Source organism: Streptomyces sp. NPDC031210, assembly GCF_055570395.1.
In genome coordinates, this window is sequence record NZ_JBVIHH010000020.1 from 52,017 (window position 1) to 108,644 (window position 56,628).

The 56,628-nt window shown below is 72.6% G+C and carries 47 protein-coding genes (1 of these 47 cut by a window edge); 31 read left to right on the top strand and 16 right to left on the bottom strand.

Annotated elements, in window-relative coordinates; genetic code table 11:
• The first annotated feature begins 128 nt into the window (after positions 1-128).
• From ACZ45Z_RS29435 to ACZ45Z_RS29455, 5 genes are all read left to right on the top strand, one after another.
• Positions 129-860: a transglycosylase family protein gene (locus ACZ45Z_RS29435; protein ID WP_468368677.1), complete on the top strand. Its 732-nt coding sequence runs from the start codon at positions 129-131 to the stop codon at positions 858-860.
• A 198-nt stretch (positions 861-1,058) separates the two neighbouring features.
• Entirely contained in the window at positions 1,059-2,318 is a 1,260-nt protein-coding gene (locus ACZ45Z_RS29440; RefSeq protein WP_468368679.1) for a glycosyltransferase family 4 protein, read from the top strand.
• Positions 2,315-3,322, top strand: coding sequence for a hypothetical protein (locus ACZ45Z_RS29445; protein WP_468368681.1), 1,008 nt, complete (start codon positions 2,315-2,317; stop codon positions 3,320-3,322). The genes ACZ45Z_RS29440 and ACZ45Z_RS29445 overlap by 4 nt, the downstream gene beginning before the upstream one ends.
• Positions 3,323-3,441: 119 nt before the next feature.
• Positions 3,442-4,401, top strand: coding sequence for a helix-turn-helix transcriptional regulator (locus tag ACZ45Z_RS29450; protein ID WP_468368684.1), 960 nt, complete (start codon positions 3,442-3,444; stop codon positions 4,399-4,401).
• Positions 4,402-4,855: 454 nt separating this feature from the next.
• The gene (locus ACZ45Z_RS29455; RefSeq protein ID WP_468368686.1) at positions 4,856-5,071 is read left to right on the top strand and encodes an I78 family peptidase inhibitor; all 216 of its coding nucleotides are present in this window, start codon (positions 4,856-4,858) and stop codon (positions 5,069-5,071) included.
• Positions 5,072-5,187: 116 nt separating this feature from the next.
• Here the strand turns inward: ACZ45Z_RS29455 and ACZ45Z_RS29460 are convergent, their stop codons facing one another.
• Complete coding sequence (locus ACZ45Z_RS29460; RefSeq protein ID WP_468368689.1) at positions 5,188-6,219, bottom strand: phosphatase PAP2 family protein; 1,032 nt, start codon at positions 6,217-6,219, stop codon at positions 5,188-5,190.
• A gap of 267 nt (positions 6,220-6,486) precedes the next feature.
• Positions 6,487-7,680 carry a hypothetical protein gene (locus ACZ45Z_RS29465; RefSeq protein ID WP_468368692.1) on the bottom strand — a complete coding sequence of 398 codons (1,194 nt, stop codon included), beginning with the start codon at positions 7,678-7,680 and terminating at the stop codon, positions 6,487-6,489.
• A 212-nt stretch (positions 7,681-7,892) separates the two neighbouring features.
• Between ACZ45Z_RS29465 and ACZ45Z_RS29470 the strand changes: the two genes are divergently transcribed.
• Entirely contained in the window at positions 7,893-9,560 is a 1,668-nt protein-coding gene (locus tag ACZ45Z_RS29470; protein ID WP_468368695.1) for an MFS transporter, read from the top strand.
• A gap of 169 nt (positions 9,561-9,729) precedes the next feature.
• Entirely contained in the window at positions 9,730-10,923 is a 1,194-nt protein-coding gene (locus ACZ45Z_RS29475; RefSeq protein WP_468368697.1) for an acyl-CoA dehydrogenase family protein, read from the top strand.
• 13 nt (positions 10,924-10,936) lie between these two features.
• Here the strand turns inward: ACZ45Z_RS29475 and ACZ45Z_RS29480 are convergent, their stop codons facing one another.
• On the bottom strand, positions 10,937-11,386 hold the full coding sequence (locus ACZ45Z_RS29480; protein ID WP_468368700.1) for a cell division protein SepF: 450 nt from the start codon (positions 11,384-11,386) through the stop codon (positions 10,937-10,939).
• A 548-nt stretch (positions 11,387-11,934) separates the two neighbouring features.
• On the opposite strand from ACZ45Z_RS29480, the gene ACZ45Z_RS29485 reads away from it, so the two are divergent.
• The 3 genes from ACZ45Z_RS29485 (at position 11,935) to ACZ45Z_RS29495 (ending at position 15,557) form a co-directional block, all read left to right on the top strand.
• Positions 11,935-12,843, top strand: coding sequence for a S1 family peptidase (locus ACZ45Z_RS29485; protein ID WP_468368702.1), 909 nt, complete (start codon positions 11,935-11,937; stop codon positions 12,841-12,843).
• A 226-nt stretch (positions 12,844-13,069) separates the two neighbouring features.
• Positions 13,070-14,095, top strand: coding sequence for a slipin family protein (locus ACZ45Z_RS29490; RefSeq protein WP_468368705.1), 1,026 nt, complete (start codon positions 13,070-13,072; stop codon positions 14,093-14,095).
• Between the two features lie 397 nt (positions 14,096-14,492).
• On the top strand, positions 14,493-15,557 hold the full coding sequence (locus ACZ45Z_RS29495; protein WP_468368708.1) for a S1 family peptidase: 1,065 nt from the start codon (positions 14,493-14,495) through the stop codon (positions 15,555-15,557).
• A gap of 163 nt (positions 15,558-15,720) precedes the next feature.
• Here the strand turns inward: ACZ45Z_RS29495 and ACZ45Z_RS29500 are convergent, their stop codons facing one another.
• Together ACZ45Z_RS29500 and ACZ45Z_RS29505 are read right to left on the bottom strand one after the other, a co-directional pair.
• Positions 15,721-16,158 carry a subtilase-type protease inhibitor gene (locus tag ACZ45Z_RS29500; RefSeq protein ID WP_468368710.1) on the bottom strand — a complete coding sequence of 146 codons (438 nt, stop codon included), beginning with the start codon at positions 16,156-16,158 and terminating at the stop codon, positions 15,721-15,723.
• Between the two features lie 370 nt (positions 16,159-16,528).
• Positions 16,529-17,575, bottom strand: a complete 1,047-nt coding sequence (locus tag ACZ45Z_RS29505) for a DUF3533 domain-containing protein (RefSeq protein ID WP_468368712.1) — start codon at positions 17,573-17,575, stop codon at positions 16,529-16,531.
• Positions 17,576-17,790: 215 nt separating this feature from the next.
• Here ACZ45Z_RS29505 and ACZ45Z_RS29510 point away from each other — a divergent pair, with 215 nt between their 5' ends.
• On the top strand, positions 17,791-21,513 hold the full coding sequence (locus ACZ45Z_RS29510) for a DNA polymerase III subunit alpha (RefSeq protein ID WP_468368715.1): 3,723 nt from the start codon (positions 17,791-17,793) through the stop codon (positions 21,511-21,513).
• Positions 21,510-22,535: a DNA polymerase Y family protein gene (locus tag ACZ45Z_RS29515; RefSeq protein WP_468368718.1), complete on the top strand. Its 1,026-nt coding sequence runs from the start codon at positions 21,510-21,512 to the stop codon at positions 22,533-22,535. The genes ACZ45Z_RS29510 and ACZ45Z_RS29515 overlap by 4 nt, the downstream gene beginning before the upstream one ends.
• A gap of 90 nt (positions 22,536-22,625) precedes the next feature.
• Here ACZ45Z_RS29515 and ACZ45Z_RS29520 read toward each other — a convergent pair whose 3' ends face one another.
• On the bottom strand, positions 22,626-23,264 hold the full coding sequence (locus ACZ45Z_RS29520; RefSeq protein ID WP_468368720.1) for a pyridoxamine 5'-phosphate oxidase family protein: 639 nt from the start codon (positions 23,262-23,264) through the stop codon (positions 22,626-22,628).
• A 297-nt stretch (positions 23,265-23,561) separates the two neighbouring features.
• On the opposite strand from ACZ45Z_RS29520, the gene ACZ45Z_RS29525 reads away from it, so the two are divergent.
• Positions 23,562-24,419 (top strand): esterase/lipase family protein, encoded by an 858-nt coding sequence (locus tag ACZ45Z_RS29525; RefSeq protein WP_468368723.1) that lies wholly within the window; start codon positions 23,562-23,564, stop codon positions 24,417-24,419.
• A 73-nt stretch (positions 24,420-24,492) separates the two neighbouring features.
• Here ACZ45Z_RS29525 and ACZ45Z_RS29530 read toward each other — a convergent pair whose 3' ends face one another.
• Entirely contained in the window at positions 24,493-25,077 is a 585-nt protein-coding gene (locus ACZ45Z_RS29530; RefSeq protein ID WP_468368726.1) for a TetR/AcrR family transcriptional regulator, read from the bottom strand.
• Between the two features lie 100 nt (positions 25,078-25,177).
• Between ACZ45Z_RS29530 and ACZ45Z_RS29535 the strand changes: the two genes are divergently transcribed.
• Complete coding sequence (locus ACZ45Z_RS29535; protein WP_468368729.1) at positions 25,178-25,684, top strand: SRPBCC family protein; 507 nt, start codon at positions 25,178-25,180, stop codon at positions 25,682-25,684.
• Here the strand turns inward: ACZ45Z_RS29535 and ACZ45Z_RS29540 are convergent.
• Positions 25,650-26,933, bottom strand: a complete 1,284-nt coding sequence (locus ACZ45Z_RS29540; protein ID WP_468368730.1) for an APC family permease — start codon at positions 26,931-26,933, stop codon at positions 25,650-25,652. The genes ACZ45Z_RS29535 and ACZ45Z_RS29540 overlap by 35 nt on opposite strands.
• Positions 26,934-27,013: 80 nt before the next feature.
• On the opposite strand from ACZ45Z_RS29540, the gene ACZ45Z_RS29545 reads away from it, so the two are divergent.
• Positions 27,014-27,472 (top strand): Lrp/AsnC family transcriptional regulator, encoded by a 459-nt coding sequence (locus ACZ45Z_RS29545; protein ID WP_468368732.1) that lies wholly within the window; start codon positions 27,014-27,016, stop codon positions 27,470-27,472.
• Positions 27,473-27,532: 60 nt separating this feature from the next.
• On the opposite strand, the gene ACZ45Z_RS29550 is transcribed toward ACZ45Z_RS29545, so the two are convergent.
• Positions 27,533-28,543 carry a lytic polysaccharide monooxygenase gene (locus ACZ45Z_RS29550; protein WP_468368734.1) on the bottom strand — a complete coding sequence of 337 codons (1,011 nt, stop codon included), beginning with the start codon at positions 28,541-28,543 and terminating at the stop codon, positions 27,533-27,535.
• Positions 28,544-28,866: 323 nt separating this feature from the next.
• On the opposite strand from ACZ45Z_RS29550, the gene ACZ45Z_RS29555 reads away from it, so the two are divergent.
• The 7 genes from ACZ45Z_RS29555 to trpC all read left to right on the top strand — a co-directional run bounded on the left by ACZ45Z_RS29555 (position 28,867) and on the right by trpC (position 36,425).
• Positions 28,867-30,081 carry a methyltransferase domain-containing protein gene (locus ACZ45Z_RS29555; RefSeq protein WP_468368737.1) on the top strand — a complete coding sequence of 405 codons (1,215 nt, stop codon included), beginning with the start codon at positions 28,867-28,869 and terminating at the stop codon, positions 30,079-30,081.
• A gap of 164 nt (positions 30,082-30,245) precedes the next feature.
• Positions 30,246-32,096 (top strand): asparagine synthase (glutamine-hydrolyzing), encoded by a 1,851-nt coding sequence (asnB, locus tag ACZ45Z_RS29560; protein ID WP_468368739.1) that lies wholly within the window; start codon positions 30,246-30,248, stop codon positions 32,094-32,096.
• A gap of 130 nt (positions 32,097-32,226) precedes the next feature.
• Positions 32,227-32,616 (top strand): GntR family transcriptional regulator, encoded by a 390-nt coding sequence (locus ACZ45Z_RS29565; RefSeq protein WP_468368742.1) that lies wholly within the window; start codon positions 32,227-32,229, stop codon positions 32,614-32,616.
• 70 nt (positions 32,617-32,686) lie between these two features.
• Complete coding sequence (ddaH, locus tag ACZ45Z_RS29570; protein ID WP_468368745.1) at positions 32,687-33,463, top strand: dimethylargininase; 777 nt, start codon at positions 32,687-32,689, stop codon at positions 33,461-33,463.
• Between the two features lie 19 nt (positions 33,464-33,482).
• On the top strand, positions 33,483-34,445 hold the full coding sequence (locus tag ACZ45Z_RS29575) for a pirin family protein (RefSeq protein WP_468368747.1): 963 nt from the start codon (positions 33,483-33,485) through the stop codon (positions 34,443-34,445).
• A 475-nt stretch (positions 34,446-34,920) separates the two neighbouring features.
• Positions 34,921-35,505: a YbaK/EbsC family protein gene (locus tag ACZ45Z_RS29580; RefSeq protein ID WP_468368750.1), complete on the top strand. Its 585-nt coding sequence runs from the start codon at positions 34,921-34,923 to the stop codon at positions 35,503-35,505.
• Between the two features lie 128 nt (positions 35,506-35,633).
• Positions 35,634-36,425, top strand: coding sequence for an indole-3-glycerol phosphate synthase TrpC (gene trpC, locus ACZ45Z_RS29585; protein WP_468368753.1), 792 nt, complete (start codon positions 35,634-35,636; stop codon positions 36,423-36,425).
• 22 nt (positions 36,426-36,447) lie between these two features.
• On the opposite strand, the gene trpD is transcribed toward trpC, so the two are convergent.
• Positions 36,448-37,506 (bottom strand): anthranilate phosphoribosyltransferase, encoded by a 1,059-nt coding sequence (trpD, locus tag ACZ45Z_RS29590; protein WP_468368757.1) that lies wholly within the window; start codon positions 37,504-37,506, stop codon positions 36,448-36,450.
• 137 nt (positions 37,507-37,643) lie between these two features.
• Between trpD and pdxR the strand changes: the two genes are divergently transcribed.
• On the top strand, positions 37,644-39,089 hold the full coding sequence (pdxR, locus tag ACZ45Z_RS29595; RefSeq protein WP_468368759.1) for a MocR-like pyridoxine biosynthesis transcription factor PdxR: 1,446 nt from the start codon (positions 37,644-37,646) through the stop codon (positions 39,087-39,089).
• On the opposite strand, the gene ACZ45Z_RS29600 is transcribed toward pdxR, so the two are convergent.
• Both ACZ45Z_RS29600 and ACZ45Z_RS29605 read right to left on the bottom strand, forming a co-directional pair.
• Positions 39,082-39,672, bottom strand: coding sequence for an anthranilate synthase component II (locus ACZ45Z_RS29600; protein ID WP_468368762.1), 591 nt, complete (start codon positions 39,670-39,672; stop codon positions 39,082-39,084). The genes pdxR and ACZ45Z_RS29600 overlap by 8 nt on opposite strands.
• Positions 39,669-41,198, bottom strand: coding sequence for an anthranilate synthase component I family protein (locus ACZ45Z_RS29605; protein ID WP_468368765.1), 1,530 nt, complete (start codon positions 41,196-41,198; stop codon positions 39,669-39,671). The genes ACZ45Z_RS29600 and ACZ45Z_RS29605 overlap by 4 nt, the downstream gene beginning before the upstream one ends.
• A 265-nt stretch (positions 41,199-41,463) precedes the next feature.
• Between ACZ45Z_RS29605 and ACZ45Z_RS29610 the strand changes: the two genes are divergently transcribed.
• The 8 genes from ACZ45Z_RS29610 (at position 41,464) to ACZ45Z_RS29645 (ending at position 52,600) form a co-directional block, all read left to right on the top strand.
• The gene (locus ACZ45Z_RS29610) at positions 41,464-42,879 is read left to right on the top strand and encodes a class II 3-deoxy-7-phosphoheptulonate synthase (RefSeq protein WP_468368768.1); all 1,416 of its coding nucleotides are present in this window, start codon (positions 41,464-41,466) and stop codon (positions 42,877-42,879) included.
• A 136-nt stretch (positions 42,880-43,015) separates the two neighbouring features.
• Positions 43,016-45,214 (top strand): non-ribosomal peptide synthetase, encoded by a 2,199-nt coding sequence (locus tag ACZ45Z_RS29615; RefSeq protein ID WP_468368770.1) that lies wholly within the window; start codon positions 43,016-43,018, stop codon positions 45,212-45,214.
• Positions 45,215-45,268: 54 nt separating this feature from the next.
• On the top strand, positions 45,269-46,288 hold the full coding sequence (locus tag ACZ45Z_RS29620) for a TauD/TfdA family dioxygenase (RefSeq protein ID WP_468368774.1): 1,020 nt from the start codon (positions 45,269-45,271) through the stop codon (positions 46,286-46,288).
• Positions 46,289-46,310: 22 nt separating this feature from the next.
• Complete coding sequence (gene sbnB, locus ACZ45Z_RS29625) at positions 46,311-47,348, top strand: 2,3-diaminopropionate biosynthesis protein SbnB (protein WP_468368777.1); 1,038 nt, start codon at positions 46,311-46,313, stop codon at positions 47,346-47,348.
• Between the two features lie 41 nt (positions 47,349-47,389).
• Entirely contained in the window at positions 47,390-48,379 is a 990-nt protein-coding gene (sbnA, locus tag ACZ45Z_RS29630; RefSeq protein WP_468368780.1) for a 2,3-diaminopropionate biosynthesis protein SbnA, read from the top strand.
• 65 nt (positions 48,380-48,444) lie between these two features.
• Positions 48,445-48,651 carry an MbtH family protein gene (locus ACZ45Z_RS29635; protein WP_468368783.1) on the top strand — a complete coding sequence of 69 codons (207 nt, stop codon included), beginning with the start codon at positions 48,445-48,447 and terminating at the stop codon, positions 48,649-48,651.
• Between the two features lie 5 nt (positions 48,652-48,656).
• Positions 48,657-49,640 carry a TauD/TfdA family dioxygenase gene (locus ACZ45Z_RS29640; RefSeq protein ID WP_468368786.1) on the top strand — a complete coding sequence of 328 codons (984 nt, stop codon included), beginning with the start codon at positions 48,657-48,659 and terminating at the stop codon, positions 49,638-49,640.
• An 860-nt stretch (positions 49,641-50,500) separates the two neighbouring features.
• Positions 50,501-52,600 carry an AfsR/SARP family transcriptional regulator gene (locus ACZ45Z_RS29645; protein WP_468368789.1) on the top strand — a complete coding sequence of 700 codons (2,100 nt, stop codon included), beginning with the start codon at positions 50,501-50,503 and terminating at the stop codon, positions 52,598-52,600.
• 116 nt (positions 52,601-52,716) lie between these two features.
• Here ACZ45Z_RS29645 and ACZ45Z_RS29650 read toward each other — a convergent pair whose 3' ends face one another.
• From ACZ45Z_RS29650 to ACZ45Z_RS29665, 4 genes are all read right to left on the bottom strand, one after another.
• Positions 52,717-53,547, bottom strand: coding sequence for an ABC transporter permease (locus ACZ45Z_RS29650; RefSeq protein ID WP_468368792.1), 831 nt, complete (start codon positions 53,545-53,547; stop codon positions 52,717-52,719).
• Positions 53,544-54,503 (bottom strand): ATP-binding cassette domain-containing protein, encoded by a 960-nt coding sequence (locus ACZ45Z_RS29655; RefSeq protein WP_468368795.1) that lies wholly within the window; start codon positions 54,501-54,503, stop codon positions 53,544-53,546. Before ACZ45Z_RS29655 ends, ACZ45Z_RS29650 begins: the two co-directional genes overlap by 4 nt.
• Before the next feature lie 180 nt (positions 54,504-54,683).
• Positions 54,684-55,340: a response regulator gene (locus ACZ45Z_RS29660; protein ID WP_468368797.1), complete on the bottom strand. Its 657-nt coding sequence runs from the start codon at positions 55,338-55,340 to the stop codon at positions 54,684-54,686.
• On the bottom strand, positions 55,337-56,628 hold the 3' portion of the coding sequence (locus ACZ45Z_RS29665) for a sensor histidine kinase (protein WP_468368800.1). 34 nt of this gene lie beyond the right edge of the window; only the last 1,292 of its 1,326 coding nucleotides appear in the window; the start codon falls outside the window, past its right edge; it ends in the stop codon at positions 55,337-55,339. Before ACZ45Z_RS29665 ends, ACZ45Z_RS29660 begins: the two co-directional genes overlap by 4 nt.

Below are 56,628 nucleotides of genomic sequence, written 5' to 3' on the forward strand. Positions count from 1 at the left end.
GCCCCACCGCTTGGGAAAAAGAGAGCGAGGGGGGGGGGGGGGGTAGGAACATAGGGGGGGGGGGGGGTGTTTGCGCGCGGCCCCCCCCCCCCCGGCCCGCGCCGCGCGGCGCTCTAGCCTCCCGGCCTGTGTCAGACAACTCTCCGATGGTGCGGCGCCTGGCGGCCCCGGCCGGGCTGCTCACCGCCGCGGCCACCGCTCTGGTCCTGTGCCTGGCCGGTGCCGCGCCGGCCCCCCGGCCCCAGGGGGGCGACATCGGGGACGGCCGCCCGGGCGACGGCGCCCCCGCCGGTGGCGGCCCGGCCGGTGGTGGCCCGGCCGCGTACGCCTGCGCCGCCGACCAGTGGCCCTGGGGCTGCGTCGCCGAGTGCGAGAGCGGCGGCGACTGGCACATCAACACCGGCAACGGCTACTACGGCGGCCTCCAGTTCTGGCAGCCCACCTGGAAGCGCTTCGGCGGCCTCACCCACGCGCCGCGGGCGGACCTCGCCACCCGCGAGGCGCAGATCGAGGTCGCGGAACGGGTGCTCGCCCGGCAGGGCTGGGCGGCCTGGCCCACCTGCTCCAAGCGCTACGGACTGAGCGGCCACACCTACGGCCCGCCGCCCGAGAGCCCGCCCGGAAGCTCCCCCGACGACCCGGCCGGCGGCACCCACGTCGTCCGGCGCGGCGACACACTCGTCAAGATCGCGCGCAAGTACCGCGTCCCGGGCGGCTGGCGGGCCCTGTACAAGGCCAACCGGAAAATCGTCGGGTCGCGGCCCGAACGCCTGATCGTCGGCATGAGGCTGGTGCTGCCCGCGGCCGAGCGGCAGGGAGCGGCGGTGGACCCGATTCCGGTGACGCCGCCGCAGGGGTGAGGGATTTCGCGTCCGTCAGGTTCCCTCCCACGCCTACCGATTGCCTAACTTTTTCGGAACAACTTGGCGAAAGCCGTCAACCCGGAACCTCGTTTCGCGCTCTTAGCGTTCAGCAGTCGGAGCATGACGCCGCGTCAGCGCGCGCCACGGTCCGTCGGGGAGCGGAACCAGTAGGAAGACCAGGGGACACGGGGACGGATGCACATCTCATTCCTGATACACAATGCCTACGGCATCGGGGGGACGATCCGGACCACGTTCAACCTGGCCCGCACGCTCGCCGAGCGCCACGACGTCGAGATCGTGTCCGTGCTGCGCCACCGTGACGCCCCGGCCTTCGACCTCGGCCCACGCGTCGCGCTGCGCCCCCTCGTGGACCTCAGGGAGTCCGCCTCCACGTACGAGGGCGCCGACCCCGCGCACACCCGCCCCGCCAAGGTATTCCCGGCCGCCGAGGGCCGCTTCGCGCAGTACAGCGAGCTCACCGACCGCCGGATCGCCCAGCACCTGCGCCGGACCGAGGCGGACGTCGTGGTCGGCACCCGGCCCGGGCTGAACGTCCACATAGCCCGGCAGGCGCGCCGTGGCCCGGTCCGCATAGGGCAGGAGCACCTCACCCTCGACACCCACAGCCGCGCGCTGAAGCTGGCGCTGCGCGGCGCCTACCCGCGGCTCGACGCGGTCACCACCGTCACCGAGGCCGACGCCCGCGCCTACCGCACCACGCTGCGGCTGCCCGGCGTACGCGTCGAAGCGGTGCCCAACAGCGTGCCCGCGCCCGGCCTCCAGCCCGCCGACGGCACCGGCAAGTGGGTTGTCGCGGCCGGCCGGCTCGCCAAGGCCAAGCGCTACGACGTCCTCATCCGCGCCTTCGCCCAGGTCGCCGCCGAGCGCCCCGACTGGCGGCTGCGGATATACGGCGGCGGCGCCGAGAAGCCGGCCCTGCGCGCCCTGATCGACGAACTCGGCCTCTACAACCACGTCTTCCTCATGGGCCCGGCCACCCCGCTGGAGCCGGAGTGGGCCAAGGGCTCCGTCGCCGCCGTCTCCTCCAGCCTCGAATCGTTCGGCATGACGATCGTGGAGGCGATGCGCAGCGGCCTGCCGGTCGTCGCCACCGACTGCCCGCACGGCCCCCGCGAGATCATCAACGACGGGGTGGACGGCAAGCTGGTGCCGGTCGGCGACCCGTCCGCGCTGGCCGCCTCGCTGCTGGAAGTGATCAACGACGACGCCGCCCGCAAGCGGATGGGCGCCGCCGCGCTCGCCGCGTCGGCCCGCTTCGACCCCGCCACCGTCGCCGGCCGCTACGAGGCGCTGTTCGGCGAACTGCTCGCCCAAAGACGCGGCAGCCGCCTGCGCGGCACCCTGCACCGCACCCGAGGAGCCCTGTTGAGCGGCGCATACGCCACCAAGGACGCGGCCCGCGCCGCGCTGAGAGGGGTGCGGACGGCATGAACGCCTCGACGCAGTTGCCCCCGACCGGACACCAGGCGAAGGAGCCCTCGGCCATCGACCAGCAACCCGCCCTCCCGGCGCCCGCAGGACCCCACGGCACGGCGCCCGAAAGTCGCCGCGGGCCGGCCGCCGGCGCCGCGGCGGGCGAGGAGACGGGCCCGCCGGCGGAACCGGTGGAGCTCAAGGCCGACTGCATCGCGGACTCCGCGGGCGGACTCACCTTCGACCTGACCGCCCCGGACGACCACACCGCCGCCTGGAACGCCGCGCTGGTGCTGCGGCTGCGGGGCGGCGACGGCGTCGACGACGAGGTGCGGCTGCCGCTCGGACCCAACGGCACGGGCCGACTGCGCGCCGTCCTGCCGAGCACCGTCGCCCTCGCCGAGGGCCGCTGGAACGCCTACGCCGATCTCGGTGACGGCCGGGCCCCGCGGCGGCTGCTGCCGGGCGTCAACGACCTGCGGTCGCTGGTGGACCGCCGGCCACTGGCGGGCATCGGCCAGCTCGGCGTGCGCATCCCGTACGCCACCAAGCGGGGCAATCTCGCGCTGCGTAGCTGGCTGCGCGGCCCGCACGCGGAGGCCGGCGACATCCTGGTGGCGCCGGAGGGGATGACGGTCTCCGGGCGGCTCTACGGCGCGGCCCCGGCCGCCGGGGCGCGGGCCGAGGCACGCCCACGGCGCGGCCGGGCGGGCGGCGCGGCCCCTGTCGGCGTGCCCCTGGACGTCGACGGCCCGGACTTTTCCTTCACGCTGCCCTACGAGGAGCTGGCCCGCCGCTGGGAGGGCGGCACCGAGCCGTGGGATGTGTGGCTGCGTCCCGCCGAGGGCGCCCGGCCGGTCCGCATCGCCCGCCTCCTGGACGACGTCCCGGACAAGAAGCAGGTCTTCAGCTACCCCGCGCTGCCGGTCGCGGCGCCGGGGGCGCAGGTGCTGGTCGGCCCGTACTACACGCTCGACAACGACCTGGCGATACGCGTCGCGGGGCCGGCCGGGGAGGAGTGACGGGCCCGCGGGAGGCGTGAGCCGGCGACCGGCGGTCCGGAGAGGGCGGGAGCCGGGCCCGGCCTTGGGCCCGGACCCGAGGACCGTATCCGTCCTCGAAGGCTGCGAGACTCGACAGCATGCTGGACACCTCCGCACGGCTGCTTCGCCTGCTCTCCCTCCTCCAGGCGCACCGGAGTTGGTCGGGCGCCGAGATCGCCGACCGGCTCGGCGTCACCCCGCGCACCGTACGCCGCGACATCGACCGGCTGCGGGAGCTGGGCTACCCCGTGCACTCCACCCCCGGGACCGCCGGAGGCTACCAACTCGGGGCCGGCGCCGAGCTCCCGCCGCTGCTGCTGGACGACGAGGAGGCGGTGGCGGTCGCGGTCGGGCTGCGCAGTGCCGCGGTGGGCGGCGTGGCGGGCATCGAGGAGACCTCGGTACGGGCCCTGGCCAAGCTGGAGCAGGTACTGCCGCACCGGCTGCGCCGCCGGGTGGGCGCGCTGAACGCCTTCACCGTCCCGATGCTCGCCCCGCCCGGCGGCCCCCGGGTCGACCCCGGGGTCCTCACCGAACTCGCGCACGCCTGCCGGGACTGCCGGCAACTGCGGTTCGCCTACGCCGCCCACGACGGCACGGTCACCCGCCGTACGGTCGAACCGCACCGCCTGGTGTCCGCCCAGCGCCGCTGGTATCTCGTCGCCTGGGACCTGGACCGCGCCGACTGGCGCACCTACCGCGCCGACCGCATCACCCCCACCCCGCCGCACGGCCCGTCGTTCACGCCCCGTACGCCGCCCGCCGAGGATCTCGCCGCGTACGTCTCCGAGGGCGTCTCCACGCGCGCCTACGCGGAGCGGGCGACGGTGCTGCTGCGGGTGCCGGCGGCCGAGGCCGCCGCCCGGGTCAGCCCGTCCGCCGGGGTGATCGAGGCGGTCGACGACCACAGTTGCCTGCTGCGCACCGGGGCGCAGGGGCTGGACGAGATGGTCGTCCACATCGTCTTGCTGGGCTTCGACTTCGAGGTCCGCGAACCGCCGGAGCTGGTGGAGCGGATACGCGAGGTGCGGGACCGGCTTTCGCGGGCGCTCGGCTAGGGGGCCGACGCGGCTCCGCGGTCGCAGTCGCAGTCGCAGTTGCAGTCCCGGTCCCGGAGCGCGGTCGCGGGTGCGGCGTCGCGAGTGGTCCGGCGGGAAGGGGCGATGTGCGGGAAATGTGTGCGGAGTGTGTCTCGTCCGGCTATTTCCGGGCGGGTGAAGAAGGGGCCGGGGCAGCGGGAATTCCCGGCGGCCGGGGAACTGCCGGGGCGGGCGGGCCCGCCGTCGGCCGAGCCGGTCGCATTCCGTTCCCCACGCGCTCAGGGGCGAATTCCGGCTGATTTATTTTCCACCCGGTTGCGGCAACGCACGGCACGTATGGGTGACGGAAGTTACCGCAAACGCACGAGCGTTCGCTGTGACACAAGTGTGACCAATGCGGGACCGCCAAGGCACCGCGGCGTGCGAAGGAAGGGCCTTCCGTGCCCCGGCGCGGGCGCATACGGTGGCTGTCATGGCACCCGTACCGAACACTCCGCACACCCCCCAGGACGACACCGAGGCGTATATCGGCCTCGCCCAGCAGGACGCCGAGGAGCGGGCCCGCGCGCACGGCTGGAGTACCGTCCGCTCCCTTCCGCCGGGCGCCATCATCACCATGGAGTACGTGAGCGGCCGGCTCAATTTCGAGGTGAAGGACGGCGTGGTGCACCGCACCTGGCAGGGCTGAGACCCTGGAATCAGGCGACGACGAAGGCCCCGGCGGTGCTCCCGAGGGAGCGGCCGGGGCCTTCGGTGCGGGGAGGCGGGTGTGCGTACCGGGCCCCGCGGTTCGTGGGGGAGCGGTCAGCCGGTTCCGTTGCGGCCGCGGCCCGAGGTGGGGCTCAGCGGCGTGGTGCGCGGGACGCGGTCCGCGTGCGGCGGCCGGCGGCTGCCCGCCGGGGTGACCGGCGAGCGCTCCGAGCGGGAGGTGTGCGGGCGCGGCGGGTGGTGCGGCCAGCCGTCCGGGGCGCGGGCGGCGGAGCCGCGGCCCGTCCCGGCGCCGACCGTCTCGCGGACCAGCACCTCGCCGTCCGGGGCGACCCGCTGCCGGGCCATTCCCGGAGCCATCGCGCCGACCGGCAGGGGGCCGCGCAGGGAGTCCGGGCGCAGCCGCAGCCACAGCCGCAGCAGCATGCCCATGATGCGGTCCTCCGCCCAGGTCAGCCCGGGCTCCAGCCACGGCAGTGCCAGCAGGACCACCAGGCCGGCGGCCCAGCCGAGGAGCACGTCGCTGACCCAGTGCGTACCGAGGTAGACCGTGGTCATGCCGACGCCGAGCGCGCCCAGTGCGGCGATCACCGACAGGGTGCGGCGGCGCAGCGGGGTGGTCGCCAGATAGGCCAGCACACCCCAGGTGACCACGGCGTTCGCGGTGTGGCCGGAGGGGAATATATCGCCGCCGAGGGCCATCTCGTTGGCGCCGACCGTCGTGGCGTAGTGCGGGCCGAGGCGGCCCATGCCGATCTTGGCGGCACCCACGGTGAGGTTCAGCAGCAGCAGCGAGGCGCCGAGGACCAGCAGCGGGTGGAGGTTGCGCTGCCGCCAGCAGCGCCAACCCAGCCAGGCCGCCACCGCCACCGCGGTCGGTCCGCGCTGTCCCAGCACGACGAAGTAGTCGAGGAACGCATGAATCTGCGGCCATTGCTTGTACGGCCGGAAGAACATGACTTGCCAGTCGAAGGTGACCAGCCATGAAGTCGCCAGCACTCCGACCACGATCGCGAGGTACACCGCCAGCGTGCCTCCGAACAGCCACAGGCGGGTCCGGGTCATGCGGGGTCGGGCGCGATCGGTCGGGCGCTCCTCCATCTGGTCGAGCTTGTCATCGGTACGCACTCAATCGACGTTACCGCGTGTGATGTAGCAGCTTGGTCAAACTGTGAGCTTTGTAATGACGATGTGATGTGGAATACGTCTCAGGCGGGGTGTGCGGACGAGGATTCGGAAGGGAATTCCCCGCCTTTAGGAATGGCTCCCGGGACGGCTGCCCGGCGTCGTCGCGAACGCCTTATCTGCTTTTCTCCGGCGCCGGTTTATCCGCGATTTCCCGGCGCGCCGTGACCTGTTTCCGGCGCAGGGCGTCGACGGAGCGGGTTCTTCCGGTCACGGAGGGCCGGAACCGTTCAGCCAGAAGGCGCCGTAGACGGCGGATCCGGCCGCGATCAGCCCCACCACCAGCCAGGACCGTGCCGGACGCCACCGGGCCAGGCCCACCGCGAGCGGCAGCAGCAGCGGGTAGGCGGGCAGCATCAGCCGGGGCTTGGAGCCGAAGTAGCCCTTCGCGGTGAGCGCCAGCGTCAGCACCACGCCGCCGTAGACCAGCAGCGGAAGCGGCTGGCCCTGCCGCGCACCGCGCAGATACAGCCAGATCACCAGCCCGACGCCGACGAGCAGGCCGAGGCCGCCCGCGAAAGCCGGCCCCGACAACTGCCGCCACACGAACCCGGCGAAGGCGATACCGCCGTCGAAGCCGTTGCCCCAGCCGCCCTGGACGTCCAGATAGCCCGTGAGACCGCCCCGGCGGGCCCCGACCCACAGGAAGTAGCCGCACCAGCCGAGCGGGGCGAGCAGCACGCCCAGCAGCATCGCCCGGTGCCGGCCGCGGAAGAACGCGCGCCACGGCACGCCGCCGGCCCGCTCGTCGCGCACCGTCACCGCCGCCGTGATCCACACCGCCGCGACGACCGCGGCGCCCACCGGCCGGGTCAGCCCCGCCAGGCAGGCCAGCAGGCCCGCCGCCACCCAGCGCCCGGTCAGCACGCAGTACACGCCCCACGCGGCGAGCGCGGTGAACAGCGACTCCGAATACGCCATCGACTGCACGATCCCGACCGGCAGCGCGGCCCACAGCGCCGCCAGGGCCACCCCCGCCCGGGGCCCGTGCAGTCGCTCGCCGGTGGCGTACAGCGCCCACGCCGCGCCCAGCGACGCCGACCAGGCCACCACCATGCCCGCGTCGGCGGCGGACAGCGGGACGAGTGCCGACAGTCCGCGCTCCAGCCAGGGCAGCAGCGGGAAGAACGCCAGGTCGGAGTGCACGTCGCCGTTGGGCAGCGGCAGGCTGTAGCCGTAGCCCCGCTCGGCGACGCGGGCATACCAGAGCGAGTCCCAGCGGGCGGTCAGCAGCGTGTGCCAGTTCTTGCCGTCGGCGGCCGACCAGACCGTGAGCACGGTCAGGCCGAGCAGCCGGATCGCCGCGTACGCCGCGAGCGCCGGGGCGGCACGGTGCAGCGCGGCCCGGGCGGCCGTGCCGCGCCGCGTCCGGTCGGCGGCGGCGGTGGAGGCGAGATCGTTCATCCGGCCGATTATCCAGGTGGCCGAAGAGCGCTCATCGACGGCGGGTGCGGGAACGCCTTGCCTTGCGATGCGCGTCTCATCGTGAGGTGAGCCACGCGGCCCCCCGGGTGATTCGCGTAGTCTGACGTCTCATACTCGCCCGTGCCGCCGTTTCACCGGGGCCGTTTTCGCGCCCTGATCCGCGGCCGCGAGAGCATGACAGGAGGTACCGCATGTCCGGGACGACCACGTCCGGCAAGGGGCGGACGGCTGGTGTTCCCCGGCTTTCGGGCGGCGGCGTGAACCGCTGGACCGTGCTGATCGTGTTGTGCGTCAGCCTGCTCTTCGTCGCGCTGGACACCACGATCCTGTACGTGGCCGTGCCCTCCGTCACCGAGGACCTGCGGCCCGGCCCGGTGGAGCTCTTGTGGATCGTCGACGTCTATCCGCTGATAGCGGCGTCGCTGCTGATCCTCTTCGGCACGCTCGGGGACCGCGTCGGCAGGCGCCGCGTCCTCCTCCTCGGCTACGGCCTGTTCGGTCTGGCCTCGGCGGCCGCGGCCCTGGCGCCCAACCCGCAGATCCTGATGGTGGCCCGCGCCCTGCTCGGCATCGGCGGCGCCATGATCATGCCGGCGACCCTGTCGATCCTGCGCCAGGTCTTCCCCGACCGGCGCGAGCGGGCGGTGGCGATCGGCGTGTGGAGCGCGGTGGCCGCGGTCGGCGCCGCGGTCGGCCCCGTCCTCGGCGGCTTCCTCGTCGAGAACTTCTGGTGGGGTTCGGTCTTCCTCATCAACATCCCGATGATGGCCGTGATGCTGCTGATAGGCCGCTGGCTGCTGCCGGAGTCGCGCGGCGAGCGCAACGGCCCCTGGGACGTGATCGGCGCGATCATCGCGGCCCTCGGCGTGCTGGGCGTCGTCCTCGGCGTCAAGCGGATCGGGAGCGGCACCGCCGTCCTCGATCCCACCACCCTCGGCCCGATCGTCGCCGGCACCCTGCTGCTCGTCCTCTTCGTCCGCCGCCAGCGCCGCCGCGCCCATCCGCTGATCGACATGCGGCTCTTCGCCCGCCCCGCCTTCGGCACCTCCGTCGGCTGCATCGTGCTGGCGATGCTCGCCCTGGTGGGCCTCCAGCTCATCGCCGTCCAGTACCTCCAGCTCGTCCTCGGACTGAGCCCCCTGGAGACCGGTGTGCGGATGCTGCCGCTGGTCTTCGCGGCCATGACCGCGGGCCTGACCGGCTCGCGGATGCTGCAAGCGGTCGGCCCGCGCGCGATGGTCGCCCTCGGCTTCGTCCTCACCGCCGTCGCCGTCCTGTGCCTGACCGCGATGAGCGACCAGGACCGCCCCTGGCTGCTCTCCCTCGGCTTCGTGCTGCTGGGCTTCGGCTTCCAGTCCACGCTGTTCGGGGCGTACGAGTCGATGCTCAGCGAGGCGCCCGCCGAACAGTCCGGCGGCGCCGCCGCCATCGGGGAGACGTCCTACCAACTGGGCGCGGGCATCGGCGTCGCGCTGCTGGGCAGCGTCATGAACGCCGCCTACGCGCCGGGCCTGAACCATGTCGGCGGGGTGCCCCGGGCGGTCGCCGCCTCGGCGTCGCACTCGCTCGGCGAGGCGTACAAGGTCGCGGCGGGGCTCGCCGAACCGGCCCGGGCCGCGCTGCGCCAAGCGGCCCGCGCCTCCTTCGTCCACGGCCTGCACGTCACCCTCGTCGCGAGCGCCGTGCTGCTGCTGCTCGGCGCGGCGATCGCGCTGCGGCTGCCGCGCCGCGCCGCGGAATCCACGGAACGGGCCGAGGCCGAGGACGAGACCGCGCCGGGCGAGCGGCCCGTGGTGGGCGCCCAGGCGACGGGCGGGCGGGTGGACGGCGAACCGGCTCCGGCGAACTCCACCCGCTGACGGCCCGGCCCCCTGGCCGCGGGCTCCTTCCGTACGGCGGGCCCGCGACGCGCCGTACGCCGCCACGCGCCCGGTGACCCTTGCCCGGCGGTGCTGGGGGCCGTACCGTCGGAACGGCAATAACTACCACTGCTAGTTTTCGCGCGCCGCACCCGCCGGAGGCCCCGTCATGTCCGCACAGCCGTCCTCGCCGCCGCCCTTCGACGCCGCCGACCCCCTGGGCATCGACGACCTGCTCACCGACGAGGACCGCGCCGTCCGCGGCACCGTCCGCCAGTGGGCCGCCGACCGGGTCCTGCCGCAGATCGCCGACTGGTACGAACGCGGCGAGCTCCCCGGCATCCGCGAGCTGGCCCGGGAGCTGGGCTCGCTCGGCGCCCTCGGGATGTCGCTGACCGGCTACGGCTGCGCCGGTGCCTCCGCCGTCCAGTACGGCCTGGCCTGTCTGGAGCTGGAGGCCGCGGACTCCGGCATCCGCTCGCTGGTCTCCGTCCAGGGCTCCCTGGCCATGTATGCGATCTGGCGCTTCGGCTCCGAGGAGCAGAAGCGGCGCTGGCTGCCGGGCATGGCCGCCGGCGAGATCATCGGCTGCTTCGGCCTGACCGAACCCGACCACGGCTCCGACCCGGCCGGCATGCGCACCCACGCCAAGAAGGACGGCACCGACTGGGTGCTGAGCGGCCGCAAGATGTGGATCACCAACGGTTCGGTGGCCGGCGTCGCCGTGGTCTGGGCCCGCACCGACGAGGGCATCCGCGGCTTCGCCGTCCCCACCGACACCCCCGGCTTCTCCGCCCCCGAGATCAAGCACAAGTGGTCCCTGCGCGCCTCGGTGACCAGCGAACTGGTGATGGACGACGTACGGCTGCCGGCCGACGCGGTCCTCCCCGGCGCCACCGGCCTGCGCGGCCCGCTCAGTTGTCTCAGCCACGCCCGGTACGGCATCGTCTGGGGCTCCATGGGCGCCGCCCGCGCCAGCTTCGAGGCGGCCCTGGACTACGCCAAGGGCCGGGAGCAGTTCGGCCGGCCCATCGGAGGCTTCCAGCTCACCCAGGCCAAGCTCGCCGACATGGCCGTCGAACTGCACAAGGGAATCCTGCTCGCCCACCACCTGGGGCTGCGGATGGACGCGGGGCGGCTGCGCCCCGAGCAGATCAGCTTCGGCAAGCTGAACAACGTACGCGAGGCGATCGAGATCTGCCGCACCGCGCGGACGATCCTGGGCGCCAACGGGATCTCGCTCGAATACCCCGTGATGCGGCACGCGACCAACCTCGAATCGGTCCTCACCTACGAGGGGACCGTCGAGATGCACCAGCTCGTGCTGGGCAAGGCCCTCACCGGACTCGACGCCTTCCGCTGAGCGGCCCCGCCGGCTAGCTCTGGTTGAAAAAACCGCCGTTGCGGTGGCCGCGGGCCTCCCCGCTCACGACCTGGTAGTCGGCGGGAGTCAGCAGGAACACCCGGGTGGCGACGCGCTCGATCGATCCGCGCAGGCCGAAGGTCAGGCCGGCGGCGAAGTCCACCACGCGCTTGGCGTCGGCCGGTTCCATGGCCGTCAGGTTGACGATCACCGGGACGCCGTCCCGGAACAGCTCGCCGATGCCACGGGCGTCCCGGAAGCCGTCCGGGGTGACCGTGGCGATGCGGGTGCCCTGGTCCTGGGCGGTCCGGTCGGCCACCCGGACGCGTGGGTCGGTCACCCAGGAGTCGCCGCCGCTCTCGCCGGCCTGGGGTCCTTCGGCGTATTCGTCGTCGTAGTAGCGCTCGTCATCGTTGTCGTCGACGAGGCCAAGCCAGGCACTCGCCTTGCGCACCGATCCCATTGACGCCTCCTCTCACCCGCGGTGTCTGTGTATCCGCCTCTCTATCGTCGTCCATGAGGCGGAGGGTGTGCCAAGTGGATAGCCGCCGCACGGGGGGTTCGTGACACATCTGGTGCAAAGGGGGTGGCGTGTCGTCAGCTCCCCTGTGGGAAAGGGGAACTGACAGTGCGGCGGGCATCACGTAGGGTACGCGCTCGGCGGCGTCGACACCTAGTCAGCAAGCGTCGGGAACGGTTCGGAACCAGGACACAACCGCCGGGTCGGTTCCGTGGTCGGACCAGGGGTGATGTCCGGCGGCCCCGCTCGACGCCGACGGCCGTTTCTCTCATGGGGAGTTGACGCCGCGGGTGCGGGCGTACGACAACCATGTGTCCGGCCCGTAGACATTCGTGAATCCCTCTTGCGCTGCGGGGGTGGCGCCCCCGACACTCCCGATCAGCGCTTGTCAGGGGCACGCGGAAAAGGAACGTGCGGATTCCCGTGTGCCTTTCGGCTGCGCCTCACAGGCCGCCTACAGGTGGCCCAACCGATCCCCTCGGAGGAATCACGTGAGGAACGAGCGCACCACCCCCCGCAGCGGCGTAGCGAGACGCACCCGGCTGATCGCCATCGCGTCCGGACTCGTGGCCGTCGGAGCCATCGCCATCCCGACCGCCAACGCCCAGAACACCGCGCCCGCCCAGAAGTTCAGCGCCACCCAACTGTCCGCCGCGAGCAACGCGGTACGCGCCGCGGATGTCGCGGGCACCGCGTGGCGGGTCGACAAGGCGGCCAACTCCCTTGTCGTCACGGCCGACAGCACCGTCTCCCAGGCGGAGATAGCCAAGATCGAGCGGGCTGCGGGCGGCAACGCCGGTGCGCTGCGCATCGAGCGCACCGCGGGCACCTTCCGCAAGTTCATCTCCGGCGGCGACGCCATCTACGCGCCGAGCTGGCGCTGCTCGCTCGGCTTCAACGTCCGTAGCGGCAGCACGTATTACTTCCTGACGGCCGGCCACTGCACCGACGGCAACCCGCCGTGGTACAGCAACTCCGCGCGCACCACGAGCCTGGGGCCGACCACCGGATCCAGCTTCCCCGGAAACGACTACGGCATCGTGAAGTACACCAACACCTCCGTGTCGCACCCGGGAACGGTCGGCGGCCAGGACATCACCAGCGCCTCCACCCCGAGTGTCGGGCAGACGGTCACCCGGCGCGGCTCCACCACCGGCACCCACAGCGGCCGGGTCACCGCGCTGAACGCCACCGTCAACTACGGCGGCGGCGACATCGTCTCCGGACTCATCCAGACCACCGTCTGCGCCGAGCCCGGTGACAGCGGCGGCCCGCTCTACTCCGGGTCCACCGCGCACGGCCTCACCTCCGGAGGCAGCGGCGACTGCAGCTCCGGCGGCACCACGTTCTTCCAGCCCGTCACCGAGGCGCTCAGCGCGTACGGCGTGAGCGTCTACTGACCGGCTGACACCGGCCGGCTCCACGGCCGGGCGCGGCTCCACAGGCACGGCTCCACCTGTACGGCTCGACCGGAAACGCGATCCGGCAGCACGAAGGGCCCTCGTCCGCCGGCGGACGAGGGCCCGCATGCGTTTCGCCACGGCTTTTCGACCATCCTCCGGACCGGGCATACCATGGAAAACGGTATGCAATCGGGCGGCGGATGGCTCACATCAGGGGGCCGTGATGGTCGAAGAACTGGTGACCGCCGGGGTGGCGCTGGCGTCCGTGGGCGCCGTCTACCTCATCGCGGCGGCACGGGTCGTCAAGCAGTACGAACGCGGTGTGGTGCTCCGGCTGGGACGGCTGGCGTCCCAGGTGCGCGGGCCGGGTTTCACCATGATCGTTCCCGGCGTCGACCGGATGCGCAAGGTCAACATGCAGATCGTCACGATGCCGGTGCCCGCCCAGGAGGGCATCACCCGCGACAACGTCACCGTCCGGGTCGACGCGGTGGTCTATTTCAAGGTCGTGGACGCGGCCGAGGCGGTCGTCGAGGTCGAGGACTACCGCTTCGCGGTCTCCCAGGTCGCCCAGACCTCGCTGCGCTCGATCATCGGCAAGAGTGATCTGGACGATCTGCTCTCCAACCGCGAGAAGCTGAACGAGGGCCTCGCCGTGATGATCGACAGCCCCGCGCTGGGTTGGGGCGTACGGATCGACCGGGTGGAGATAAAGGACGTCTCCCTGCCGGAGACGATGAAGCGGTCGATGGCCCGGCAGGCGGAGGCGACCCGCGACCGGCGGGCCCGGGTGATCAACGCCGACGCCGAGCTCCAGGCGTCCAAGAAGCTGTCCGAGGCGGCCGCGGCGATGTCCGGCCAGCCGGCGGCGCTGCAACTGAGGCTGCTCCAGACGGTGGTTGCGGTCGCCGCCGAGAAGAACTCCACCCTCGTGCTGCCCTTCCCCGTGGAGCTGCTGCGCTTCCTGGAGCGCTCCGGGCTCCAGGCCCAGTCGCAGACGGCACTGGCGGAGGCGGAGGCCCAGGCGCAGGCCCAGGCAGGGAAGACCGGGGTGGGAGAGGTCCCGGCCGGGCAGGCCGAGGTGGGGCAGGCCGGGGCCGGTCGGGTCGGCGGAGAGCCGGGGCTGGAGGAGCCGGAGGACGTCCGCCCGACCGCCGAGGGGGACCGGTTCGAGGGCGACGCCCTGCCGCCCGAGCTGGCCGCCCTCCCCGAGCCGGATGATCTCCCCGCGCCGGAGAACCTGCCGTAGGCGCGGGCGTAGGCGTCCTCCCGTCCGGGTCCGGGTCTGTTCCGTGGCCCGGACCGGTGCTTTCCGGACAGGTGCGGCCCCCGCACCTCGCGCGGCCCCCGGCGACCCGCCCGGCCGTGCCCGCCCGCCGATGTCCGCTGACGTCGGTGCCCAGGATTCCGGCCGGGCACGGAGCTGTGTGACCGCCGTGTGAGGAAAGGGTGAACGCCCGCACCTCCGACCGGAACTCGGTCTTGTGCGCGGGGGAGAGGGGCGGGAATACTCGGCTCACGTTGGCATGGACGCGACTCCCCGGTGCCACTCGGCGGGGCGGACCCGTTCGTGTCGCCCTCTCTCACTCTCCGGGCCCGGACCTCTCCCCACAGAGCGGGCTCTTCCCCCCACGGGAGGCTTTGAGTTGAAGCACCGACGCATACCCAAGCGGCGCGCGGTCCTGGCCGGTGCCGGAGCGCTGGCCGTCGCGGCAGCCGCCACCGTCACCCTCGCCCAGGCCAACGCGACCCCCGCCCCCACGGTCGCCGAACTGACCTCCACCGCCGCGAGCACGCTGGCATCCCAGCTCAAGACCGGCACGGCCGGCGCCTTCTACGACGCCAAGGCCAAGAAGCTGGTGGTCAACGTCGTCAACGAAACGGCGGCCGAGGCCGTACGCGCCAAGGGCGCGGAAGCCAGACTCGTCCGGCACACCCTCGCCCAGCTCGACTCGGCCCGCCGGACGCTGAAGGCGAAGGCCACCATCCCCGGTACGTCCTGGGGCATCGACCCCCGGAGCAACAAGGTCGTGGTGACCGCCGACCGCACGGTCAAGGGCGCCCGGCTCGACCGGCTGACCGAGGTCGCCAAGGGCCTCGGCGACAAGGTCGAACTCCGCCGCAGCAAGGGGGAGTTCAAGCCCTTCATCGCCGGTGGCGACGCGATCTGGGGGAGCGGCTCGCGCTGCTCGCTCGGCTTCAACGTGGTCAAGGACGGCCAGCCGTACTTCGTGACGGCCGGGCACTGCGGCAACGCCGTCAAGAGCTGGTCCGACCAGCAGGGCGGCTCGGAGATCGCGGCCACCGAGGACTCCAAGTTCCCCGGTGACGACTACGCCCTCGTCAAGTACACGGGGGACACCGCGCACCCGAGCGAGGTCGACCTCTACAACGGAGGCACTCAGAAGATCACCAAGGCCGCGGAGGCCACGGTCGGTGAGAAGGTGCAGCGCAGCGGCAGCACCACCCAGGTGCACGACGGCACGGTCAAGGCGCTGAACGCGAGCGTCAACTACCAGGAAGGCACGGTCGAGGGCCTGATCCAGACCGACGTCTGCGCCGAGCCCGGCGACAGCGGTGGCGCGCTCTTCGACGGGGAGTCGGCCCTCGGCCTCACCTCCGGCGGCAGCGGCGACTGCTCCTCGGGCGGTGAAACCTTCTTCCAGCCGGTCACGGAGGCCCTGGAGACGTACGGCGCGCAGATCGGCTGACCGCCCCGCACGGTGGCGGCGGGAACGTCGTGACCTGGGCCCCGGCCCGTGCGGCGCAAGGCACCGGCACCCGGACAACTGTGGCGTCCGGGTGCCGGTGCCGCGTCGGGGGGCGGTCCCCCGGGCATCGCCGTCCGATGTCCGGGAGCCTGGACCGGTCGGGTCAGAAATCGAAGACCGAGCCCTTGGAGGCGGTCATCACGCAGGAGTTGGGGAAGGTGTGCGTGAAGGACACCCGGCGGCCGTCCCACACGCCGTCGACGGTGACCGTGACGGGTCGGTATTCCCTGGTGCACATCCTGTCCGGCGCGGGGGTGGTCGCTTCGGTGAAGTCACCGGATATCGAACGCATCTGGGCGCAGGCCGCTCGCGCGTTCGGGTGGCTTCCGGTCGCCGTGGGCGTACAGCTCAGCGTCACCGCGCGTTGTACCTGGGTGGTCGCGCGGCTTTCGCCCTGGCCGACGGTGAGCGCCAGTGCCGACGGTGCGTAGAGACCACCGGTCCCGGCGGGCTGCGCCGGGGCGGCGGCCTGCGCGGTAGTGGCCAGCGCACCGGCAACCAGTGCCGCGCCGAGCGCGATTCCCCCAGTGATGTACCGCATGATGAAACAACTCCTTTGCTCGAAGGTGCAGATACCGGACGGGAGTCTGCTCCAATGCCCACTTCGAACGCACATCGAACGATCACTTTCAGTCGATAGATGAAAGCTGTGCGTAGTGGCGTGAAGGAGTGCCGTGGGGTGCCGGCGCGGTCGTCGGGGTGGTGGCGTCCGGCCAGCACGGATGGGGAGGAAGTGATCTCCTGAGGGGGGTTTGTTCAGGGGCGAAACGGAAGAATCCGGCCGCCCGACCGGTCGTTCGGATGAGTGTCGATCTCCGTCGAATGGCCGAAGAGGGGGGCGGGAGGCCGCCTCCGCATCGGCGCGGCGCCGTTCGTATACCGTCCGGGGCGGGTCGGGACCGTGCCGGCGCTCAGGCCGGCAGCCGCTCCCCGTCGCCGTTCCGTTTGCGAAGCATCGCGAGGGCGACCGTGAGCAGCGCCCCGCCCGCCGCCCAGGCGGAGAGCACCAGGAGCGGGCCGGTCAGCGCGTTGCCGCGGAAGTAGGCGACGGAGCGGGCCGCCCAGGTGCCCGCGCCCGGGGGCAGGGCGGGCCCGATCGCGCGCCAGAACGGCGGCAGCAGCGGATACGGATAGGCGCCGCCCGCGCTCGGATTGCCCAGGATCACGACGACCAGGATCGCCAGGCCGATGCCGATGACGCCCAGCAGCCCCTGGAAGGCCAGCGTGGTGGCTCCCACGGCGAAGACGATCAGGGCGCCCAGCCCCCACAGTCCGTAGGCGCTGCCGGGCAGCGCGCCCAGGACGGGGCCCACGACGATCGCGCCGGCCAGGCCGGCGGCGACCGAGTACAGCGCGAGGGCGGCCAGGCGGATGACGGCCCGGGACCCGTTGGCCGGACGCGCCCCCGCGCTGATCGCGAGGATCGCGGCGCACAGGTAGCCGCCGACGCACCAGCCCACGACCAGGTAGAAGGACGACAGGCTGCGGGAGTCGCCGCTGTCCGCCGGGGTCACGTCCACCGTGCGCACAGTGCGCCGCTGGGCCTTCTCCGCCTCCCGGACGACGAGTTCGACCGCCTGGGAGAGGGAGGCGCCGCCGCCGCTCGCGACCAGCAGCCGGTCGGTGCTGCCGCGCGGATCGACGATCAGCGCGGCGTCGATCTCCCGGTCCGCGATCTGCCGCCGCGCGGCCGCCTCCGAGGACTGCGCGCGCGGGTCCAGGGGTGAGCCGGGCAGCCGGTCCAGCTTGCCCACCAACTGCCCGCCGGCCTGCGCGGGAGCGACCACGGCGAGCGGCACGTCCGTCGGCCTGGGGTGGTGGAAGGCGCCGGTGTACGACGTGATGAACGCGACCATCAGGCCCAGCACGCCGAGGACCAGCAGCGCGGCCCGGACCGTCACCGCGTCCTTCACCTCCTGCCGGAAGGTGGTGGAGGTGCCGTCGTCCGTCGTGGCCATGCGCCGCTCCTCGCCCCGTTCGTGCCGTGATCCCGCAGGGTGGTTTGCCCCATATCTTCCGGGCGGTCGGGGGATCGCGCCGACCGGACGGGGCTGATCGGCGGACGGAGGCGCCCTTCGAAAGGTGTTCGTACGAATGTTCGAGTGAGAGTTATGATGGAGAGAGAAACGAGGGATTCAGGACAAGTCGGGGGCGGATGAGGCAGGAGGTGCGGATGCCCGGGTTCACGCATCTGCACACCGCTTCCGGGTTCTCCCAGCGCTACGGCGCCTCCCACCCGGAGCGGCTGGCCGAGCGCGCCGCCGAACGGGGCATGGACGCCCTCGCGCTGACCGACCGGGACGGCCTCTCCGGCGCCGTCCGGTTCGCCAAGGCCGCCGCCGAGGCCGGCATCCGCCCCCTGTTCGGCGCGGAACTGGCCATCGCGGAACCGGCCACCGGGGAGCACGGGTCCGCCCCGCACCCCACCACCCGCCCGCGCACCCCCGTACGCGGCGGCGCCTTCCTCGACGAGTCCGCGCCCCGCGCCGTCTTCCTCGCCCGCGACGGAGCGGCCGGCTGGGCCGCCCTGTGCAGGCTGGTCTCGGCCGCCCACGCGGGCCGTGGTGACCACCCCGTCCTCGCGTGGGGCGCCCTGGAAGCCGCACCGGACGGACTGAGCGTCCTGCTCGGGCCGGACTCCGAGGTCGGCCGGGCGCTGACCGCCGGCCGTCCGGACCGCGCCGCCCGGCTCCTCGCCCCCTGGCGCGAACTGTACGGCGACGCGCTGCGCCTGGAGGTCGTCGACCACGGTCGGGACGGCAGCGGGCCCGGCTCCCGCCGGCTGGCCGCCCGCACCCTCGGCTTCGCCGTCGACCAGGGCCTGCCCGCCGTCCTGACCAACGCCGTCCGCTACGCCGACCCCGGCCAGGGCCCGGTCGCCGACGTCCTGGACTCCGCCCGCCGCCTGGTGCCCGTCGACCGGCACCGCCCCGAGACGTGGGACTGCGGCGAGCGGTGGCTCAAAGACGCCGCCGCGATGCGGCACACCGCCGAGCGGATCGCCGAGGCGGCCGGATTCCGCCGCGGCCTCGCCCACCGGCTGCTCACCATGACCGAGGAGACCGCCGCGGAGTGCCTGGTCGACCCGCGGGACGACATCGGGCTCGGCCGCGTCCACTTCCCCGAGGCCCGCCTGGTCGGCGCCGAACACCGCACCGCCGCTCGGGTGCTGCGCTCGCGCTGCGCCGCCGGGATGGTCCTGCGCGGCTACGACCGCGACCGCGCCCGCTGGGAGCGGCTGCACGACGAACTGCGCACCATCGAGCGGCTCGGCTACCCCACCTACTTCCTCACCGTCGCCCAGGTCGTCGAGGACATCAAGAAGAAGGGCATCCGGGTCGCGGCCCGCGGGTCCGGCGCCGGATCCCTGGTCAACCACCTCCTGGGCATCGCGCACGCCGACCCCGTCGCCCACGGACTGCTGATGGAGCGCTTCTTGTCCGAGCGGCGGAAGGCGCTGCCCGACATCGACATCGACGTCGAATCCGCCCGCCGTCTGGAGGTCTACCGCGCGATCTTCGACCGCTTCGGCGCGGAACGGGTCGCGACGGTCTCGATGCCCGAGACCTACCGGGTGCGGCACGCCGTACGCGACGTGGGCGCCGCCCTGGGCATGGACCCGGCCCGCGTCGACCGCCTCGCCAAGTCCTTCCCGCACATCCGGGCCCGCGACGCGCGGGCGGCGCTGGCCGAACTCCCCGAGCTGCGCGGAGTGCGCCAAGACGGCGACGAGCGGCTGTGGGAGCTGGTCGAGGCGCTGGACGCCCTGCCGCGCGGCATCGCCATGCACCCGTGCGGGGTGCTGCTCTCCGACGCCTCGCTGCTGGACCGTACCCCCGTCGTACCGACCAGCGGCGAGGTCCCGGACAGTCAGGGACCGGGAAGCTCACCCCTGCCGATGTCCCAGTTCGACAAGGACGACGTGGAGGAGATGGGGCTGCTCAAGCTCGATGTGCTGGGCGTGCGCATGCAGTCCGCGATGGCGCACGCGGTCGCCGAGATCGGCCGGGCCACCGGGCGGCGCGTCGACCTGGACGACCCCGCGCAGGTGCCGCCGGGCGACCCGGCCACCTACGACCTGATCCGCTCCACCGAGACCCTCGGCTGCTTCCAGATCGAATCGCCGGGCCAGCGTGACCTGGTCGGACGGCTCCAGCCGGCCACCTTCCACGACCTGGTGGTCGACATCTCGCTGTTCCGACCCGGACCGGTCGCCGCCGACATGGTGCGTCCCTTCATCGAGGCCAGGCACGGCCGCAGGCCGGTCCGCTACCCGCACCCCGACCTGGAGGAACCGCTGCGCGAGACCTACGGGGTGGTGGTCTTCCACGAGCAGGTCATCGAGACGCTGCGGATCATGACCGGCTGCGCCCGGGACGAGGCGGACGAGAAGCGGCGCGCGCTGTCGGATCCGGAACTCCAGGGCAGGGTGCGCGCCTGGTTCGCGGCGTGCGCCGAACGGCGGGGGTACGCGCCCGAGGTGATCGCGCGCACGTGGGAGATCGTCGAGGCGTTCGGCGCGTACGGCTTCTGCAAGGCGCACGCGGTGGCCTTCGCGGTGCCCACCTACCAGTCCGCCTGGCTCAAGGCGCACCACCCCGCGGCTTTCTACGCCGGGCTGCTCACCCACGACCCCGGGATGTATCCCAAGCGGCTGCTGCTCGCGGACGCGCGGCGGCGCGGGGTGCCGGTGCTGCCGTTGGAGGTGAACCGGTCCGGCATCACCCATCGGATCGAACTGGTGTCCGGTTCGGTGCGTGGAGAGGGGTATGGGAACGGCAAGGGCGAGGGGAACGGCAACGGGAACGGCTCCGGGGTCTGGGGGCTGCGGCTGGCGTTCCGTGACGTCCACGGGATGAGCGAGGCCGAGGCGCGGCGCCTCCAGGACGGTCAGCCCTACCACTCGCTCCAGGACCTGTGGCAGCGCGCCCGTCCGAGCCGCCCGGTGGCCGAACGCCTCGCCCGGGTCGGCGCGTTGGATGCCTTCGGGGCCAACCGGCGGGACCTGCTGCTGCACCTCGCCGAGCTGCACCACCGCCGGCGGAGCGCACCCGGCGGGCAGTTGACCCTGCCCGCGGGAGCCCTCGACGCGAGCGGCCCGGTGGACCCGGGCGCCGACGTGGTCGAGCCGGCCGGCCTGCCCGACCTCAACGACGTCGAACGCCTCAGCGCCGAACTCGGCGTCCTGGGCATGGACGCCTCCCGGCACCTGATGGCCGACCACCAGGAGTTCCTCCAGGAGCTGGGCGCGCTGCCGGCCCGGCTGCTGCGCGACGTCGGGAACGGTGAGACGGTGCTGGTCGCCGGGGCCAAGGCGGCCACCCAGACGCCCCCGATCCGCTCCGGCCGCCGGGTCATCTTCACCACCCTGGACGACAGTACGGGCCTGGTCGACTGCGCCTTCTTCGACGCTGCCCCGGGCCCTGGGGCCCCGGGAGAGACCACCAGTGCCCTTGCCGCATGCGCGCACACCGTTTTCCACTCCTGGCTGCTGCTGGTGCGCGGCACGGTCCAGCGGCGCGGGCCGCGCAGCCTGAGTGTGGTCGGCGCCGCCGCCTGGAACCTCGCCGAGCTGGCCGAACTGCGCCGCGAGGGCGGCCTGGAGGCGGTCACCGCCCGGCTCGCGGCCGGTCCCGGCCGGGCGGCGGGGGAGCCGGACGGATCCGGAGCCCCGGACGGCGCGGGCGGCAGGGACGACCCCCGGGGAACGGGCTCCGGGGACGCGGACGACTCCGGGGACGCGGACGGCTCCGGCGGGCCGGACCCCGCTCGCGGGCGCACCATCCGGCTGCCGACCGGCTACGAACTGCACCCCTGGGCCGATCTCCAGCCCGCCGGTGAACGCGCCGCCACCGGACGCAAGTTGTGGCACGCCAGCCCGGGGAGCGCGGGATGACCTCCGCACCGCGGCCGCCCGGCATGCTCCACGTGCGGTTCCGCGACGCCGACGACCACCCCGTGAGCGCGGAGGCGTACGAGGAACTGCTGCGGCTGCTGGCGCAGTTCACGCCGGTGATCGAGGCGCTGCCGCCGGACGCCGCGCTGGCCGACGTCCGCGGCGCGGTGCGCTACTTCCACCGGGACGCGGAGGGCATCGCCGAACTGGTGCGGCTGCGCGCCCTGGCCTGGCACGGCGTGCGGTGCGCGATCGGGATCGCCACCAATCCGCTGCTCGCCCGGATGGCGGCCCAGGAAGCCGCGCCCGGGGAGATCCGGGTCGTCCCCGGCGATGCCGCTTCGGTCGCCGCCTTCCTCGACCGCCGGCCGGTCTCGACGCTGTCCGGCGTCGGGCCCGCGACCGCCCGCACCCTGTGCGCGTACGGACTCGACAGCGTCGGCCGGATCGCCGCCGCGCCGCCCGCGACCCTGCAACGGATCCTGGGGGCGAAGGCGGGCCGCATGGTGCACGAGCGGGCCCGCGGCATCGATCCGACGCCCGTCCGGCCCAACGCCTCCGCCCGCTCGATCGGCGCCGAACACCGCTTCGGCCACGATGAGCTGGACCCGGAGCGGCGCCGCCGCGCGCTGCTCTCCCTCGCCGACGACCTCGGGGCGCGGATGCGCGCGAGCGGGCAGGTGGCCCGCGTGCTCACCCTCACCGTGCGCTACGCCGACCGCTCCACGACGACCCGCACCCGCCGGCTGGCCGAACCGACCGCGCACGGACCCGCGCTGACCAGGGCCGCCTACGCGCTGCACGCCGCGCTCGGCCTCCAGCGGGCGCGGGTACGGTCCCTCGCGCTGCGGGCGGAGGACCTGGGCCCGGCCGAACTCGCCGCCCGGCAGCTCATGTTCGACCCGTCCGACGACAAGGCGCACCGGATCGAGGCCGCCGTCGACCGGGCCAGGGCGCGCTTCGGCGCCGGGGTGGTGCGGCCGGCGGCGAAGTTCGGCGGCGCCGGCCGCCGGCAGCCGTGACCGGCGGCTCCACCGGCCGCCTCCCGGAGCCAGGGAGCGTCGGCGGTGCCGTTGACCGGCGCCGCCTCCCGGATGCGTCGGCCGCGTCCTTCAGCCGTACAGTCGCTCGGCGTACCGCGGGCCGTAGTGCTCCTCCAACTCCTCCAGCGGGACGTCCTGCGCCTCGATCTCCTTGACGATCCGGGCCCGCGTGGGCAGCGCGTCCGGCTCCCAGGTCTCCGGCCGCCACAGCTCCGAGCGCAGGAACGCCTTGGAGCAGTGGTAGAAGACCTCCTCCACCTCGACCAGCAGCGCCAGGCGCGGGCGGTTGCCGTTGACGACCAGGTCGTCGAAGAACGGGGCGTCGCTCAGCAGCCGGGCCCGGCCGTTCACGCGCAGGGTGTCCCCGCGCCCCGGCAGGACGTAGTTCAGCCCCACCCGTGGATTGCCGAGGATGTTGCGGAAGCTGTCCAGGCGCCGGTTGCCGGGGCGGTCGGGGATCACGAGGGTGGTGTCGTCCAGGACGTGGGTGAAGCCCGCCGGGTCGCCCTTGGGCGAGACATCGCAGCGGCCCCGCGCGTCGGCGGTGCCTATCAGGCAGAACGGCGAACGGGCCAGCCACTCGCGGTCCAGGGCGTGCAGCCGGTCGCGGGTCTTGTTGGCGGCGTGCGCCGTCGGCTCGCCCATCAGCTCCCGCAACTCCGCCTCGGAAGCGATCTCCGTGATCCCCGCCAGATCCGCCTTCTCCACCGGACACTCCCCTCGTCACCCAACCGGCCAACGTCTTTCCGACTCTACGGCAGGCCACTGACAACGCCAGTGGAGCGGCGGCAGTCGGGGTGCGCGGCACGGCGCGGCAGGGGACCGGGCAGACCTGGACGTCCGGTGAGCGTTGTGTGGCGTTTCCTTCACCGTCGCGCGACTGGTCCTCATTGCTTACCCGGCCGTAACTTTAACTTTCAGTCAAACGTTGGCCCTTGCGATCCGGATCGCAGGTGAACGGCTCACGAGCACTTCGGAGTCCCCTCACCCCGCAAGGAGCATCGTATGAAGCTGCGCCGGTCACGTGCGCGTGCCCTCCTCCCCGTCCTCGCCCTGGCGATCGGTCTCACCACCGCCGCCCCCGCCACCGCCGACGCCTCCACCGTCAGCAGCGGTTGGAACGACTTCTCCTGCAAGCCCTCCGCCGCGCACCCCCGCCCGGTGGTCCTCGTCCACGGCACGTTCGGCAACTCCGTCGACAACTGGCTGGGCCTCGCGCCCTACTTGGTGTCCCGCGGCTATTGCGTCTTCTCCCTGGACTACGGTCAGCTCCCCGGTGTCCCGCTCTTCCACGGCCTCGGCGCGGTGGACGCGTCGGCGCGCCAACTCGCCGACTACGTCGACCGGGTGCTGGCCGCGACGGGAGCGCGGAAGACCGATGTCGTCGGCCACTCGCAGGGCGGGATGATGCCGCGCTTCTACCTGAAGTTCCACGGCGGGGCCGCCAAGGTCAACGCGCTCGTCGGCCTGGCCCCCAGCAATCACGGCACCGACGTCAACGGCCTGACCCGGCTGCTGGACCTGTTCCCCGGCGCGAAGGACTATCTCAGCGGCTTCACTCCCGGTCTGACCGACCAGATCGCCGGATCGGACGCCCTCAACCGCCTCAACGAGGGCGGCGACACCGTCCCCGGCGTGCGCTACACCGTCATCTCCACCCGCTACGACGAGGTCGTCACGCCCTACCGGTCGCAGTTCCTCGACGGTCCCGGCGTGCGCAACGTCGTGCTCCAGGATCTGTGCGGGGCCGATGTGTCCGAGCACGTGGCCATCGGTCTCGTGGACCGCCTCGCCTTCCATGAAACGGCCAACGCCCTCGACCCGGCCCACGCCACCCCGACGACCTGCGCGTCGGCCGGCTGACCGGGACCGCCCGCCGGCCGCTTCGCGAGCGGCCGCCTCACGAGCGGGTGACCGCCGTGCGCCCGCCGGCCCGTCAGCCGGCCAGCAGCGCGGCGGTGCACCGCTCCGCCAGTTCCTCCGCGTGCGCGGGCAGCGGTGTACCGCCCCGCAGATGGCGGCGGACCAGAGAGAGCGGTACGTCGACCACGGCCAGGGAGACCCGCTCGACGTCGCGGGCGCCGCTCAGGCCGAGCGCGTCGGCGAGAGCGGCCACCGCCGCGCGCACCCGCCCGTTCCCCTCGTCCGCGCGTCGCCGGTACTCCGCCGGCCAGCCGTCCCGCCCGAAGTCCTGGGCGCCGTACAGCAGCAGCGTCGCCTCCCTGGGGTGGGTGCGGCTCCAGCCCACGATGTGCCGGGCGGCGGCCCGGCCCGCAGTGTGCGGATCGGCCGAGGACGCCAGCGCCGCGAAGTAGCCCTCCTGGAAGCCCTCGACCGTACGCAGCCACACCTCGGCGAGCAGCGCGGGGCGGCCGGCGAAGCGGTGGTAGAGCGAGCCGCTGGGCGCACCGGCGGCGGCCGCCACCGCGGACATCGTGACACCCCCGGGGCCCGACTCGGCCGCCAGCCGCACGGCGGTGTCGAGGAGCAGTTGGGTGTCGAAGCGGGGTGGTCTGGCCATGTTCTGGAGAGTACCCTCCATTATATTGGAGGGGATCCTCTAGAGAGCTCTCTCTAGAGGCTCCTCTCTAGAGGTTGCCCGTCGAACGAAGGAGCGCGCCATGGGTGTCTACAACGTGCACGAGAGGGTCCTGCCGGTGCCGCGGGCCGAGGCCGGCGAACTGATCGACGGACTCTCCGGCGACGCCGACCGGCTCTGGCCGGGCGGCGACTGGCCCCCGATGGTCCTCGACGGCCCCCTCGCCCGGGGCGCACGCGGCGGCCACGGACCCGTCCGCTACACCGTGGCCGCGCACGTCCCCGGACAGTGGGTGCGCTTCGCCTTCAGCGGGCCACGCGGATTCCACGGCTTCCACGAATACACCGTCCACCCGCTCGGCCCGGACCGCACCGTGCTGCGCCACACCCTCGCGATGCGCGCCCGCGGCCCGGCCCGGCTCACCTGGCCGCTGGTCTACCGGCCCTTTCACGACGCCTGCCTGGAGGACGGCCTGGACCGCGCCGAACGGGCCTGTACGGGCACCGTCGCGCGCCCCGCCCGCTGGAGCCCCTACGTCCGCCTGCTGCGCCGCCTCACCGCAGGACCCGGCGCAGCGTCAAGAAGCTGAAGGCGGCCAGAGCCAGCGCCACGGGGATCAGCAGGAGCGGGCCCGCGAAGGCCAGCACCGCCGCCGTCAGCACGGAGCTCGCGACCACGCCGCACCACAGGGGAGTGCGGCGCGGCAGCAGCACCAGCGCGGCGGCCAGCCCGGCCAGGGTCACCGCCGCCAGGCAGGCGGCGGTCGCCCGCATCAGCAGATCCAGGTCCGCGCCCAGGGCGACGGCCGCCGCGCCGAGCAGGACGGCGGCCGCGCCCTGCACCGCCAGCGAGCGCCGCGGCACCTCACCCGGCGCGCCGCCCTTGGCCAGCCACCGCGGCGCCGCGCCGTCCCGGCCCAGAGCCGCGCCCAGCCGGGAGGCGCCGGCCAGATAGGAGTTGACCGCCCCGAACGTCAGGAACAGCGCGGCGGCCGCGGCGACGGGCCGGGCGGCGACGCCCACGCTCTGCGAGAGCAGCGCGGTCAGCGGCGTCTCGGTGGCGGCCGCGGCGGGCCCCAGCGCGCCGATCGTGGCCACCGCGAGACCGAGGTAGAGCACCGTGACCAGGGCCAGCGTCCAGCGGGTCACCCGCGGCAGGTCCCGCCCGGGATCGGCGAACTCCCCCGACAGATGGCTCGCGGCCTCCCATCCGGCGAAGGCGAAGAACAGCACCGACGCGGCCGAGCCGACGGAGGACCAGCCGCCGGGCAGGAACGGTGTGAAGTGCGCGGCGGTGACGCGCGGCGCGGCGGCCAGCACCGCGCACAGCAGCACCGTTGCCAACAGCGCGCCGAGCAGCAACTGCACCCGGCCCGACATCCGCAGGCCGACCGCGTTGGACACCAGCGCACCCGCCAGCACCCCGGCGCCGACCGCCACCGCGCCCGCGTCGCCCCAGCCGACCGCTTCGGCCACGTACTTGCCGCCGATCCAGGAGGCCGAGACCACCCCGATCGGCACCGCCCCGTAGAACCACCAGCCGACGACGGCGGCCGCCCGCGGCCCCATCGCCCGGTGCACATACGTGGCCACGCCCCCGCCGTCGGGGAACCGCGCGCCGAGCGCCGCGAACGCGGCGGCCACCGGCACGCACAGGGCGAGCAGCACGATCCAGGCGAGCACCGAGGCGGGGCCCGCCGCGGCGGCGGCCAGCGAGGGCAGGGTCAGGACGCCGGGCCCGAGGACGGCACCGGCGCACAGCGCGATACCGCTGCCGACGCCCAGCCGCCGTACATCCGGCCGTGCGGAAGCGGGGAGAGATGTTTCTTGTACGGACACAAGGGCAGAACGTAACCGAAAAGTTGATCAGCCCTGGCGTCCGCCGAACGAAATTCGGCGCGTGCGGCACCATGGGGCCCATGGACGACATTGATTCGGCGATTGTCCGAGAACTCCAGCGCGATGCGCGGCAGACCAACCGCGAGCTGGCCCGCATCCTGAACATCGCGCCTTCCACCTGCCTGGAGCGGGTCCGCGCGCTGCGCGCCCGCGGCGTGATCACCGGCTACCGCGCGACGGTCGACCTGCGCGCCCTGAACCGTCCCGTCCAGGCCCTGCTCACGGTCCGCATCCGTCCCATGAACCGGGAGGTCATCGAGCGCTTCAAGGCGTTCCTGACCTCCCTGCCCGAGGTCCTCAACGTCTATGTCGTCGCGGGCGGGGACGACTTCCTCGTCCATGTCGCCGTCCCCGACGTCGACCGGCTGCACGCGCTCCTCATGGACCAGGTCTTCAAACGCCGGGAGGTCGTGGACTGCCGCAGTTCGGTCATCTACCAGCACGTCGCCAACGACATCATCGAGGCGCTCGCGCCCTGACGCGCCGTGGGCCGGCGGGGTTCTGGCGCCCCGCCGGCCCACTCTCCGCTACCCGGCGGCTCAGTCGCGGTGCCGGGCGGCCTTGCGGCGGGTCGTGGCGAACAGCACCCCGGCGCCCACCGCCAGCACGGCCGCGCCGCCCACGGCGATCGGGGCGGTGGAGGCGTCCCCACCGGTCTCGGCCAGCCGCTGACCGGCGACCGGCTTCGCGGCCACGGCGCCGTCCGGGTGCGGGGCGTTCGCCCGCTCGCCGCCGGCCGGCGCCGGAGCGGCCCCGCCGCCCGCCGGGGCCGCGTCCGTGTGGTGCGCGCCGCCGTGGCCCTCATGGCCGGTGCCCACCGACGACTTGCCGGCGCCCGCGGCGATCTGGGTGTCGGTCGGCGCGGAGGCCGTGGGGGCGGGCGCCGTCGCGGAGCCGCCGCCCGCACCGCCGGTGTCCTTGCCGAACACGACGTCGGAGCAGGTGTAGAACGCCTCGGGGCTGTCCGAGCGCTGCCAGACGCTGTAGATCAGGTGGCGACCGGACCGGGCCGGGACCTTGCCGTCGAAGACGTACTCACCGTTGGTGAGCGTCGGGTCGGTGACCTTCGCGAACGGCTTCGCCTCCAGGTCCGACCACTTCAGCGGCTTGGTCGGGTCGTAGCCGGCCTTGGTGAGGTACAGCTCGAAGGACCCCTTGTGCGGAGCGGTGGCCTTGTAGTGGAACGTGTGCTTCCCGGCCCGCATCTTCGAGGACGGCCAGTCCGCGCGCGGCAGGTCCAGGCCCTTGAACTTGTCGTCGCCGCCGCTGCACAGCCGGCCGTCCGGGATCTTCGTCCGCGAGGCACCGCCGGCGTTGCCGTCGCGGACCCCGTTCCAGTCGTAGAACGCCTGCGCGCCACCGGCCCGCACCGCCGCCTTGCACGCCGCGGACCGCGGGCTCTCGGGCCCCTCCGCGTAACAGGCCGAGACCCGGCTGACCGGATCCGACATCGAACCGTGCGCGGCGGCCGTCCCCGCGCCCAGAGCGGTCAGGGCGAGCGGACCGATGCCCAGCAGCGCGATCCCGGCGGCCTTACGACGAGCGGTCATCGTGGGGGTCTCCTTCATCAGGTGCGTGGAACGGGGAGAACTGCGAGAAGGCGCAAGAAGGGGAACCGGTGGGGGGTCGGGACACGAACGCCCGCGCCGCCCCCCGGTGAACGGCGCCGACGGCACGTAACCCCGCCTTGCGCCACGCACGTTAGCCCCGCCGAGCAGCGAATTCGGGGGCCGCGGGCCGATCCTGGAGATCCTTATGGTCCCGTTAAGGCGCGGCTAAGCGCGCCGACAGGCAGGCGGGGCGAAAACGGGCATCGTGCCTGGCCCGGGCCGTGCGGCCGGGCGTTGTCAGTGGGTGCTGCCACCATCGGCCCATGAGCACCGACCGGACCGCGCACCTGAGCACCAACCGGACCGCCGAGACCGCCGACCCGACCGCCGCCGGGGCCGAACCGCCGCTGCCGCGCGCCGACGCCGCCTATTGGGAAGCCGCCGCCGAGACGTTCGACGACGAGCCCGACCACGGGCTGCGGGATCCGGCCGTCCGTGCCGCCTGGGCCGCCCGCCTGCGCTCCTGGCTGCCACCGGAGCCCGCGGAGATCCTCGATCCGGGCTGCGGCACGGGCAGCCTGGCGCTGCTCGCCGCCGAGCAGGGCCACCGGGTCACCGGCGTGGACCGTTCACCCGGCATGGTCGAGCGGGCCCGCGCCAAACTCGCCCGGCACGACGCCGCGTTCCTGGTCGGTGACGCCGCCCGGCCACCCGTCGGCGGGCGCCGCTTCGACGTCGTACTGGTGCGGCACGTCCTGTGGGCGCTGCCCGACCCGCCGGCGGCCCTGCGCCACTGGGCCGGGCTGCTCAAGCCCGGCGGGCGGCTGGTGCTGGTGGAGGGCCGCTGGGGCGAGTCCGATCCGATCGGCATCCCCGCCGGCGAACTCGCCGCGCTCACCGCGCCGTTGGCGCACCGCACGGAGGTGGAACAGCTCGCCCACGACTCCGCCCTGTGGGGCAAGGAGGTGCGCGACGAGCGGTACGTCCTGATCGCCCACGCACCGCAAGACCCTTCCGCGCCCGCCGCCCGCCCCCCGCGCCACACCGAAGTCGTCGACGTCCATCTCGTGCTGCGCCGGGGCGCGGAGGTGCTGCTGGCGCGCCGCGCCGGCACCGGTTACGCCGACGGGCTGCTGCACCTCCCCTCGGGTCACGCCGAGGACGGCGAGGACGTCCGGGAGGCCGTGATCCGCGAGGCGGCGGAGGAGATCGGGCTGCGGCTCGCGCCCGAGGACGTGCGGGTCGCGCTGGTGATGCAGCACCACGCCCCGGCCCCGGGCCGGCCGCGGATCGGCTGGTTCTTCGAGGCCGCGTACGGCGCGGGCGGCGAACCGGTCAACCGCGAGCCGGACAAGTGCGCCGAGCTGGCCTGGTTCCCGCTGGACGCGCTGCCCGACGACATGGTCGCGTACTGCCGGGCCGGGCTGGACGGCCTGCGCGCGGGCTACCGCTTCCTGCTCCACCGGCACGAGCCGGGCGACACCATCGCCCACGACCCCACCGGCCCCGACCGGGTGGTCGTCCTGGACGGGGCGTAGGCGGCGATGCGCCCCCTTTCCCGCCCGGCGGTGCCCGCGTGGCTCATTCCGGACGGTTCCGCTCCCGCATAGGTGGCCTCTGCATCTACCCGGGCGTACGGTGACCGCCGCGGGCCGCCGCCGGGACGCGGCGGTCCGCGGCCTACGAAGGAGGAGCCGCGAGCATGTGCGGAATCACCGGATGGATCGCCTACGACCACGACCTCACCACCGAGCGCCCCACCCTTGAGGCGATGACGCGGACCATGGCCTGCCGAGGCCCGGACGCCGCCGGCATCTGGCTCGACACCCACGCCGCGTTCGGCCACCGGCGTCTCGCCGTCATCGACATCGACGGCGGCAAGCAGCCCATGACCGTCGACCACGACGGCAGCACCCTGATCGTCACCACCTACAGCGGCGAGGTCTACAACTACCGCGAACTGCGCGCCGAGCTGGAGAAGCTGGGCCACGCCTTCCGCACCAGCAGCGACACCGAGGTGGTGCTGCACGCCTACCTCCAGTGGGGCGACGCCTTCGCCGAGCGCCTCAACGGCATGTACGCCTTCGCGCTGTGGGACCCGCGCACGGAGCAACTCCTCCTGGTCCGCGACCGGATGGGCATCAAGCCGCTCTACTACCACCGCACCCCCGACGGCGTCCTCTTCGGCTCCGAACCCAAGGCGATCCTCGCCCACCCCTCGGTCCGGCCGGTCGTGGACGCCGAAGGGCTCGCCGAGCTGATCACCTTCACGAAAACCCCCGGCCACGGCGTCTACAAGGGCATACGCGAGGTCCGCCCCGGCCACCTGGTGCGCGTCACCCGCAGCGGCGTGCGCTCCACGCGCTACTGGGCTCTTGAGGCACGCGAGCACACCGACGACCTGGACACCACCGTCACCCGCGTCCGCTCGCTGCTCGACGACATCGTCGCCCGCCAGCTCATCGCCGACGTGCCGCTGTGCACCCTGCTCTCCGGCGGCCTGGACTCCTCCGTCATCACCGCGCTCGCGTCCCGCGCGCTGACCGCGCGAGGCGCCGGCCCGGTCCGCTCCTTCGCCGTCGACTTCACCGGCTACACCGAGCACTTCGAGGCCGATGACCTGCGCGGCACCCCCGACGGCCCCTACGCCCACGCCCTGGCCGAGCACGTGCGGTCCGACCACCGGGACATCGTCCTGGACACCGCCGCCCTGATGGACCCCGGCCACCGCGCCGCCGTCCTCGCCGCCCGCGACCTGCCCGACGGCTTCGGTGACGCCGACACCTCCCTCTACCTGCTGTTCAAGGCCGTCCGCGAACAGTCGACGGTGGCGCTGTCCGGTGAATCGGCGGATGAGGTCTTCGGCGGCTACCGCTGGTTCCACGACCCCGAGGCCGTGCACGCCGACACCTTCCCCTGGATCGCCGCGGGCGTCTCCGGACGGTTCTCCGGCGGCAACGCCACCCGGGAGGCGCTGCTGGACGGCGGGCTGCTCGGCAAGCTCGACCTGCCCGGCTACGAGGACCGCCGCTACCGCGAGGCGCTCGCCGAAGTCCCCTACCTGGACAGCGACACCGGCCTCCAGCGCCGGATGCGCGAGATCAGCCATCTGCACCTGACCCGCTTCCTGCAGATCCTGCTGGACCGCAAGGACCGGGCCAGCATGGCCGTCGGCCTGGAGGTCCGCGTCCCCTTCTGCGACCACCGCCTCGTCGAGTACGTCTTCAACACCCCCTGGTCGATGAAGACGTTCGACGGCAGGGAGAAGTCGCTGCTGCGCGCCGCCACCCGCGACGTGCTGCCCGACCTGGTCGCCGACCGGGTCAAGAGCCCCTACCCCAGCACCCAGGACGCGCGCTACACGGAAGCGCTGCGCGCCGAGCTCAAGGACCTGGCCGCCGACCGCGACGCCCCCGTCCGCCCGCTGCTGGACGTGGCCGCCGCCACCGAGGCCACCGCCGACGGCGCCACCGGTAACATCCGCCCGGCCGCCGAGCTGGTCCTCGCCATGGACGCCTGGCTGCGGACCACGGGCACCACACTGGAGGTCTGACACCCGGCACGACCCTCCTCCCGGCACGGCGGCCGCTCCTGGCGCACAATGGATGCGACAAAACCGCGCACCGGCCGGGGCGCGGACCCCACGCCCCGGCCTCGCATCCCAGTACCAGGAGCGCCCCACCGTGTCCCCGCAGACCCTGACGATCAACCTCGACCCGGACGCACCCGAGGCGCCGTACGAACAGGTACGCACCCAGATCGCGGAACAGGCCAGGGACGGCGGTCTGCCGGTCGGCTACAAACTCCCCACCGTCCGCGGCCTCGCCGAGGACCTGGGCCTCGCCGCCAACACCGTCGCGAAGGCGTACCGGGCCCTGGAGTCCGACGGCGTGATCGAAACCCGCGGCCGTAACGGCAGCTTCATCGCCGCCGCCGGCGAGGCCGCCGACAAGGAAGCCGCCGCGGCCGCCGAGGACTACGCCCGACGCGCCCACCGCCTCGGCCTGGACCACCGCGCCGCCCTCACCGCCGTCGAAGACGCCCTGCGCGCGGCCTACGGCACCGACGCCTGAGCGGACGCCGGGCACGGACGCTTCACCCTCTCCACCCTCTCCACCCTCTCCACCCCGTAAGGACCCCCGCATGCCCAGCCAGCAGGCCCTCGTCCGCCGCCCCGGCCCCCGTATCGCCGAGGGCCTGGTCACCCATATCGACCGGCGGCCGGTCGACGCCGCGCTCGCCCTGCGCCAGTGGGAGGGCTACGTCCAGGCGCTGCGCGACCACGGCTGGCAGACCACCGAGGTGGCCGCCGACGACACCTGCCCCGACGCGGTGTTCGTCGAGGACACCATGGTCGTGTTCCGCAACGTCGCCCTGATCGCCCGGCCCGGCGCCGAGACCCGCCTGCCCGAGACCCGCGCCGCCCGCGCGGCCGCCGAGGCGCTCGGCTGCTTCGTCGGCGAGATCCGGGCACCGGGAACGCTCGACGGCGGCGATGTCCTGAAGATCGGCGACACCGTCTACGTCGGCCGGGGCGGCCGCACCAACGCCGAAGGCGTACGCCAGCTCCGCGCCGCCTTCGAGCCGTTGGGCGCCCGCGTCATCGCCGTACCGATCAGCCGGGTGCTGCACCTGAAGTCCGCGGTCACCGCCCTGCCCGACGGCACGGTCATCGGCTACCCCCCGCTCGTCGACGTCCCGGCCGCCTTCCCGCGCTTCCTGCCCGTCCCCGAGGAGTCCGGCGCGCACGTCGTGCTGCTCGGCGGCGGCAGCCTGCTGATGTCCGCGGGCGCGCCGAAGAGCGCGGAACTCTTCGCCGACCTCGGATACCGGCCGGTGCCGGTGGACATCGGCGAGTTCGAGAAGCTGGAGGGCTGCGTGACATGCCTGTCCGTACGCCTGCGCGAGCTGTACGCCTGAACGCGCATATCGTGACGGTATGAGCAACCTCGATCTCAGGCCGGCGCCCCACCTGTGCGGGGGGAACGGCCGCACGGGTCCGGTCCGTGACGTACAGCCCGGCAAGCAGGTGCCGCTGGGCGAGAGCACCGTCGTCCGGCGGCTGCTGCCCAATCTCGGCCGGCGGATGGTCGGCGCCTGGTGCTTCGTCGACCACTACGGCCCCGACGACATCACCGACGCGCCGGGCATGCGGGTCCCGCCGCACCCCCACATGGGCCTGCAGACCGTTAGCTGGCTGCACGAGGGAGAGGTGCTGCACCGCGACAGCCTGGGCAGCGAACAGACCGTACGGCCGCGCGAGCTGGCCCTGATGACGTCGGGCCGGGCCATCGCGCACTCCGAGGAGTCACCGCGTGCCCACGCGCCGCTCCTGCACGGCGCCCAGTTGTGGGTGGCGCTACCCGCCGAACACCGCGAGGCGACGCCCGCCTTCGAGCACCACGCCGAACTCCCGGTGATCACCGGTGGCGGCGGCCTGTCCGCCACGGTCCTCCTCGGCGAGCTGGTCGGCGCCACCTCGCCCGGCACGGCGTACTCCCCGCTCGCCGGCGCCGACCTCACCCTGCGCGCCGGCACCGACACCAGGCTGCCGCTCGAACCGGACTTCGAGTACGCCGCACTGGCCATCTCCGGCGAGAGCGAGGTCGACGGCGTACGACTGGCCCCCGGCGCCCTCCTCTACCTCGGCTGCGGACGCGCCGAACTCCCCCTGCGCGCCGACACCGACAGCGCCCTGATGCTCCTGGGCGGCGAGCCGTTCGAAGAGGAGATCGTGATGTGGTGGAACTTCGTGGGGCGGTCGCACGAGGACGTGGCCCAGGCCCGCGAGGACTGGGTTTCCGGGGACCGGTTCGGTGCCGTCCACGGTTACGACGGGCCGCCGCTGGCTGCGCCCCAGTTGCCTCCCGGTCCGCTGAAGCCGCGGGGGCGGGTGCGCTGAACCGGTGTTGTGCGCCCTGAGGGGGAGCGCCGCGGATCGGTCCTGCGGTGGTCCGTGTGCGATGTCCAACTGGCGGGACGCTCTAAGGGCTTGATAATCCACCGATAAATCGACCTCCTAGCGTCAGGTCCGCCAAGCGTGAAACCACCGACGCTTTCACGCCGCCACTGATCAACGGGTGCGGGTCCACGTCCCGTTCCGGGTCCAGGTGTGGGTGTCGCGCGCGTTCAGGGCGGGTGAGCACCGTCGGCTGCCGCAGGGCGGCCCGGGCCGGTGCTCGATGTGCGCTGCGGACGTGACCTCGCCGATCCGCGGACGTGACCCGCCGATCCGTCGTGCCGGGGGATTCGGGGCGACCCGAGGCGCTCCCAGACAGAAGGAGAACGGAAATGCCGAACACAGGCGAGGCCGAGAGCTTGGCCGGCCGCTGTTTCCGCAACAGGTCGGCGCGTCCGGGTCGTCGGGCGGGTTCCGTATGAGCGGGCGGGTGCGGACCGCCGACCGGGCCACGGCCGAGCAGGCGCCGCAAGAGGAGAACGTCGAGGGGAAGGTCGAAGGGAAGGTCGAGGGGAACGCCCGGGGGAACGACACGTCGCGGCGGCTGTTGCGGCTGTTGGAGGAGGGCGGGGCGCGCTTCGACCTGCTGGAGCACGCGCCCGAGGGGCAGACCGTGCGGGCCAGTGCTCTGCGCGGGCACTCCCTCGCGGCCGCGGCCAAGTGCATGATCGTCACCGTGTCCGGCGGGGTGGGCGGCGAGCGGCACGTGCTCGCGGTGGTGCCCGGCGATCGGCGGGTGGACCTGGACCGGATCGCGAGGGAGTGCGGCGGGCGGCGGGCACAGCTCGCCCGGCGTTCGCTGGCCGAGGGACTGTCGGGCTGCGTGAGCGGGAGCATCATCCCGTTCTCGTTCCACGACGACCTGTCCGTGCTGGCCGACCCCGAGCTGTTCGACCAGCCCACGCTGTACTTCAACGCCGCACGCCTGGACCTGTCCGTGGCCCTGGCCGCCGCGGACTACCGCGCACTGGCGAACCCCCTCGTGGTGACCATCGCCTCCTGAGCCCTCGCCCGTCCCCCCGCACCATCGAACCCCCGCACCATCGAACCGGGAAACGCCCGCGCCGTGGACCCCTTTCCCCACGGCGCGGGCGGTTCCCCCTGCTCGCACACCGGAAGGAACGCACCTCCATGACCGTGCTGGACGAGATCATCGGCGGCGTACGCGAAGACCTGGCCGAGCGGCAACGGCGGCTCCCCGAAGCGGAGTTGCGTGACCTTGCCGCGAGTGTGCCGCCCGCGCTGGACGCCGCCGCCGTGCTGCGTTCCGCCGACGGGGTCCAGGTCATCGCCGAGGTCAAGCGGGCCAGCCCGTCGAAGGGCCCGCTGGCCGCCATCACCGATCCGGCGGAGCTGGCCCGCGCGTACGAGCGGTCCGGTGCCGCGGCCGTCAGCGTGCTCACCGAGCAGCGACGCTTCCACGGCTCGCTCGCCGACCTCGACGCCGTACGCGCCGCCGTCCGCGTCCCCGTGCTGCGCAAGGACTTCGTCGTGACGCCCTATCAGCTCTGGGAGGCGCGGGCGCACGGTGCGGACCTGGCGCTGCTGATCGTGGCGGCGCTGGCGCAGCCCGAGCTCGCCGAGCTGACGCACCTGGCGCGGGAGCTGGGACTCACCGTGCTGACGGAAGTCCATGACGAGCACGAGATCGAGCGCGCGCTCGCCGTGGACGCCTCGGTGATCGGCGTCAACGCGCGTGACCTGAAGACGCTGGAGGTCGACCGCGGCGCCTTCGCACGGCTCGCGCCCCGCATCCCGCAGGGCGTGGTGCGCATCGCGGAGTCCGGCGTCCGCGGTCCGCGGGACGTGGCCGCGCTGGGTGTCCAGGGCGCGGACGCCGTGCTGGTGGGGGAGGCCCTGGTGACGGGGCAGGGCGGCCCCGGCCCGACGCTGACCGCCCTGCGGGAAGCGGGGCGACGCTGAGCGGGGCGCGGTGCCGGCCGGCTCAGCCCGACGAGGCGAGCTTGGTGGAGACGGCCGCCCAGCGCTCCAGGACCTCCGCCGCCGCCCCCGTGTCGATCGCCCGCGCGCCGCGCTCCATTCCGTCCGCGAGGCGCTCGGTGACCGGCCGGTCGGACGGTTCGAGCGCCGCGAGTCCGGCGGCGGTGGACAGCAGCACGGCGTCGCGCACCGGTCCGCGCTCGCCGCGCAGGAGCGCGCGTGCCACCTCCGCGTTGTGGGCGGCGTCGCCACCGCGCAGCGCCTCCGGCGGGGAGTACGGGACACCGAGGTCGCGCGGGTCGAACACCTCCTGGCGTACCCGGCCGTCGAGGACCGACCAGACGGTGGAGGTGGTGGTGACCGTCAGCTCGTCGAGCCCGTCGTCGCCGCGGAAGACCAGTGCGCCGACCCCGCGCCGGGCCAGCACACCGGCGAGCAGCGGCGCCATCCTGGCGTCCGCCACGCCGACGGCCTGCGCGGTCGGGCGCGCCGGATTGGTCAGCGGGCCGAGCGCGTTGAAGACCGTCGGGATGCCCAGTTCCCTGCGGGGGGTGGCGGCGTGGCGTACGGACGGGTGGAACAGCGGGGCGAAACAGAAGGTGATGCCCACCTCCGGGACGAGTCCGGCGAGGGCGGGGACGGGCAGGTCCAGGGCGACACCGAGCTGTTCGAGCACGTCGGCCGAGCCGGACGCGGAGGACGCGGAGCGGTTGCCGTGCTTGACGACCCGGGCCCCGGCCCCCGCCGCGACGATCGCGGACATCGTGGAGATGTTGACACTGTTGGACCGGTCGCCGCCGGTGCCGACGATGTCGAGCGTCGGCCCCGGGACGTCGAAGGTCACCGCGTGGTCGTACATGGCCCGGACGAGCCCCTCGACCTCCGCCACTGTCTCGCCCTTGGCGCGCAGGGCCACCAGCAGACCCGCCAACTGCGCCGGTGTCGCGGCACCCCGCATCACCTGGTCCATGGCCCACGCGGTGTCGTCCGCCGGCAGATCCTCTCCCGCCAGCAGGGCCGTGAGAATTCCCGGCCATGACTTTTCCCGATGTGTCACGGTCACGGTTCATCCCCTTTTCTCGGCCCATTCGGCAGCTCCGGCAGGCTCGGCACGGGATAATTCTGCGATCCGGCGGGGAGCGTTGGCCAGACCAATTGTCTCCAGTGACTCCAGTCCACTTTCCCGGAGAGGGAAAAAGAATGTCCTGGCACGCGTTGATCGATGTGTCGAGAGAATCCGAAGAACCGCTCACCGCCCAGATCGAGGGCAGGATCCGAGGGGAGATTTCCGCGGGGGTGCTGCATCCGGGCACCCGGCTGCCGTCGAGCCGGCAACTCGCCGAGGACGTGGGGGTTTCACGAAGCGTGGTGGTGGAGGCGTACGGCCGGCTGATCGCCGAGGGGTATCTGGAGGCCGTCCAGGGCTCCGGCACCCGTGTGGCGAAGCACCTGGCCGCTCCCGCCCTGCCGACCCTGCTCGATGACGGCCTGGCGCCCCCGGTGCGCTGGGACCTGCGCCCCGGTACGCCGCGGGCCGCCGGTTTCCCGCACCGCGAGTGGCTCGCCTCCTACCAGCGCGCCCTGCAGTCGATCGATCCGGGCGACCTGGACTATCCGCCCGTGTCCGGCGCCGAGGGGCTGCGCGAGGAGCTGGCCCGTTACCTCGGCAGGGCGCGCGGCGTGCTGACCACGCCCGGCCAGGTGATGGTGGTGTCCGGCTTCGCGCAGGCGCTGGGGCTGCTGTGCACGGTGCTGTCCGGCTCCGGCATCGACCGGATCGCGATGGAGGACCCCTGCCACCACCGTCAGCGGCAGTTCATACGGGAGGTGGGCCTGCGGCCGGTCCCGGTCCCCGTGGACGACGAGGGCATCGACGTCGAGGCGCTCGCCGCGACCGGGGTGCGGGCCGTACTCGTCACCCCCGCCCACCAGTTCCCCACCGGGGTGACCCTGTCGCCCGCGCGCCGGGAGGCCCTGATCCGCTGGGCGCGCGAGACCGGCGCCTGGGTCATCGAGGACGACTACGACGGCGATCTGTGGCTGGAGCGGGGCGCCCGCCCCCCGGCCCTTCAGCGCCTCGCTCCCGAACGCGTCGTCTACGGCGGTACGGCGAGCAAGTCGCTCGCCCCCGGCCTGCGCTTCGGCTGGCTGGCGGTGCCGGCCCGGCTGCTCGCCGAACTGGAGCGCGTCCGCTCCCACCGTGATCTGGGCTCCGACGTCCTCACCCAGCTCGCGTTCGCCGAACTCCTGCGGTCCGGGTACTTCGACCGCCATCTGCGCTGCCGACGGGCGCACTACCGCATGCGACGCGAATGCCTGGAGCAGTCCGTACGCCGCTTCCTGCCCGGTGCCCGCCTCATCGGCTCGGCGGCGGGGCTGCACGCGTATGTGCGGCTGCCCCACCGGGTCGACGAGGCCGCGCTGGTCGGGCGGGCGCTGGAGCGTTCGGTGCTGGTGCCCGGCGGCCGGCGCTACCACGCCCGCCCCGAACAGGCCGCCCCCGCCCTGGTGGTGGGCTACACCGGGGTGCCGCGCACCGCCATCGCGGAGGCGATCCAGGAACTGGGCGCCGCCTACGCGCGGCTGCCCGCCCCCGCCCGCGCCCGACCCCGCGTGGCAGGCGCCCCCGCGGACGCGCTCAGCTAGGTCCCGTCGTCACCGCACCAGCGCCGGCCAGGAAGTTCTCGAAGAGCTGGAGGCCGCCCTCGGTCATGATGCTCTCGGGGTGGAACTGCACGCCCTCCACGGGCAGCGTGCGGTGCCGCAACCCCATCACATAGCCGTCGTCCTCGGCCGTCGCCGTCTCCTCCAGCTCCTCCGGCAGCGGCCGGGAGACGATCAGCGAGTGGTAGCGCGTGGCCACCGTGCTGTTCCCCAGGCCCTGGAAGAGCCCCCGGCCGTCGTGGCGTACCGGGCTGGTCCGCCCGTGCATCAAGTGGTCGGCGACCGCCACCCGGCCGCCGAACGCCAGGGCGATCGCCTGGTGGCCCAGGCACACCCCCAGCAGCGGCACCTGTCCGGCGAACCGGCGTACCAACTCGACGTGTCCGGACGCGGCCGGGTGTCCCGGGCCCGGGCCCAGCACCACCGCGTCGGGCCGCCCCGCCGCCAGCTCCTCCGGCGTACGGGTGTGGGAGCGCACCACCTCGGTGGTGACGCCGAGGGTGCGCAGGTACTGGTCGATGATGTGCACGAAACTGTCGTACGCGTCCACGAGCAGAATCTTCATGACAGCAGTTCCTCACCGGTCAGCGCCCAGTAGGCGGCGCCCATCTTCGCCAGGGTCTCGTCCCACTCGGCCTCGGGCGCCGACTCCGCGACGATGCCCGCCGAACTCTGCGTGGAGTAGCTCCGCCCGTCGTGCGCGATCGTGCGGATGCACAGGGCGAGGCTGCTCCAGCCGCGCACGTCGATCAGACCGACCGCCCCCGCGTAGCTCCCGCGCGGCTCCCGCTCGATCTCGTCGATGATCTCCATGGCGCGCAGCTTGGGCGCACCGGTCATCGTGCCCGCGGGGAAGGTGGCGCACAGCGCCTGCCACACGTCGGCACCGGGCTCCAGCCGCCCGCTCACCGTGGAGACCATGTGGAAGACGTGGGAGTACGCCTCCACCGTCATCAGGTCCGTCACCGACAGGGACCGCGGGCGGCAGACCCGCCCGATGTCGTTGCGGCACAGGTCGACCAGCATCACGTGTTCGGCCTGCTCCTTGGTGCTCGCCAGCATCTCCTTGACCCGGCGCTCGTTCTCCTCCGCCGTGTCCGCCTGCCGCGTGGTGCCGGCGATGGGCCGCATGACGATCTCGTCGCCCTCGGTGCGGAAGAACAGCTCGGGGCTGGCGCCGATGAGCGTCTCGCCCGTCCGCGGCATCAGGTACATGAACGGCGACGGGTTACGGGACCGCAGCCGCCGGTAGACCTCGACAGGTGTCAACTCCGTGTCGACGTCGACGCGGTGGCCGATCTGGATCTGGTAGATGTCCCCGACCCGGATGTGCTCCAGGCACCGGCGGGCCCACTCCAGGAAGGTGTCGCGCGCGACGCTGTCGCGCACCGACCGGGGCGCGGGCGCCACGGGACACGGTCCGCCGCCGTCCGCCGCGGCGGCCGCTCCCACCAGGGCGTCGAGGTCCCGGACACGGGCAGCGGGGAACGCGTCCGCGTCGGCGGACACATGCCGCGCGTGCACCGCTCCCGGGTCGTACCAGACCGTGTCGCGGAACAGCGTGAACGTCATGTCGGGGCCGCGGGGGGAGGCTCTGCGGGCCGGCAGCTCGTCCATGTGCCAGGCCGCCTCGTACCCCAGGCCGGCCAGGAAGCCGAAGGCGTAGCCGTCGTGCGGCCGGTCGCCGTCCACGTCGAAGAGCCGCTGGGAGCGCCGCATCAGGTCCCAGACCTGCCCGGAATCGACGAACCGGCGGCGCTCCGGGGCGGCCGGGTCCTCGGTCATCCCCGCCTCGCCGGCCGCCGCCAGCAGGGCGGCGCACAGCGTCGGCGCACCGCTGACCTCGATGTGGCCGGCGAACACGCACACCTCGGCGAGCCGGCCGTAACCGACCACCGCCGGGCCGCGGTCCCGCTCCGGCCCCGCCAGGCTCTCGAAGAGGAACACCTCCCGCTGCCCGAGCTCCCCGAGCAGGGCGGTGTAGAGCTGGAGCGGGTCGTGCCACGGCAGTTCCGCCTCGGTGACCCGCACGCGCAGCGGCGCGCCGGCCCGCGCCGTCGTATCGGGAGTGCCTCGCGTGGTGGGTGTCATCTGATTCCTTGTCCGCGATTGTCTGGGCTTACGCGCTGTCCGCTCGGTTCCGGATCGCATTCCGGCCGCGGCCGCCGTACCGGCGGGTGATGTCGGCAAGAAAAACACCGGGCGGCCGAGGACGACCAGACCAATTGGCGAACCGCCGTGCAGACCATTCCGCCGATCCTTGACCGCATTCCCTGGACACGGTTGGAATTCTCCGCACGGACCCCGTGCCCGAGCGCATGGAGCCGCGGCAACCCTCCCTCCGCGAAAGGCCGCGATGAATCTCCCCTCGAAGACGGAATCCCCCTGCCCCGATACCGGGAATTCCCGGCCGGCCGCGCAGCAGCCCGTATGGCCCGACCCGGAACTGCTGGGCGAGGTCACCGCCGGGCTCTCCCGGCTCCCCGAACTCGTCTTCGCCGAGGAGTGCGACCGGCTGCGGGAGCGGTTGGCCAAGGTGGCTCTCGGTGAGGCGTTCGTCCTCCAGGGCGGCGACTGCGCCGAGACGTTCGACGGTGTCACCGCCGACGCGATCAACGGCAAGCTCCGGACGCTCCTTCAGATGGCCGTGGTGCTGACCTACGGCGCCTCCGTACCCGTGGTCAAGATCGGCCGGCTGGCCGGCCAGTACGCCAAGCCCCGCTCGCGACCGACCGAGACCCGCGGCGAGGTCACCCTGCCCGCCTACCGTGGCGACGCGGTCAACGCACCGGGCTTCACACCGGCCGAACGCCACCCCGACCCACGGCGGCTGCTGCGCGTGTACGAGTCCTCGGCCGCGACCCTCAACCTCGTGCGCGCCTTCTCCACCGGCGGCGCGGCCGGTCTGCACCACGCCCGGGACTGGAACCGCGACTTCATCAACGACTCGCCCGTGGGCCGCCGCTACGAGGAACTGGCCGACGACATCGACCGTTCGCTGCGCTTCATGGAAACCTGCGGGGTCACCTCCCAGCAGCTCAACGCCGTCGAGTTCTTCGTCAGCCACGAGGGTCTGCTGCTCGACTACGAAGAGGCGCTGACCCGCACCGACCCGCGGACCGGGCACGCCTACGCCGGCAGCGGCCACCTGCTGTGGATCGGCGAGCGGACCCGTGACCTGGACGGTGCGCACGTCGCGTACTTCTCCCGCGTCCGCAACCCGATCGCCGTGAAGCTCGGCCCCGGCGCCACCGCCGACGAGGCCCTCGGCTACGCGGCCCGGCTCAACCCCCGCAACGAGCCGGGGCGCCTGACCTTCGTGGTCAGGATGGGAGCCGAGCGGGTCCGCGACCGGCTGCCCCTCCTGGTCGAGAAGGTCAGGGCCGAGGGCGCGGTGGTCGCCTGGGTCTGCGACCCGATGCACGGCAACACCTTCGTGGCCCCCAGCGGCCACAAGACCCGCCGCTTCGACGCCATCATGGACGAGGTCCAGGGCTTCTTCCAGGTGCACCGCGCGCTGGGCACCCACGCGGGCGGTCTCCATGTCGAACTCACCGGCGACGACGTCACCGAGTGCGTCGGCGACGACATCCCGGTGGAGGACCTCCACCGCCGGTACGAAACCGCCTGCGACCCGCGCCTGAACCACCGTCAGTCACTCGAACTCGCTTTCCGCGCCGCGGAGATGCTCCTCGATCCCCCCGGTGCGCCGAGTGGTGCTCCTGGCGCTGGTGAGACGTCAGGTATTGGTGTGAGCAAAGAGGCTCGATAATCCATCGATATAGAGACGTCCTAGCTTCCATCCCACAGCGTGAGATCGGCCGCCGATTTCGCGATCCGACGGACATCCGGTGTGGGGTGCAACGCTCGTGGTGGGCAGCGCAGGAAGTCAGGGCGACGGCGAAGCGATGGCTGGGTATCTGCCCGTCGTGCCCGCGGACGTCGCCGACGCCATCGAGCGGGTGGCCGAGGAGTGCGGGGTCGACGCCGGCACCGTCCGGCTCGCCGCTCAGTTCATCGTGGCAGCGGCGGTCGCCGGCTTCCACGAGTCGTCGGCGGGCGAGGGCACCTGGCGCGAGGTGATCGGCCAGGTGGCCACGGAGGAGGGCCGGGCCGCGGCCGTCCACGCGTGGCAGGGCGTCGGCGCCCAGGACCACGTGAGCGCCGAGCGGGTCGCCGGCTACGTCCTCACGGCACTGCGTGCGCTGACCCGGGACCCGGACGACGCGCACCACGCGTGCAGCCTGCTGTCGCCGGCCGAACTCACCGTCCAGTTGGCGGACTTCTCCGGCCCGGTCCGTCCGCTGCCCGACCGCCGGTTCCACGAGCTGTTCGAGGAGCGGGTACGCCGTCACCCCGACGCGATCGCCGCCGTACTGGGCGACCGCCGGTGGACCTACCGGGAACTGAACCGCCGGGCCAACAAGATCGCCTGGTCGCTGCACCGCGGGGGCCTGCGCGGCGAGGACGTCGTCGCCGTGGTCACCGAGCGCAGCCTGGAGTGGCTGGCCGCCGTGATCGGGGTGTTCAAGGCGGCCGGCTGCTACCTGCCGCTCGAACCGCACTTCCCGGCCGACCGGATCGCCACCGTCCTGGCCCGCAGCGGGAGCCGGTGGGTACTCGCCGAGCGCGGTGTGCCCCACCTGGCCCAGGCGCTCGCCGGCCGGGACGGCATCGAGCTGTCGTACCTCGACGACCTGCTCACGCAGGACGGGCCGGAGGAGGACCTCGGCCTCGCGGTGGCCGCCGACCAGCTCGCCTACATCTACTTCACCTCCGGTTCCACCGGCGAGCCGAAGGGGGCGATGTGCGAGCACAACGGCTTCCTCAACCACCTCCTGGCCAAGATCGAGGACCTCGGTATCGGCGAGGGCGAGGTGGTGGCGCAGACGGCCCCCCAGTGCTTCGACATCTCCCTGTGGCAGTTGGTCTCCGCCCTCCTGGTCGGCGGCACGACGCGCATCATCGGGCAGGAAGTCGTCCTGGACGTCCGCCGGTTCCTCGACACCCTGGCCGACGGCGACGTCCAGGTGGTCCAACTGGTCCCCTCCTACCTGGAGGTGGTGCTGTCCGCCCTGGAGGAGCGGCCGCGCGAACTGCCCAGCCTGCGCTGCGTCTCCGTCACCGGTGAAGCCCTCAAGAAGGAACTCGTCCAGCGCTGGTTCGCCACCTTCCCCGGCGTACTCCTGGTCAACGCCTACGGGCTCACCGAGACGTCGGACGACACCAATCACGAGGTGATGGACCGCGTCCCCGACCACCGCTCCGTACCGCTCGGCAAGCCGATCCGCAACGTGCGGGTGTACGTGGTCGACGAGCGGCTCTCGCCGGTCCCGCTGGGTGTACCCGGCGAGATCGTCTTCTCCGGGGTCTGCGTCGGCCGCGGCTACATCAACGACGAAGCCCGCACCAAGGCGGCCTTCGGACAGGATCCGCACCGGCCGGGGGAGCGGCTGTACCGCTCCGGCGACTTCGGCCGGTGGCTGCCCGGCGGAACACTGGAATTCCTCGGCCGCCGGGACTCACAGGTGAAGATCAGCGGATTCCGGATCGAGATCGGCGAGATCGAGAACCGGCTGCTCCAGGTGCCGGGTGTCCGCGACGGAGCGGTGGTGACCGCGGGGACCGCCGAACGCCCCTATCTGGTCGGCTACTACACCGGCTCCGCGCAAGCGGGCCCCGACGCCGTGCGCGAGGCGCTGGCCGCGGTGCTGCCCGGCTACATGGTGCCGCAGCATCTGCACCACGGCACCGAGCTGCCCCTCACCGCCAACGGGAAGATCGACAAGAAGGCCCTGGCGCGGATGGCGGCCGAGGCGGAACAGGCGGCGGGCAGCGCCGGGTTCGAGGCACCGGCGACCGCCGCCGAACGACGGATCGCCGCCCTGTGGGCCGGCCTGCTCAAGGTGCCGCTGGAGCGCATCGGCCGCGGCTCGCGCTTCTCCGATCTCGGCGGCACCTCGCTGACGGCGATCCGGCTGGCCATCGCCCTGGACCGGGTGGTGTCGGTCAAGGAGCTCGCCCACACGCCGACCGTCGCCGACGTGGCCGCGCTGCTGGAGCGCAAGGCGGCCGAGGAGCCGCAGGGCGCCGGCGGCGCCGGCTGACCACGGCCCGTCCGCGCCCGCCCCGCCAGGAAACCACCGAGAGAGACAGAGAAGATGAGTTCTCCCACCGTGCACGCCACACCCGTCACGGCCGCGCACGGCGCGTCCGCCGCCCGCGGCCCGGCCCCGCGCCCCGCCGGTCTGCCGGTCCTCCGGGCGGTGCCCGAGGGGGGCACCTCGGCCGACTGGGCCCAGGAGCACCACAGCGCCGTCCACGACCTGGTCGCCGAGCACGGCGCCGTGCTGCTGCGCGGCCTGGGCGTCGGCTCGGCGGACGAGGTGGCGGCCGTCGCCGCGGCGCTCGGCGTGACGCGGATGACCGAGCGGGAGCGGTTCGCCTCGCGGCGCTCCTACGCCGACGGCGTCTACTCGTCCTCCGAATGGCCCGCCGACGAGCCGATGTGCATGCACCACGAGCTGAGCTACGCCACCGAGGTGCCCGGCCTGTTGCTCTTCGGCTGCCTCACGGCTCCGGCCGAGGGCGGCCGCACCGCGGTCGCCGACTCGCAGGAGGTCCTCAAGGCGCTGCCCGCCGAGCTGGTGGCGCCCTTCGCCCGCGACGGCTGGCTGCTGACCCGCATGTACCACGACATCGGCGTCTCCTGGACGGAGGCGTTCGGCACCGAGGAGCGTGCCGAGGTCGACGCGTACTGCGCGCGGGCGGGCCTGGAGCACGAGTGGCTGCCCGACGGCCGGCTGCGCACCCGGCAGCGCCGCTCCGCCGTGGTCGACCACCCGCGCACCGGCCTCCCGGTCTGGTTCAACCAGGTGGCCTTCCTCAACGAGCGGACCCTCGACCCGATGATCCGCGACTACCTGGTCGACGTGTACGGCCCCGAGGGCCTCCCTTTCAACACCGCGTACGGCGACGGCACACCCCTCACCGAGGAGACCGTCGAGACCATCAACGCGGCCTACCGCGACGCGACCGTGGGCGAGCCGTGGCAGGACGGAGACGTCCTGCTGGTCGACAACCTCCGGATGGCACACAGCCGCGAGCCGTACCGCGGCGACCGCGACATCGTCGTGGTTTTCGGCAACCCGGTCCGGCTCGCCGGGCACGTCCGTCCCTGACCTCTTGAACTGTGGAGTCCTGATGTCCCCTGCCACCCCGGCGCCCTCCTTCGCCGTGATCTCCGGCGGCCAGGTGCACCGTGCCCTCGAAGGCCGGCACCGCGAGGTCGTCGACCTGATCGAGTCCGCCTACCGCACCCACGGCGCGGGTGACACCGTCAACCCGCCCTCCTACTTCCTGCGCTTCCCCGACCGCCCCACCTCCCGCATCATCGCCCTGCCGGCGTCGATCGGCGGCGAGGTGCGGGTGGACGGGATGAAGTGGATCTCCAGCTTCCCCGAGAACGTGGCCGCCGGCATCCCCCGGGCCTCCGCCGTCCTCATCCTCAACGACCACGACACCGGCTATCCGCTGGCGTGCCTGGAGAGCTCCATCATCAGTGCCTCCCGGACCGCGGCCTCCGCGGCGCTGGCCGCCGACCGGCTCACCGCTCACCGTGAGCGCCCGAGGCGGATCGGCTTCTTCGGCGTCGGACTGATCGCCCGTTACGTGCACCAGTACCTCGCGGGCACCGACTGGTCCTTCGACGAGTTGGGCGTCTTCGACCTGTCCGAGGAGTACGCCGGCGGATTCGCCACGTACCTGAAGGACGCCACGGACGGCGCCGGGCGGATCACCGTGCACGAGAGCGCCGAGGACCTGGTCCGCAACAGCGACCTGCTGGTCTTCGCCACGACCGCCGGCACCCCGCACGTCACCGACCCCGACTGGTTCTCGCACAACCCGGTCGTGCTGCACGTGTCGCTGCGCGACCTGTCCGTCGACGTGGTGCTCTCGGCGACCAACGTCGTCGACGACGTGGAGCACTGCCTGAAGGCGGACACCTCGCTCCACCTGGCCGAACAGCGCGTCGGCCACCGGGACTTCGTCGACGGCACCCTCGCCGACGTGCTCACCGGCCGGCTCACCCCGGCCGCCGACCGCCCGGTGATCTTCTCTCCGTTCGGGCTCGGGGTGCTCGACCTGGCGGTCGGCAAGCGGGTCTACGACACCGTCCGCGCCGCCGGGGAACTGCCGGTCGTCGAGGACTTCTTCCATGAGATGCGTCGATACGGCTGAGTGGTCCGTATCCTCCAACAGCGCGTTATGCGGGAGGTACTGTGCCGATTATCTCGGCTCCGCAAGAGTTCAATGAGGACGATCTCTACGTAGATCTGCGGCCCTCCATCGGGGTACCCCTCTACCTCAAGTGCGAGGGGTTCAACTTCGCCGGTTCCATCAAACAGAAAGCCGCCCTCGAAATGGTCGAGGCGGCCGAGCGGTCGGGTCTGCTCACCAGCGGCTCGATCCTCGTGGAATCCTCGTCCGGCAATCTCGGCGTCGCGCTCAGCATGATCGCGGCGAGCAAGGGCTACCGGTTCGTGTGCGTCACCGACAGCCGCTGCAACCTGGCCACCAAGCAGATGATGGAAGCGCTCGGCGCCGAGGTGCACACCCTCAACGAGCCCGACCCCGACGGCGGGTTCCTCGGAGCGCGGCTCGCGCACGTCCAGCGGCTCTGCGAGAGCGACGACCGGTACGTCTGGCTCAACCAGTACATCAACGCCAACAACTGGCGGGCGCACCACCGGCTGACCGCCGCGCACATCGCGGAGAGGTTCCCCGAGCTCGATGTGCTCTTCGTCGGGGCCGGCACCACCGGAACGCTGATGGGGTGCGCGCGCTGGTTCAAGGAGCACCGCCCGGGCGTGCGGATCGTCGCGGTCGACAGCGTCGGCTCGGTCACCTTCGGCGGCCCGGCGGAACCCCGGATGATCCCCGGACTCGGGGCCGGGGTACGCCCGCCGCTGCTGGACGAGTCCTTCGTGGACCAGGTCGTCCAGGTCCGGGAGATCGACACCGTACGCGCCTGCCGCCGTCTGGTCGGCCAGGGATTCCTCTTCGGCGGCTCCACCGGGACGGTCGTGGCCGGCGCGTCGCAGTGGCTCGCCGAGCACGCCCCCGACCACGAGGGGTTCACCGCCGTGGCCATCTCCCCCGATCTGGGCGAGCGCTATCTGGACACGGTCTACCAGCCCAACTGGGTCCGTCACATGTACGGATCCGAGGCGATCGACGTGGACGGATCCGCGATCGCCGAGCCGGTGTGAGCCTTCCGCCGGCCTCTCCCCCTCCGCACCGCAGCGGAACCGGTACAGCAGAAAGAGAACGAGCGATGACCAATCCATTCGAGAACCCCGAAGGCCGCTACCTGGTCCTGGTCAACGACGAGGACCAGTACTCCCTGTGGCCGGCCTTCGCCGAGGTCCCGGCCGGCTGGCGGGTGGCCAACGAGGAGGCGGGGCACGAAGAGAGCCTCGCCTACATATCCGAGCACTGGACCGACATGCGTCCGCGCAGTGTCGCCGAGGCGATGGGTTGAGCGGCATGACGGTGACAGCGGAGACGACCGGCGCACAGCCGGTGACCTTGACGGTGGACGCCGACGAGGCGCTGCTGACGGAGCGGGTGGCCCTGGAACTGGCCGCACCGGGCGGCCTGGTGGACGACCCCGCCTGGCTGGCCCGGGCCCGCAGGGCATGGTCCGAGCTGCCCGCCGGACTGGCCGGCGGGCTGCGGGAATTCCGCAAGGATTCCGGACGTACGGGCACGATGCTCATCCACGGCCTGCCGGTGGGCGGGGACATGCTGCCGCCGACCCCCAACAGGCCCGGTTCCGTGCAGCGCGACGCCACCGTATCCGCGGCGGTCCTGGCCATGGTCGCGAGCGGTCTGGGCGACCCCGCCGCCTACCGCCCGGAGAAGACCGGCGCGATCGTGCAGGACGTGGTCCCGGTGCCCGGGCAGGAGGACTACCAGAGCAACGCCGGGTCGGTGCTGCTCACGTTCCACACCGAGAACGCGTTCCACCCGCACCGTCCGGACTTCGTGATGCTGCTGTGCCTGCGGGCCGACCACGAGCGGGTGGCGGGGCTGCGGACGGCGTGCGTCCGGGAGGTCCTGCCCCTGCTGACCGAGGAGTCCCGACAGGCCCTGTTCAGCAAGGAGTTCGTCACCGCGCCGCCGCCCTCGTTCGGCATGGCGGGTACCGGGGCCGAACCGCACGCGGTGCTCTACGGAGCCTTCGAGGACCCGGACATCTGCGTGGACCTGGCGGCGACCGAGCCGAGGACCCAGCGTGCCAAGGAGGCCATGGCGGAACTGCAGGAGCTGTTCGACCGCACCGCGCAGACCGTCCGGCTGGTCCCCGGCGACCTGGCCCTCGTGGACAACCGCGTGACCGTGCACGGCCGTACGTCCTTCCGCCCCCGGTATGACGGAGAGGACCGCTGGCTGCAGCGCACCTTCGTCCTCACCGACCTGCGCCGCTCCAGAGGACACCGGGAGGGTGACGGCCACGTGCTCGACTAGCTCCCCGACAGCCCCGCGGCCGCCGTGGCCGCGCGCACCGGGGCAGTGTGAGGGAAGTGGTGGGAGGGTGCCTTCACCCGCGCCGATCCGGTTCGCCCCCGAACCGGATCGCGTCGCGGGGAAGGTGCCCTCCCGCTCGTGTTTGCGCAGGGCGGGAAAATGTGTCCCGGGGAGCGGGAAAATCGGCCGAGGGGAGGCCCGCGCGGGCCGGCCGACCCGGCACTTCGCCTTTCGGATTCACTGGATAGTGACGCCAAGATGACACCCGGTGAACTGAACCGCTGGACGGCTCAACAAACTTGACGACGAACAGCCGTTCCCATAGCGTTGGCCACGTCAATCGCGACCCGGGGGTAAGGGGGAACCCTGTTTTGCCGCCGGGGTTCGCAACGGTGCGAACTGAATTTGAGTGGGCGATGAAGACCAAGAACGCGTTCCCGTGATGTGAGCCGCAGTCCGGCAAACGGTGAGGCTTGACGGCCGACGGACCCACGGGGGGTCTCGAAGGCCCGGGCACGGCGCGGGGCGAGGATGGCCGGGGGATCCGGCAAATAGCGTTGACCAGCTATGACGTCCGCGTTTCAGCCCCTTTTGTCGTTCGTCCGGCCGTGACAGGCGCCATCGACCATCTGTCACGGGTGCGCGGCGAACCCGTCATACGTGTGCCGTGGTTGCCGGCGGGAAACCGGCAGCACCGGCCGGGGGGTGCGGACGGCCTTTCCAGTCGTTCGCTCATAACATCGTCAGGGTATATCTGCCCGGCTCGATGACTCCCCATTCATTGTTTAGGCACGGTATTTCAGTGCGGGGGGAAATTAGTGGGGGATCAGCTCAGATTTCATATCCTGGGTTCTCTGGAAGTGACCAAGGAGAATCAAAGGATAGCCATCGGTGGTGCCCGGCAGCGCACAATTCTCGCGCTGCTGCTGCTCAATCCGGGACGCATAGTTTCGGTCGACACCCTGGTGGAAACGGTGTGGAACGGCAGGCCGCCCGCCACCGCGCGTACGCAGGTGGCGATCTGCATCGCGGCACTCCGTAAAAGGTTCAAGGCCGAGGGATGTGACAACGAAGTCATCGTCACGGCGCACCCCGGCTATCTGCTCGCCCTCGAGAACCACTACGTGGACTCGGTCGAGTTCGAACGCCTCACGTTGCGGGCGCAAGAGGCGGCAAGGGAACAACGGACGGCCGACGCGGCGTCCTTGCACGAAGAAGCACTGGCGCTCTGGCGCGGCCCCGCCCTGGCGGGGGTCGCCGGAACGCTGGTGGAGGACGAGATGGAGCGCCTGGAGGAGCTCCGGCTCGCCAGCTACGACGGTTACGTCGCGGCGCAGTTGGAGCTCGGCCACCACGCCGACCTGATCCCCGGGCTGGTCGCCGTGGTCCGGGACCATCCGCTGCGCGAACGCTCCCGCTACGCCCTGATGCTCGCCCAGTACCGCGTGGGGCGCCGGGCGGAGGCGATGGAGACCTTCCGGGAGGGACGGGCGCAGTTCATCGAGGGACTCGGCCTCGAACCCGGCCCCGAGCTACGCGAGTTGCACGACGCCATCCTGCGTGACGACCCCTCGCTGACGGCCCCGGCGGTCGCCGTCCAGAAGAAGCCGCCGGAGACACCGCGGGCCGCTCCGCTGGAACTGCCGGCCGACGTCCCGGCGTTCGTCGGCAGGGACACGCCGCTGGGCATCCTGAACACCCTGGTCGAAGACCATGGCGAGGGCCGGCGGCTGACCATGGGCTTAATCACGGGTGGCGCGGGCGTCGGCAAGACCGGCCTGGCCGTCCACTGGGCCCACCAGGTCGCCGACGGGTTCCCCGACGGACTCCTCTTCGCCGACATGTGGGGTTACGAGGAGACCCACGAGCCCGCCGAGGCCGCCGTCGTACTCGGCTGGTTCCTGCGCTCCCTCGGGGTCGCGGAGGCGGACATTCCCGCCGAGACGCACGAGCGCGCGGCGCTGTACCGCAGCGTGCTGGCCGACCGCCGGGTGCTGATCGTGCTGGACAACGTCCGCTCCTTCGACCAGGTGCGGGCGCTCATCCCCGGCAGCTCGCGTAGCTGTGTGCTCCTGACCAGCCGCGGCCTGCTGGAGCAGTTGGTGGTCCGGCACGGCGCGGTCCGCGTCCATCTGGACGTGCTGCACCGGCGGGAGGCGACCGAACTGCTGGCGCGGTTCATCGGCGAGGACCGGGTGAACGCCGCCCGGGCGGACGCCGAACGGCTCGTCGAGCTGTGTGACCGGTTGCCGCTGACGGTGCGGATCGCCGCGGCCCGGCTGGCCGCCAAACCGCACTGGCCGATCGGCTACCTGGCCTCCCGGCTGGACAACGAGCACCTCCGGCTCGACGAACTCAGCTCGGGGGAGTCGCAGGTCCGGTCGAGCTTCGCGCTGAGCGTCAACGCGCTGCCGCACGACGTCGCCCTGCTGTACCGCCGACTCGGCCTCCTGGACGCCCCGGACTTCGCCGCCTGGGTCGGCGCGGCCCTGCTGGGCATCGAGACCCACAAGGCCGAGGCCCTGATGGAGAGCCTGACCGACGCGCACCTCCTCCAGACGGTGGGCTTCGACTCCACGGGGCAGCCGCGCTACGCGTTCCGCGACCTCCTGCGGCTCCACGCGAGGGAGGTGGCGGAAGAGGAGGGGGGTGTCCTGGAACAACGGGCGGCCCTTCACCGCGCCTTCCGCGGCTGGCTCTCCCTCGCCGAGCACGCCCGCCGCCGGGAGCTCGGAACCGTCCGGCGCGACCAGATGCTCTTCGGCGCGGCGATGCCGACCGGCCCGATGGGCGCCGCCGAACTGGACATGCTCACGGAATCGCCGTCCGGTTGGTTCGAGGCCGAGTGGCTCGCCCTGATCTCGGTGATCGACCAGGCGGGACGGTACGGCATGGACGACATCAGCCGGGATCTGACCGAGCTGGTGGTCCGGCCCGAAGTCGCCTGTCAGCACAGCTGAGAAGGTCCGGCCCACGCGCCGTCCGCACCGGCACCCCGCCGGCCGCGGCGCGTGGGCCGGCGCCGTGAGCGGCGGCCGGGTCCTAGGGGCTCCGGCCGCCGCCCGCCGGGGAATCCTCAGAGGGTGCGGCGCCCGTACTGGCGCACCGCCAGGGGAACGAAGACCAGCAGCACACCGCCGATCCAGATCAGCGACCCGGACACGTTCCCGGCCACCGGGCCGCCCACCAGCAGTCCACGGCACGAATCCACCACCAGCGTGGTCGGGTTGACCTCCACGAACGCCTGGAGCCAGCCCGGCATGGTCGACGGCGGGGCGAACATCGAACTGCCGAACTGCAGCGGGATCATCCAGAGGAAGCCCACCGACTGGACCGCCTGAGGGCTGCGGATCACCAGACCGATGTACGCGGCGATCGACGACAGGGCGACTCCGTAGAGCACCAGAAGGCCGACCGCGGCGCATACCGCCGGCACATTGGTCAGGACCCGGAATCCGATGAGGAAGGCGAAGGCGAGGATGACGGCCTGCCCGAGGGCCAGCCGGCACACGTCCGCGAGGATCCGGCCGGACAGCACGGCGGAGCGGGCGATGGGCATGGACCGGAAGCGGTCCATGACTCCCTTGCTGAAGTCCAGGTTCAAGGCGGTGCCGGTGACCTGGGCGGCGAAGCTGACGGTCTGCACCATGATGCCGGGGATCAGGTACTGCCGGTAGCCCGCCTGGCCCTTGCCGATCGCCCCGCCGAGGACGTACACGAAGACCAGCGTGAACACCATCGGCATGAGGGTGGCGTCGAGCAGTTGCGAGGGATCGTGCTTGATCTGGATCAGGTTGCGCCGGGCGATGGCCAGTGACTGGCCCACGGCGCTGCGCACGTCGACCCGGGACCGGGAGGGCCCCCGCTCGGTGTCCGGGTCGGGCGGGGCGAGCAGTGCGGCGGTCATGCCGTCCTCCGTGTGTCGTCGGCCGGGTCGCCCGCGGTGAGGGTGAGGAAGACCTCGTCGAGGCTGGGGGTGTGGGTGTCGATGCCGTCGACCGGCACTCCGCAGGCGGCGAGCGTCCGCACCGCGGCCGTCAGCTCCGCCTGGCCGGCGACCGGCAGCGTGACCAGTCCTTCGACCGGGTCCGCGACGGCGGCGAGGCCCGAGGCGCCGCTCAGTTGGCGGGCCAGCTCGGCGAGGTCGGCGCCGCTGTCCGGCCGGATGCGCAGCACCTGACCGCCGGTTCGGGCGCGCAGTTCGGCGGGGGTCCCCTCGGCGATCACCCGGCCGTGGTCGATCACCACGATGTTCTCGGCGAGGGCTTCGGCCTCCTCCATGTACTGCGTGGTGAGCAGGACGGTGCTCCCCTTGTTGACCAAGGTCCGGACCATGTCCCACAGTTCGTTACGGCTGCGCGGGTCGAGGCCCGTGGTGGGCTCGTCCAGATAGAGCACCTCGGGATCGCCGACCAGGCTGGCGGCCAGATCGAGCCGGCGCCGCATACCGCCCGAATAGTCGCGCGGCAGCCTGCGGGCGGCATCGGTCAGCCGGAACCGTTCCAGCAACTCGTCGGCCAGGGCTTTCGCGCGCCGGCGCGGCAGCCGGTGGAGGCGGCCGATCATGTAGAGGTTGTCCCGGCCCGGGATGGTCTCGTCCACGGACGCGTACTGGCCGGTCAGGCCGATCCGGCCGCGGACCTGATGGGCCTCGTCCACGACGTCGAACCCCGCGACCCGCGCCCGGCCGCCGTCCGGTCGCGCGAGCGTGGCCAGCATCCTCACGATGGTGGTCTTCCCCGCGCCGTTGGGACCGAGAAGCCCCAAAACGCTGCCGGCCGGCACCTCCATCGTGACCCCGTCGACGGCCCGGGAGGAGCCGAACTCCTTGATGAGTCCCTCGACTTGGATCGCGGCGGTCATCGGCAGGCCCCGACGGAGCCGGCACGTACGGGCCCCGTTCTGTGACCAGTGGTAAGCATGTGACGTCTTCCCGGCAGTCTCGACAGCATCATGCCGGCGATGCTAGGAGGCGCGCTTATCGACTGTGTATCGGTCGCATTCCACGAGCCCTTGCCGGGGCGTGCCGACGACGGGCCGGGGCTATTGCCCGGCGACGACCAGACCGGCCTCGTAGGCGAAGACGGCCGCCTGCGTACGGTCGCGCAGGCCGAGCTTCACCAGAATGCGGCTGACATGGGTCTTCACCGTCTGTTCGGCGATGACCAGGCGCGCGGCGAGTTCCGAATTGGACAGGCCCTGGGCTATCAGACGCAGCACCTCGGTCTCGCGCTCGCTGAGGTCCGCCACCCGCTCGCCGCGGAGGCGCGGCGTGTGCATCCGGGAGAACTCCTCGATCAGACGCTTGGTGACCGTCGGCGCCAGCAGGGCGCCACCGCGCGCGACGGTGCGCACCGCGTCCGCGAGTTGGTGCGCCGACGAGTCCTTGAGGAGGAAGCCGCTCGCGCCCACCCGCAGCGCCTCGTAGACGTATTCGTCGGAATCGAAGGTGGTGAGAATGATGATCTTGACGTCCGGGTTGTCCTCGGTGATCCGGAGGGTGGCCTCCAGGCCGTTGAGAACCGGCATCCGCACATCCATCAGCACGATGTCCGGCGTGAGTTCCCCGACCTGGCGGACCGCGTCCTCGCCGTTCACCGCCTCGCCCACCACATCGATGTCCGGCTGCGCGTTGAGCAGGATGCCGAAACTCTCCCGGATCATGGTCTGGTCGTCGGCGACCAGTACGCGGATCGTCATACGCCCTCCCCCTCGTTCGTGGGCAGCGTAGCCGTCACCTCGAACCAGCCGTCCTCCCGCGGCCCGATGCTCAGGGTGCCGCCCAGAGTGGAAGCCCGCTCCCGCATACCCAACACGCCGTGTCCCCTCCCCGCCTGTCGCCGCGCACCCGTCGCCGGACTGTTGGAAACACGGAGGCGAATGTCGGCCCTGTCGTAGGATAGCTCGACTTCCGCCCGGCACCCCGGGGCATGGCGCAGAGCGTTGCTCAGTGCCTCCTGGACGATCCGGTACGCCGACAGCTCCACGCGTTTGGGCAGCGGCCGGGGGGTGCCGGAGACGACGGACTCGATACGCAGTCCGGCCGCCCGGATGTTGTCCACCAGCTCCTCGACGTTCTCGAGGGTGGGCTGCGGTGTGTACCGGCCGTCCGAGGGCTGCTCCTCCGACCGCAGCATGCCCAGGATGTGCCGCATCTCGGTGAGGGCCGCCAGCGCGTTCCCCCTGATGCTGGCGAAGCTCTCGCTGAGCTCTTCGGGCGGGTCCGCCACCCGGTACGGTGCCGCCTCCGCCTGCACCGCTATCACCGACATGTGGTGGGCGACCACGTCGTGGAGCTCGCGGGCTATGCGGGTGCGCTCCTCCAGCAGGGCCCGGCGGGTCCGTTCGAACTCGGTGAGGACCTCCTGCTCCCTCAACTTGTGCGCGGCCTCGCTGCGCCCGCGGACGACTGCGATGATCGCCAGCCCGAACGCGGACAGCAGGGCGAGGAGGAAGAGGTCGTTGTCGTCCGAGACGGGGTTGAGCAGGACGGTCAGCAGGCCGCCGACCAGCACGGTGAGCAGCCACTGCGTGAGGTAGACCCGGGGCTCCGCCCGCCAGGCGACGATCAGCGTGACGGTCAGATGCGCGATGAGCCCGGTCTCCGTCCACGGCCACGGGGCGTCGGCCGGTGCGGCGACGCCCGCGGCGGCCAGGCCGATGCCGTACGGCAGCGTCGCCACGAGCGACAGCCACCAGGCCGCCATGGGCCACACGAGCGCCAGCACGATCGGCAGGGCCTGGGCGCAGGCGAGGGCCGCCGCCCCCGCCCACCACAGATCCAGCCGCTCGGAGACGGCCAGGGCGTTGGGTACCGCCAGATCCACCGCGAAGAACACGGTGAGCACGACCGGGAGCTTGCGCAGCGCGCGGTTGCGCACCCGGGGCAGGAACGGCGCGGGGCGGGCGAAGAGGGCGAACAACTCATGACGCAGCGCCCGCATCGCGGACGCGGCGAGGGGCCGCGCGCCGCCGGCCCGCCGGGGTG

What these genes read in the sequence shown, in the direction of transcription:
- ACZ45Z_RS29440 (WP_468368679.1), top strand. Translation starts at nt 1,059, where the DNA reads ATGCACATCTCATTCCTGATACACAATGCCTACGGCATCGGGGGGACG.
- ACZ45Z_RS29445 (WP_468368681.1), top strand. Translation starts at nt 2,315, where the DNA reads ATGAACGCCTCGACGCAGTTGCCCCCGACCGGACACCAGGCGAAGGAG.
- ACZ45Z_RS29450 (WP_468368684.1), top strand. Translation starts at nt 3,442, where the DNA reads ATGCTGGACACCTCCGCACGGCTGCTTCGCCTGCTCTCCCTCCTCCAG.
- ACZ45Z_RS29455 (WP_468368686.1), top strand. Translation starts at nt 4,856, where the DNA reads ATGGCACCCGTACCGAACACTCCGCACACCCCCCAGGACGACACCGAG.
- ACZ45Z_RS29465 (WP_468368692.1), bottom strand. Translation starts at nt 7,680, where the DNA reads ATGAACGATCTCGCCTCCACCGCCGCCGCCGACCGGACGCGGCGCGGC.
- ACZ45Z_RS29470 (WP_468368695.1), top strand. Translation starts at nt 7,893, where the DNA reads ATGTCCGGGACGACCACGTCCGGCAAGGGGCGGACGGCTGGTGTTCCC.
- ACZ45Z_RS29475 (WP_468368697.1), top strand. Translation starts at nt 9,730, where the DNA reads ATGTCCGCACAGCCGTCCTCGCCGCCGCCCTTCGACGCCGCCGACCCC.
- ACZ45Z_RS29480 (WP_468368700.1), bottom strand. Translation starts at nt 11,386, where the DNA reads ATGGGATCGGTGCGCAAGGCGAGTGCCTGGCTTGGCCTCGTCGACGAC.
- ACZ45Z_RS29490 (WP_468368705.1), top strand. Translation starts at nt 13,070, where the DNA reads ATGGTCGAAGAACTGGTGACCGCCGGGGTGGCGCTGGCGTCCGTGGGC.
- ACZ45Z_RS29500 (WP_468368710.1), bottom strand. Translation starts at nt 16,158, where the DNA reads ATGCGGTACATCACTGGGGGAATCGCGCTCGGCGCGGCACTGGTTGCC.
- ACZ45Z_RS29505 (WP_468368712.1), bottom strand. Translation starts at nt 17,575, where the DNA reads ATGGCCACGACGGACGACGGCACCTCCACCACCTTCCGGCAGGAGGTG.
- ACZ45Z_RS29510 (WP_468368715.1), top strand. Translation starts at nt 17,791, where the DNA reads ATGCCCGGGTTCACGCATCTGCACACCGCTTCCGGGTTCTCCCAGCGC.
- ACZ45Z_RS29515 (WP_468368718.1), top strand. Translation starts at nt 21,510, where the DNA reads ATGACCTCCGCACCGCGGCCGCCCGGCATGCTCCACGTGCGGTTCCGC.
- ACZ45Z_RS29525 (WP_468368723.1), top strand. Translation starts at nt 23,562, where the DNA reads ATGAAGCTGCGCCGGTCACGTGCGCGTGCCCTCCTCCCCGTCCTCGCC.
- ACZ45Z_RS29530 (WP_468368726.1), bottom strand. Translation starts at nt 25,077, where the DNA reads ATGGCCAGACCACCCCGCTTCGACACCCAACTGCTCCTCGACACCGCC.
- ACZ45Z_RS29535 (WP_468368729.1), top strand. Translation starts at nt 25,178, where the DNA reads ATGGGTGTCTACAACGTGCACGAGAGGGTCCTGCCGGTGCCGCGGGCC.
- ACZ45Z_RS29545 (WP_468368732.1), top strand. Translation starts at nt 27,014, where the DNA reads ATGGACGACATTGATTCGGCGATTGTCCGAGAACTCCAGCGCGATGCG.
- ACZ45Z_RS29550 (WP_468368734.1), bottom strand. Translation starts at nt 28,543, where the DNA reads ATGACCGCTCGTCGTAAGGCCGCCGGGATCGCGCTGCTGGGCATCGGT.
- ACZ45Z_RS29555 (WP_468368737.1), top strand. Translation starts at nt 28,867, where the DNA reads ATGAGCACCGACCGGACCGCGCACCTGAGCACCAACCGGACCGCCGAG.
- asnB (WP_468368739.1), top strand. Translation starts at nt 30,246, where the DNA reads ATGTGCGGAATCACCGGATGGATCGCCTACGACCACGACCTCACCACC.
- ddaH (WP_468368745.1), top strand. Translation starts at nt 32,687, where the DNA reads ATGCCCAGCCAGCAGGCCCTCGTCCGCCGCCCCGGCCCCCGTATCGCC.
- ACZ45Z_RS29575 (WP_468368747.1), top strand. Translation starts at nt 33,483, where the DNA reads ATGAGCAACCTCGATCTCAGGCCGGCGCCCCACCTGTGCGGGGGGAAC.
- ACZ45Z_RS29580 (WP_468368750.1), top strand. Translation starts at nt 34,921, where the DNA reads ATGAGCGGGCGGGTGCGGACCGCCGACCGGGCCACGGCCGAGCAGGCG.
- trpC (WP_468368753.1), top strand. Translation starts at nt 35,634, where the DNA reads ATGACCGTGCTGGACGAGATCATCGGCGGCGTACGCGAAGACCTGGCC.
- pdxR (WP_468368759.1), top strand. Translation starts at nt 37,644, where the DNA reads ATGTCCTGGCACGCGTTGATCGATGTGTCGAGAGAATCCGAAGAACCG.
- ACZ45Z_RS29600 (WP_468368762.1), bottom strand. Translation starts at nt 39,672, where the DNA reads ATGAAGATTCTGCTCGTGGACGCGTACGACAGTTTCGTGCACATCATC.
- ACZ45Z_RS29605 (WP_468368765.1), bottom strand. Translation starts at nt 41,198, where the DNA reads ATGACACCCACCACGCGAGGCACTCCCGATACGACGGCGCGGGCCGGC.
- ACZ45Z_RS29610 (WP_468368768.1), top strand. Translation starts at nt 41,464, where the DNA reads ATGAATCTCCCCTCGAAGACGGAATCCCCCTGCCCCGATACCGGGAAT.
- ACZ45Z_RS29615 (WP_468368770.1), top strand. Translation starts at nt 43,016, where the DNA reads ATGGCTGGGTATCTGCCCGTCGTGCCCGCGGACGTCGCCGACGCCATC.
- ACZ45Z_RS29620 (WP_468368774.1), top strand. Translation starts at nt 45,269, where the DNA reads ATGAGTTCTCCCACCGTGCACGCCACACCCGTCACGGCCGCGCACGGC.
- sbnB (WP_468368777.1), top strand. Translation starts at nt 46,311, where the DNA reads ATGTCCCCTGCCACCCCGGCGCCCTCCTTCGCCGTGATCTCCGGCGGC.
- ACZ45Z_RS29635 (WP_468368783.1), top strand. Translation starts at nt 48,445, where the DNA reads ATGACCAATCCATTCGAGAACCCCGAAGGCCGCTACCTGGTCCTGGTC.
- ACZ45Z_RS29640 (WP_468368786.1), top strand. Translation starts at nt 48,657, where the DNA reads ATGACGGTGACAGCGGAGACGACCGGCGCACAGCCGGTGACCTTGACG.
- ACZ45Z_RS29650 (WP_468368792.1), bottom strand. Translation starts at nt 53,547, where the DNA reads ATGACCGCCGCACTGCTCGCCCCGCCCGACCCGGACACCGAGCGGGGG.
- ACZ45Z_RS29655 (WP_468368795.1), bottom strand. Translation starts at nt 54,503, where the DNA reads ATGACCGCCGCGATCCAAGTCGAGGGACTCATCAAGGAGTTCGGCTCC.
- ACZ45Z_RS29660 (WP_468368797.1), bottom strand. Translation starts at nt 55,340, where the DNA reads ATGACGATCCGCGTACTGGTCGCCGACGACCAGACCATGATCCGGGAG.